The following is a 57,671-nucleotide window of genomic DNA, read 5'->3' as shown; positions in this document are numbered from 1 at the left end:
CGACGCGGCGTAGCAACGGCTACATTCTTCTCCGCATTTGACCTTGGAATCGGCGCTGGAGCGATTATATTTGGATTTATTGCTCATTTTACAAACTATGCAACTGTATATCGTTATTCCTCTCTATTACTTATTGCTTTTCTCTTCATTTACATTACAAGCATAAGAAAACAAAAGCATGGCGATAAAAACACGGAAAAAGCTGCTGGATAATTCAGTGGCTTTTTTTATCGTGTTAAAAGAATTGTTTCCCCTCAAGTTACTGTTATAAACTACATGCATTTCCCTACATATTTTCTTAACTTTCATCAAAAAATATACGATGAACTCGCAGATACTTTCCTCGATATTCGACTGAACAATATTATTCTAAAAAGTGTGATTTCTTTACAAGATTAAGATTTATACAAGGTAAAAACAAATGAAATGCAGTTGTTTCTTTAAGGGATTGTAAACTTTTATTCCCTTTGTAAATTTAGTGTAAATTTTACTAGCAAACCGTTTACAGTGACTCAAGGTTCAGTTAATAATTACATCGTACATGAAATTTAAGGAGTGGAATGCGTGGAATATAATGTTCAAGATATGATCTTCCAGTTCATTGGTGGATTAGGTATTTTCTTATTCGGGATTAAATACATGGGCGATGGACTGCAACAAGCAGCTGGAGATCGTCTTCGCGATATTCTAGATCGTTTTACAACAAACCCACTTATGGGTGTACTAGCAGGTATGTTAGTTACTGTATTAATCCAATCCAGTTCAGGAACAACCGCTTTAACAGTCGGACTTGTAAGTGCCGGATTTATGACATTAAGACAAGCAATCGGTGTTATTATGGGTGCAAACATCGGTACGACAGTTACTGCATTTATTATCGGAATTAAAATCGGAGAATACGCTCTCCCAATTATGGCAGTTGGAGCTATCTTATTATTCTTCTTTAAAAATAAAAAAGTACATTCTTTAGGTCAAGTTATATTCGGTTTTGGTATGTTATTCTTCGGTTTAGAGTTAATGAGCACAGGTATGAAGCCTCTTCGCTCTTTAGAATCGTTCCAAGAATTAACAGTTAGCATGAGTGATAATCCAATTTTAGGTATTGTTGTCGGTACAGTTTTTACGTTAATTGTACAAAGTTCAAGTGCAACTATCGGTATTTTACAAGAACTATTCGGTCAAGGTGCAATCGATTTACAAGCTGCTCTTCCTGTATTATTCGGTGATAACATCGGTACGACAATTACAGCAGTATTAGCAGCTATCGGTACTTCAATTGCAGCGAGACGTGCAGCATTAGTTCACGTTATCTTTAATATCGTCGGTACGATCATCTTTACAATTTTATTAATACCTTTTACAAATTTAATTCAATACTTCCAAACGTCATTAAATTTAAACCCAGAAATGACAATCGCATTTGCACATGGAACGTTTAACGTAACAAATACTATTATTCAATTCCCGTTCATTGCAGTGTTAGCATGGATTGTAACAAAAATCATTCGTGGTGAGGATGCAGCTATCGACTTCAAACCACAACATTTAAATCCAATCTTTATTGAACAATCTCCAGCCATCGCTTTAACAGAAGCTCAAAAAGAGATTATCCGTATGGCTGAGTTCTCATTACACGGATTAAAAGAAGCAAACCAATTTTTAAACACACAAGATAAAAAACACGCTGACATGGCTACTCAATTAGAAGGAGCTATTAACAATTTAGATAAAAAAATTACCGAGTATTTAGTTTTACTATCAGAAAAGCCACTTTCACCTACGGATTCTGAAAAACATTCTGTTTTAGCAGGTGTTGTTGGAGATATTGAACGTGTCGGTGATCATGTAGAAAACCTTGTAGAACTTGTAGATTTCCAAATTTCAAACCGTGTTACACTATCAGACGAAGCATTAGCTGAGTTAAACGAAATGCTTGAATTAACAATTTCAACACTGCAAGACTCAGTTGAAGCTTTAACAAACTTCGATACTGAACTAGCTCAAACTGTTATTGCAAAAGAACGCAAAATCGACCAAATGGAACGTGTTCTTCGTAAACGTCACGTATTACGTCTAAACGAACGCAGCTGTTCAGGTGATGCAAGTATCATCTTCGTCGATATGGTAAGTAACTTAGAGCGCATTGGCGATCATGCTGTAAATATCGCTGACGGTGTTTTAGGTGAACAAGGTAAAATCAATCTAAAACAATCATTATAATAAGAAAGAGACGCTAACTTAAGCGTCTCTTTTTTCATTTTATTTTAATAACTGTTCTTCCTTTTAACTTTCCTTGCAATATAAGTGTAAACTTCTTCTCTAATTCTTCTAATGTACATCCTTCTGTATAAGATAGTAACTCTTTATTTCCCCATTCATTCGCTAAAAGCGTCCACACATCTCTTCTCACATCCACTGGACATTGCACGGAATCTACCCCTAAAAGGCTTAGGCCTCGTAAAATAAATGGATATACTGTTGTTTGTAGTTCCTGGCCTGCCACATTACCGCATGTCGTTACACAACCACCATACTTTACTGTTTTTAAAGCTGTTTCTAACATATGTCCACCTACAGTATCGATAACTCCGGCGTATATCCCTTTTAACATTGGTCTTCCTGATTCATCATTCAATTCCGCGCGATGAATCACTTTTTTCGCTCCTAGACGTAGTAGCATCTGTTCCTCTTCCATTTTTCCTGTCGCTCCTACTACGTTAAACCCTAACTTACTTAATATACTAACAGCTACACTCCCTACGCCGCCTGTAGCACCCGTTACTAAAACATCTCCCATACTAGGCTTGATTCCTGCTCCAATAAGCTTATATACCGACAAAGCCGCAGTAAAACCTGCTGTCCCATACATCATACTTTCCTTTAATGACATTCCTTCCGGTAAAGGCACGACCCAAGATGATGGCACGCGAATATATTCTCCGAAACCACCAGAGGTATTCATACCTAAGTCATATCCCGTTACAATAACTTGATCTCCTGCTTTAATGGTAGCATCTTCACTACTCACAACCACTCCTGCAGCATCAATTCCTGGCGTATGAGGATATGTTCTCGTAACACCCTTATTACCAGTAGCTGAAAGAGCATCTTTATAATTTAATGAAGAATAATGAACTTGTATGAATACGTCTCCCTCAGGTAAACTACTTACTTCTCTCTCAACAACTTTTCTTACAAACTGATGATTTTCCGTTTCGTTCACAACGATTGCTCGGAATGATGTATGATTCATTATGCTCTCTCCTTTATCCGTAAAGTTCTTCTTTATTATATAGAAAAACTTAGTAAACCTACTCGTTTCTTCTTGGCTATATTTCAACAAATCTTACTTCTCTATCACTTTCTCACAATACATATTTTCATTTCTACTAAAACAACTTATACTTATTCTACATCTAAAAAAGATAATATAGAAAATCTGACTTTTTATAAATATATTGAATTTTTACGAAATGTAAATGTTTTGTAATGTTTTTTTTCGCTAAATTTCATTATAATAAGTGGATATGAGTGTCGTATTTCAATCCAAATGAAGGAGTACAGGAAATGGAGCAAAACCCATCTTTGCAAGAAAATACACGCAATAAACCGAAAAAAAATAAGAAAAAAATAAAAATTATTATAAGCGCTATACTATTCGTTTTATTAATAGGCGGCGGTTATACTTGGTTTTTAGTAAATAAAGCATCTTCTGCTGTTCGAAATGCCGCACACGATTTAGCACGCGGTGATAAATCTGATTTACGTGATAAGGCTGTAAAACCTATTACAAACAATGTCTCTGTTTTAATAATGGGTGTTGATGAAAGCGATGTCCGTGGAAAAGAATATGGTGAAGCTATAAGAACAGACGCGCTTTTACTTGCAACATTTAATAAAGATAGCAAAACTGTTAAACTATTAAGTATCCCACGTGACACATATACTTATATTCCAATAGAAAAGAAAAAAGATAAAATTACACACGCTCATGCATTCGGTTCTGCTAAAAACGGAAAAAATGGTGGACCACAAGCAAGCATTGATGCAGTTGAAAAATTAATGAATGTTCCTGTCGATTATTTTGTAAAATTCAACTTTAAATCATTTATAAAAATCGTCGATGACTTGGGCGGTGTTGAAGTTGATGTACCAGTTGAATTTACTGAGCAAGATAGCAATGATAATGCTGAGGCTATTCACCTAGAAAAAGGTGTTCAAAAGCTAAATGGCGAAGAAGCTCTTGCTCTTGCTAGAACAAGACACATCGATAGTGATGCAATGCGTGGACAACGTCAACAACTCGTTATCGAGGCTATTTTAAATAAACTAACAAGTGTTGGTTCTGTAACAAAAGTTGGCAACATCATTGATGATATTAACGGCCAATTCGTTACAAACTTAACATTTGATGATATGCTTTCATTCTATAAATATGGATCGGATTCGGAAATTGAGAAATTACAAATCCAAGGTGATGATTGCTATATGGCAAAAGGTGACGATACTTGTAGCAAATCTGCTGGTGGTGGTCGAACTTACTACTACAATCCAGATAAAAAAGAATTAGCTAATGTTACAAATGAACTTCGTACTCATCTTGGACTACCTGCATATACAAAGTTTGACTCAGACTCTGATTCGAAAAAGACAAAAGAATCTAAGTCTGAAAATTCAAGTGAACGCGAATCAAGTAACAATGAAGTGAAAAATAAGAACAAAAATAGCAGTGAAGATACAGAAACATCGTCTAACGACAATGAATAGTAAAGAAGCCGTACTCTATGGAGGTAGAGTACGGCTTCTTTTTATTTCTTCAGAATTAAAAATCAGAACTTTCTAACTATCTTTTTTAATATTTTTAAATTATAATAAATAGTAGCAATCTATTCCAATTATCAGGGGGCTCATACATATGAAAGCTGCAGTAAAACATAACATCTCAGATTTTAAAGACTACTTAAAATCCAACGATATATACATGGAAGAAAATATAGATGAAAATGATGGCTCTGTTCATTTTTCAGTAGGATTAGAGACTGAAGCTGGCGCAAAAATTCAACTTATCGCTGCTTTCCAAAACGAACATCCTACGGTGGATATATACTGCTTCAATGTTGCTCACGTACCTGATGCAACATCAACAAATGATATTTTACATGTCATCAATGAATTAAATACATCTTATCGCTTTGCAAAATTCACATTAAATAAGCAAAATGCAATTGATATTTCAACATCTCTTGCATTCTCAGAACCAAACTTTAATCCAGCACTTGTCTTTGAACATACGAGAATGCTATATAAATTAGCGAATGACGAATATAAAAACTTAATGAAAGTTATTTGGGCATAAATAAAAGGATGGGCTGCAAGCAGCGCCATCCTTTTATTTCGATATCATATCAATCCACATCTTAACAGCAGTGCCGACAATTAAAATCGATAACATATATTGTAGTACTTTTTGATTTATCCTCTTCCCGACTCGAGCTCCAAGTGGCGCAGCAAATATACTTGCAACCGCAATAATTAGAGCTGGAATGATAACTACTTGTCCAGTAATCACTTTTCCAGTCGTAATCCCTACTGAGGAAATAAACGTAATAGCGATAGATGTCGCTATCGTCATGCGCAATGGTAATTTTAAAATAACTAGCATAATAGGAACTAAAAGAAACGCACCGCCAGCTCCAATAATGCCCGAAACACCTCCTACAATAAACGCTAACACACTTGCTAACCATTTATTATACTTAACTGCTCCACTATTATTTTTCTTCGGTACAAACATCATCATAGCTGCAATGGTCGCCAATACTGTATAAACAACATTTACAGCGTGTTCATCTAATAGATTTGCACTAAAACTTCCTATAAAACTTCCTATTAATATACTAGCTCCCATATACACAACTAACATTTTATTCATATCAGTACTTTTCCGATATGCCCAGGCACCTGCAAAAGTTGCAAAGAATACTTGTACTGCTGTAATACCGCTCACTTCATGTGACGTATAGCCAGTAAATCCTAACAATACCGGAATATATAAGATCATCGGATAATTAATAATTGCACCGCCAATTCCAACCATTCCTGATATAAACGATCCTATAAACCCAATTATAAAAAGTAATAATACTCCACTCACCTTACATCCCCCTCCTTCTAAAAAGAAGGTGATTAAATGAATAAGTTTACATTCCCATCCGAAGCATCTGCTAAATATGCCCCTACACCTGCAAACTCTACGCCTTCCATAATCTCTTCCTCTTTTAACCCTAATAAATCTACTGTCATTTGACAAGCTACAAGTTTAATCCCCTGTTCTTTTGCCAAATCAATTAAATCTGGCAAAGGCATTGCATTATGTTTTTTCATAATGCCTTTAATCATCTTTGGTCCCATACCAGCAAAATTCATTTTGGATAACCCCATCTTATCAGCACCGCGTGGCATCATTCTTCCAAATACTTTTTCTATAAATGTTTTCTTTACATTCACATGTTCATCTTTCCTTAAAGCATTTAATCCCCAGAAAGTATGAAAAATAGTAACCTCTTGATCATACGCCGCTGCACCATTTGCAATAATATAAGCAGCCATTGCTTTATCGTAATCTCCGCTAAATAAAACGATTGTTGTTTTCTTCTGTTGTTCCATATTGTTCTCCCTCCAATTACCTATAGGGGTATTTTTATTTATAAAAATTGTTTCTCCCTATTCTACTTTTCCTTCCCAAGCTAACATACCACCTACCACATTGATTACTTGAAAACCGTAACTTTCTAAAAATTGAACAGCTCTTGCACTTCTCCCGCCTGAACGACAAACGATAATATATTCCTGATTTTTATTTAATTCATGCATACGAAACTCTAATAGTCCTAGTGGAATATTACATGCTTCTGGAATTTTCCCTTCAGCTACTTCTTCTACTTCACGTACATCCACAATATTTACCGCTTCTTTACGCAACAATTTTTCTTCTAATTCTTTTGTAGTCATTTCTTTCATTTTAAATTTCCTCCTCACAAACCATTCATACCACCTGAAACGTTTATTACTTGCTGAAACCCTAGTTTTTTCAATACCTTTGCTGCTTGCTTACTTCTCATTCCACTTTGGCAAATAACGATTACTTCCTTATTCTTATCTAATTGATTCGCCTTACTTGCTAGATCATTTAGGGGGATATTTTGAAAGCCTTTCATATGATTCCCTCTATATTCACCTACTGTACGGACATCAATAAAATACTTCCCCTTTTTCCCCACTATACTTTTCAATTCTTTGCCATTTATATTTTGCACACCTTTCACTGGTAAAAATCGTGAAATAACAAACCATGCAGCAAGTACAATGAAAAGCGTACTTAATATTGTGTTCATATAACCAACCTCTCTATATTTACAAAACTATTGCTTCACTACGCCTTCCTAATCCAAAACTTCAGCACATCGCCTTCTTCTTCAAGCTTTACGATGTCATGGCCACATTTATTTGCCCACGCTGGAATATCCTTAACTGACCCTTTATCCGTTACATGTATTTCTAACACTTCTCCAGTTTGTAGAGCATCCATTGCTCTCTTTGTTCTTACAATCGGCATTGGACATGCTAAACCTTTCGCATCTAACACTTGTTTTATATTCATCATCAATTCCTCCATTTTTTATTTATTTCATTATTCGTGCACTGCACAACGATTTGGACCAATCTCCATTTCACGCTCTTTATCCACACTTGGGTGAATTTTACCCATATTGGTTTGACGAATTTCTTCATATGCATTTGGCTGAGGTGGTAAGTTTTCTGTTACAACTTTACGGAACTCTCCCTCATCCTCAATATTTAATCCTGCATTATGCTCAAATAAATCTTTTAATTTTGCACTAACAATACCACTTTCGTTCATTTCACTTATTTTTGAATAATGAGCCGGTAACACAACTAAATTTTGAGATAGCTCTTTATATCGGCTATACAAAGTATTACGTAAATCACTCACCCAATCTTCAGCCTTACCAGCAAGATCAGGACGCCCAATTGAATCTACAAATAAAATATCGCCTGATAATAAATAAGAATCATCTACAATGAATGACGTACTTCCAATCGTATGTCCTGGTGAGTATAATGCGTCAATTACAATTTTAGTACCCCCCACCGTAATAACAGATCCTTCAACAAGCGGTTCGTATGAAAAAACAACTTCCTCTGCATCTTTTGGTGGTAACCAATACGTACCACCTACCTTTTCCGCTAACTTACGTCCTCCGGAAATATGGTCTGCATGTAAATGTGTATCCATTACATTCGTAATCGTAACGCCATGCTCTTTCGCAAATTCTTCATATGCCTCGGCTGTTCTTACTGCATCAATAACTGCTGCTTCACCATTTGAAACGACCATATAAGATAAACAGCCTTTTCCAAGGCGGTTAAACTGATACATACTTCCACCATTTTTTAAATCTCCAACTTTTATAGGCTTTACATATTCACTCCAAGCCTTCATGCCACCAGCTAAATAATAAATATTTTCTAATCCAGCCTCTGTTAATTGCTCTGCCACAAATATAGAAGACCCTTCTTTTGCACATACTACTAAAACATCTTTATCTTTAGGTAATTCACTTACAATATGATCTACACCATCTAACAAGTCAAAGTAAGGTCTATTAATAGAAGAAACTTGTTTCCCTTCAATTTTCCAATCTTCATAATCCTTCTCATTACGAACATCTAAAATAAACAACTCTCCGAATAAAACTTTCTCTGCAACATCTTTCGCTTTTAACGATTTAACACTCATTTAATTACCCCCATAGGTATATTTTCATTTAAAAAATTTTATTTTTTCACATTCCCTTGCCACTCTAACATACCTGGAATGACATTTTTCACATTTGCATAACCTTGCTCTTTCAACATGTGGCAAGCTACATCACTACGGTTACCAGTTCGGCAAACAACATAAATTTGTTTCGTCTGATCTAACGCTGCACTGTCTAACTCTCCTAACGGCATCGAAATGGCCGATGGAATATGACCAAAAGCAAATTCCGCTGCTTCGCGAACATCTAATACAATACACTCTTCACCATTTAATAATATCTCTTCCAATTCCGAATTCGTAATTGTATGAGGATATTTCACAACTTCATTCACTTCATGCTCGTTTGCTTTCCTAACATAATGCACCAATACATCACCCTCTTGTTTTGTCCCGATATATTGATGTCCTACTTTACTCGCCCAACTTTTTATATCTACCGTAGAACCTTTATCTGTTGCCTTAACTTCAATCACTTGCCCTGGTGCTAATCCTTCTATCGCCTTCTTCGTTTTCACAATCGGCATCGGACAAGCCAACCCTTTACAATCTAAACTCATATCCACTTTTATACTCATAATCGATTCCTCCACAATTTATACACATATACCTGTAGGGGTATATTAAAATGTTTTTGAAAATCTGTCAACAATTATGTTTGACAGATTATCGGCTTTTTACAAGTAATTGAACAGCTTCTTTAATTAACTCTTCATTTGAACCATTACCACTTTCAAACTGTTCACGCAAACATTGCTCTAAATTCGTTCCAACAACGAGCCCAATTGTACGATCAAGAGCAGAACGAGATGCCGTTAACTGTGTAATAACTTCTCGGCAATCCTTTCCTTCTTCCATCATACGAAGCACACCACGAACTTGACCTTCAATACGTTTCAATCTATTTTTCATATCTTGATTATATTCCATCCTATAATCACCTCATTACCATTATGTCACTATTTATAACCTATGACAATACATTATACCCTATAGGGTATTTTGTAAACCCCTATTTTAAATTTTCACCTTATATGTTCGCAAAACAAAAAATAAAACCTTAATCTATAAGTTTTTATCTTCCACTAAATCTTGAAGTAGAAGATGAAAAATATCAATATACAACACGTTCTGGCAGTACTGTCCCATACAATTTAAAACCACCATCTACATTCTTTACCTTATATCCTTTTTCCATTAACATGCGCGCTGCAACATACCCTCTCATACCAAGTTGACAAGTGATATATATTTCTTTGCCCATTGGCACTTCATCCAATCGATCACGTAATTCATCTAACGGAATATTAATAGAGCCTTTAATCATTCCTTGTTTTAGTTCATTGGGCTCCCGAACATCTATAAGATATCCACCATTGTCAACAATACGATCTATTTCATGCCATTGTACCGTTTCCACAAAACCATCTACTATATTACTTGCGGCATACCCCACCATGTTTACTGGATCTTTTGCAGAAGAATACGGCGGGGCATATGATAATTCTAAATCTGGTAAATCGATTACAGCTAAGTTTGCCTTCATTGCCGTCGCGATAACATCTATACGCTTATCTACCCCGTCACGCCCTAAAGCCTGTGCTCCGTAAATCTTTCCGCTATCTTTATTAAAAATTAATTTTATTAGCACTGGCGTAGCATTCGGATAGTATCCTGCATGAGAATTTGCCTGTACATGTACTACCTCATAGGGTATATTTAATCGTTTTAATATTTTCTCATTTACTCCAGTCGAAGCAACTGTTAAATCAAAAACTTTAGCCACAGAAGTTCCCATCGTACCTTTATATAAAGAATCTGTATGCCCATGAATAATATCTGCTAACATGCGACCTTGACGATTAGCTGGCCACGCTAAAGGAATCATCGTTTCTGTTTCTGTAACAAAATCTTTCACTTCAATCGCATCACCAATTGCATATACATATGGTTCAGATGTTTGAAATTTCTCATTTACCTTTATCGTTCCTCTAACTCCTAATGATAATCCTGCATCTTTTGCTAAACTACTCTCTGGTTGTACACCAATTGCTAAAATAATCATATCTGTTTTTATAACTGAGCCACTTTTTAAACGTACAACAGTCCCATTCTCTTCTAACGCATCTACACCATCTTCAAAAACAAGCTCAACATTGTGCACCTTCATATGCTCATGTACATATGCCGCCATTTCGTAATCAATTGGTGGCATCACTTGATTTGCCATCTCTACAAGAGTAACCTCAATCCCGCGTTCTCTTAAATTCTCAACCATTTCCACTCCAATAAATCCTCCACCAATAACCGTCGCATGACGTGGTTTCTTCTCATCAATATACGCTTTTATACGATCTGTATCAGGTACATTTCGTAACGTAAACAACGCCTTCGCTTCTTCAATGCCCGGAATAGGTGGAACAATTGGTTTCGCCCCTGGTGAAAGAATCAAAACATCATATTCCTCGTTATATGTTTCATCTGTAGTTACATTCTTTATCGTAATTGTTTTCTCTTCTTTATTAATCTTTACAACTTCACTCAATACACGTATATCTAAATTAAAACGTTTTGACATCCTTTCAACAGTTTGTACTAATAACTTTTGTCTTTCTGTAATGACACCGCCAATATAATATGGCAATCCACAGTTTGCGAACGAAATGTATTCACCGCGTTCAACCATAATAATTTCATCTTCCTCACTTAAACGACGAAGCCTTGCAGCTACTGATGCCCCGCCAGCAACTCCGCCCACTACAACAATTTTTCTAGACATATTTCGAACCTCCATATTATTTAATTTTCTCATGCATCACACAGAAAAACATATACCTGTATGGGTATATGATAGAGTATAAAAAATTTATTTTCAATCAATATGTCTTTCTTTCACAAATTTGAAACAAAAAAAGAACTTAGATATTTCCAAGTTCTTTACGAATGAAGCAATCCATCGTTCTATCGTCATACTTCCTATAATCTCTTTGTAAAACTATACTCCATATTCCCGCCTAGGGCTGCCGCTGTATCACCAGTTTCTCTAAAATCATGTGTATATATTTTTTCAAATGAACCGAAATCTACTTGCTTATAAAATTCAAAACAAGGGAATCCATCATGCTCCCCTTGAATATCAATACTACCATCCTGTTTCACACATACATTTAATACATAATCCACAGGAGGTGCATATACATTTAATGGATTACTTGCACTCGCACTCATTTTGAATTGCACACCTTCAGAATTCCATGTGATATCAGTGCACACAATATTTTCTGTACTTGCTTTCCCTGTTCTTTTACTCACAGAACCATCTGGACTTGTAATCTTCTCGGTCGTAATACCCGTGTTCGCATATGAAAACACTTCTTCTTTATAGAAATCAACTACTACCTCTTGCTCAACTCTAGAGCGCATCGCATTTACCGCATACGGTGTGAATTCACGTGAATCACCTTCGAATTGAATTACTTTTCCTGTTTCCATATTCTTCTTAGCCTCAGTCCAAGACATTGGAATAAATACACTGGCTCTAATTTTCACGATATTAGTCATAAGAAACACCTCTATAATTTTATTTTAGATGCTGAATGCTTATTAAATAAAACAGACCATAATTTCAATCCTAAAACCAATAGATTTCTCTTTTACTTTTCTATTTCTTTCTAAAAAATAACGCTATATTTATGTTTAGACTGTCGTTTTAAAGCTATATTCCATCTCTCCAGCTAGTGCTGCTGGGGTATCATCCGTTTTTCTGAAATCATGTGTGTATATCAATTCAAACGAACCAAAATCTACTTGTTTATAAAATTCATAGCAAGGGAAACCATCATGTACACCTTCAATATTCACAGTACCACTTTCATTAGCTCGTATAGTCAAAAAATAATCAGCTGCAGGTGCTGCTGCGTTTAAAGGATTACTTGCACTTGCTCTCATTTCAAATGAAACTTCATCTTCACTCCATACAATATTTGTACATACAATGTTTTCTGTACTTGTTTCTCCCTTTTGATACTCAATTGAGCCATCTGAATTTGTAATCTTCACGGTGACGATACAAGCATCTGCATATGTGAAAATTTCTCTTTTATAAAAATCAATATTCACTTCTTGTTCTAACCTTGAACGCTTTGTGTTCACAGCTTGTGGTGTAAACTCACGTGCATCTCCAGCATATTCAAACACTCTTCCTGTTGCAGGGTCCTTAATAGGTTCCAGCGATGCATACGGTGCAAATACACTCCCTCTAATTTTCACGATATTAACCATGTGAAACCTCCATTGATTTTATATTATATAAATCATTATTTGTTCTACCGACATAATATAGTCAATTTGATTGACTATATTATATATAGTACAATAGGTATTACACATAGTCAACTTAATTGACTACAAGTGCGGAGGTTATATATATGGATCAAACATTTAACGAGTTAGATCTTACATCGCTTTTATCATTATCATTTAGCACATTAATTACTGAGCTACATGACAAATTAAGTGAATTAGGATTTGAGGATATTAGGCCAGCACATGGTTTTATGTTCAAACGCATCCTTCCTAATGGGGCAACTGGTATAGAGCTAGCTGAGTATTTAGGGATTTCCAAACAAGCTATAAGTAAAATGGTGGATTCTCTTGAGAATAGTGGCTACGTTACACGCAAAACACATCCTACTGATAAAAGAGGTAAAATCATCGTTTTAACCGAACGTGGTTTGTCAGTAATGAAAGCAAAAGAAGAAATAGTAGCTGAAATAGAACAGCGATGGATTGAAAACATAGGTATAGAACGAATGCAAATACTGAAAGAGGATTTAACAACATTCGTTACTAAAGAAAATACAGAGAAATTATCATCAAATATACGACCTGTCTGGTAAACAAAAACTCCATATAAAAACGAATCCATTTTGATTATTTTTTTTCAAAATGGATTCGTTTTCTACAATAATATATTTATTACTCTCGTTTCATCTCTATCATTAACCCTAACTATTTGCGTCTCACTATTTGGTAAAAATATGATATAATTTCCCTTCCTCACATTCTTCCAAATAACTTTCCCTTCTTCATCCGTTTTCCCTATTGAAATCCCAATTTCTTTACTCGGCTCAGGTGATTCGTCTTTCATAAGTATAATTTCAAAACCTTTTATTGGCTGTTTTTCTTTATTTTTCACGTGAAAAGTTACATAATTAACAACCTTACTAAACTTCTTTTCATTATTTGCTATAGAACTAGACATTATGATAATGACCAATATACAACATAAAATCCATATAAGGTTATTATATTTATTCAGACCATTTTTTAAGATTATTAAAAACATCGTCTGTCACCCGGTTTCCAGAATTCCAAGAACTACTTCCTACTGTATGGGTAGCTATTATTGTTACACCAGTACGAGAATAGTCATGATATACAGGTGCTCCACTTTGACATCCATAAGTGTCCATCCTATATGTTAACATTCTAGGACTAGTGCCTTCAATTGGTCCATAATCTGTCCACATAGTATATTTTTCATTTCCTACTTTATCACACGGATACCCTGGAACTACTGCGAGTAACCCCTTTGGAGACTCTACGTTAGTAGTTCTATATCCTAACCAACCTGTATAATCTCCAGGAGATCCATTTAATTTAATGGCTCCATAATCAAATTCCGAATCTCCATCATCAGTCCATCCACTTACTGAATAAAGCTTTGTCCAACTATAAGGCAAATACGGTGCTTGGTTTCCATTTCTACCAGGAGTCACAATAACATTTTTTGCCCATCCACCAAGCTTTTTATTATAAACACAGTGCCCAGCTGTAAATACTGTATCTTTACTAATTAGCGCTCCTGTACATCCATAAACTTCTTGTCCATTAAATTGAATTACTAAGTGTACTATAGCCCTATAAGGATACAAAGTTGTATCAGTAACTCTAATTCGATCATCTCTTCCTATTATAGAATGTGTAAGAATATTAGATGGATAATTAAAATTACTGTCTCTTAATAAGTATCCCCAATCTTCCCCACCATGTTTACGCCCTTCAAATGAAGGTGAAACAAGATCTTCTCCCCTTCGATTATTACTATACAAAGATTGTTCTTGAAAAAGTACACGTTCTCCCTCATTTGAAACTGATGTCCACGGTGCATCTTCTGCATACACCTTCTGATTCACCAAAAATACTGTACAAAAAAAGATAAAAAGAACACCAAAACTATAAAGAGCCAACCTACATCTTATAGAAATAAAGCTATCCAACATAACTTACCTCCTATACAAATGATAGCGAACAATTGAAGATCCCTTTTATAAATTCTAGTTTTTCTTTTTTTAGAAGTCAATGTAATTAATAATGATTATCATTATTAATTACATTGACTTAACAAAATAACATTATTAATTACATTGACTTAACAAAATCAAACAATGAGACATATTCTTTACTCTGCGTTCAAAAATATGTCTCATTAAAGCTTCTATTTATTACATAAGCCCGTAACCTTCTTCACAATCAGCTCCGCAGTATTTTCCTCCGGTGGCATCAATAAATTCGTAACAGGTCCATAGACAACAGGATTTAGCTCTACCTCGTATCCACCATATGTAAACTCTTCCCTTGTTGGTAAATAACCAATATATCCATTCGTATATCCACCTAAAAAAGCTAGTTCATTTCGAAGACGCTCTTTCACTTCTAACGCAGTTTCTGAAAAAGGTTCCATCGGTATACCAAAAAACATGCCATCATTAACTTGAAACAGTTGAACTTCTAAATCAATACGTAACTGCCGAATACCTTTCATATATTTTTTTAAAACAATAGTAAGCCATTCATCCGTATTCACACCCCACTGCTCTTCAGCTAACTGGGCCATGCTTCGTATCTCATCAATTTCAGGAATATCCTTCAACTTCATTTGCATCGTACTCGAAACTGTTCTTACATTTACAATCGGGCTATAAATAACTGTTGGAAGCATCGTTAATATATGTCCACTAAGTATGTGAGCCATTTGTTTTAATGCTTTCCTTGAACCTCGATACTTCGCATTCACATTACCAGCAGCACCTTGAACAATCATAACAGGACAATTTACGGTCTTCTCAAGAATCTCTCTTGTCATCCCCGGATAGTCTGCTGATAATACATCACTATCACCTTTTAAAACATTCGGATGCGCCGTACAAAATACTACAATCCCAGATAACTCCTTCGTTTCAGCATCTCTTATTGCTAACATGCCAATTCGTTTATCTACAACACCACCTATATTTGTGCCCATCTTTGCTCTTCCATCAGATGTTCGCTCTCTTCGGTTGACCCCAATATCACCTGTCGTAACACCCCAGCCTACTTCGCATCGCTTCAAGTTTTTATTCGCAGTAACAGCACCGTGTACTACATTATTTACTAAAATCGTTTTATACGACTGTACGAGCGGATTATCACCGACCGTTTCTGGACCAGAGTGGATATGTGTATAAACAACTGTTATTTGCTCAAATGGAACATGAAGTTCTCTTGCTACTCGCTCACGAATCATATTCGTATCTTCTATTAACATTCCAATAGTATCAATGCTTATAAACACAGTTTTCATTTCATCTTTTTCAAATACAAAAACCGTTCCATAAATACGTTCTTCAATATTATTTATTCCTGTCTCTCTATGGTATCCGACAAAATCAATACCTATAGGCGGCGTAATATCCACCTTACCTACCCCTACTTTGCCCATTTGAACCTCTCCATTTCTCTATGTAACTCCCTTTTTTCAAGAATAACATATTTAACTTAGTTCCAAATAAAAAGAACGGACACAGTATCCTATGTCCGTTCTTCCCCTCACACATACTTCCGATGCACCATCTTCCCATCATAAGAAAACACAACGCCCTTACTCTCCACAATAGACTCCATATGCACCGTTCTTCCCCATAGCTGATGAAGATATGGTAATACCTTTTCTAAGTATTTTAAATCGAGCTCGATTCCTTCGTAACTATGTTTAATGTATAATTCTCCGTTCTTTAAGTAGTCTCCATCTTCTACTACTAAGTACGGGAACCCACCATTTGTCCGCATATTTACGAGTTGATCACGCACATTTTCCCATTCTTTATCTATTACTTTATATTCTTTTCCTTGGCGCTGGAATAAGTACATATCTTCTCGCATAACAAGATCTTTATTTAAGTAGTTTCTTAGGAACGATACGTCCCATTCAATTTCGCGTACTTCAAACATTTTGTCACGGCCAGATCCTGGTTTTACGCCTCGTCGCTTCATTTCTTCTGTTGGATTGTTGTACCGTTCTTCAATATCTTCAAAGATTTTAATACCTAGGTAGTATGGATTAATACTTGTTTTTGATGGCTGTACAACACCTGCATTTAATTTCGCAAATTCAATAGCTTCATCAGAGGTTAAGTCCATTTCACGAAGTATGCGTTGATGCCAGTAGGATGCCCAGCCTTCGTTCATGATTTTCGTTTCAAGCTGTGGCCAAAAATATAACATTTCTTCACGCATCATCGTTAATATATCACGCTGCCAATCTTCTAGCTCACGGCTATATTCTTCAATAAAGAGGAGCAAGTCTTTCTCTGGTTGCGGTGGGATCTTCTTCTTTTTGCGTATATTGGATCGTTCTCTCTTTTTGTTTCGATCATCTAAATTCCATAGATCATCGTATTGTGATACCTTTTTCTTTTCTACTTCTTCTAAATCATCAATACTCCACGCAAGTTTGGGACGCATGAGCGACGGGTCAATGTGCTCTTGAATGGCAAGTACGGCATCTAAAAATGTTTCTACTTCTTCTTTTCCGTACTTATGCTCATATGCTTTCACCCGTTCAGCTGTCGCTGACATACTCTCTACCATATCTCGCTTCGTATTTGAAAAACGAATATTATTTTTGAAGAAATCACAGTGTGCTAAAACGTGCGCTACAATTAATTTGTTTTGAATTAAAGAGTTCGTATCTAATAAAAAGGCGTAACATGGATCAGAGTTAATAACGAGTTCGTATATTTTACTAAGTCCTAAATCGTATTGTAATTTCATTCTGAAAAATTGTTTTCCAAAACTCCAATGTGAAAACCTTGTCGGCATCCCATATGCACCAAATGTATAAATAATTTCCGCTGGACATATTTCATAACGCATCGGATAAAAATCAAGCCCAAATCCAGTCGCAATTTCCGTAATTTCCGCAATCGCATATTGCAGTGCTTTATCGTCACTTGCTCTCATTATTTTCCCTCCTTACACTTTCCCTTAAGAAAGTGTATGATGAAGAACAAGCTTTCATGAGGATTGATTGCATAATAAAAAGACACCCCCGCAAAAACGAGAATGTCTCATCTATTAACCTTCAATAATCTCCATCTTCTCCGTAATCGGAGTACGAGCTTTTCCTTCTGGTGCTTTATCGAAATAGCCGATATGAAGAATTCCAACGATACGTTGGCCTCTTGTTAAACCGATTCCTTCTATAAATAATGGATTGTAGTTTAATCCGCCTGATTTCCAAACACAACCTAATCCACGTTCCCAAGCAAGAAGTTGGAAGTTTTGCATAAATGCACATGTTGCAGCGTAATCTTCGTCACGCTGAATTTGACGTGGATCTTCATTCATATATACAACGATTTGTGCAGGTGTGCCTAAAAAACGATCTGATAAAATTTTACCGCGTTTCGCTCTTTCTTCTTCTGTGAAAGAGTTTAATACTGCGTCTACTAATTTCTTGCGGCCTTCTCCAATGTATAGTTTACAATTCCATGGTTCACGGTGCTTATGATTAGGTGCCCATGTTGCGTCGTTTAATAGTTCAATTAATAAATCTTTTTCTACTGCTTTATCTGTAAATGTACGTACAGAACGTCTTTCTTTAATCACATTTGCGATGGAAGTATATGTAGTCATATTTATCTCTCCCTTATTTTTATCTATATGTATAAGTTTATCGTTAGTATTGATATTGATTTTCAATTTCGATTATACCTTAGTTTTTTACTATTAATCAATGTTTTATGTTGGAAAACTTCTAAAAACGTCATTCCATGCTGTGAATAAAAAAACTTAACTTGTTCACAAGTATTTCACATTTTATGGAAATGATATGTGTACAGTTTTCTACATTATCCATCTAGGAGGAGTTTACATGTACAAAAAAATCGCTGTTTGTATGACTATGGCAGCATTATTATGCGGGATATCCACCTTCCCTATATCCGCTGCCACGCCAAAAGAAGTAACACTGCATCACCATAACCCAATTTCAGAAGAAGAAATGCAATCGCTAGAAAAACTCGGCTATAACAAACATGAAATTTGGAAAGCTGCTCATATTGCAAGAATTAGTAATAAAGAAATAAAAGATGTTTTAGCTTACTATAAGCAAAATAAATCTTGGGAGAAAACAGCCGAGCATTTCGGTATAGATCCAAGTAAGCTGAAAAAGCATCATATGAATAAAGAAACAAAGCAAGCACTGCTACAACAGTTAGCAACTATGCAAAAATCCACACCGGATCAGCTAAAGCAAAAAATGAAAGAATATAACATCAAATTGCGTCATCTTACTGTGTTAACAATCATCTCTCAAAAAAGCAATACTCCTCTTGATGATGTATTAAAGATGAAAAAAGATGGAATGGACATTAAACAAATTGCCGAAAAATTAAATGTAAAAAGAGAAGATATACGAGCGGAAATGATGAAATTAGTGAAGTCGATTAAGGAAAAGAAAACAAATTAATGTACCAAAAAGGAAGAGATTTTCAATACTCTTCCTTTTCTTTATGAACTTTCAATTTTCAAGTATAAATTCCCGTCTTTCCCAAAAACTAACACAAGTAAATGATGTAAGTTAGGGGTGAGAAAATGTTCGGTTTATCATCTAAGAAATCAAAAAAGACTAGTACAAAAACACTTTGTTCTATTCCAGAATTTATACAAACCATGAAAGAATCAAGCGATTTTGTCTCTTATAACATACTTAAAGATGAAACGTTGTGCTTGTTTTATTATAAGTCTGTCGTGGAAGCACTTATTATTAAACAATTTATTTTAACTCCTATAAAAAAAGAATCGGAACAAATCCAAAACATCTCTGATTTATGTAATATCATCTCTATTGAAGACATTATTACCTCCCCTTCTATTGATGATATTCGTGAAAAATTATTAGGTGGATATATTTTAATACGATTAAAAAACAATGCGAATCCTGATCAATATGCTTTAATTCGTGCCGAAAGTACTGTTTTAGGAAAACGATTATATAACGATACAGAAAATGAGTATAGTGTAATCGGGCCTAAAATCGGTTTCGTTGAAAATCTTGATACAAATATCCACTTATTGCGCCGAAATATCGTAACGGAGCAACTCATTTTTAAAGAAGTTACCGTCGGATCTATATCAAAAACGAAAGTAGCAGTTGCTTATATAGAAGGAATTACAAATGAACAATTTGTCAACACCGCAATTCAACGGCTAGAAGACATTGACTTTGATGTCCCATTTGATTCAACTATGATTGAGCAATTTATTAGTGATAATAGCAATTCACCTTTTCCTGTTCTATTACCTACAGAACGATTAGATCGAGCTGTATTTGCATTAATTAATGGGGAAGTTTTAATCTTAACAGATGGCTCTCCATATGCTTTATCAGGACCAACAACGTTACTGGATTTTTTCATTTCACCAGAAGATTATTATTTACCGTGGATGATTGGATCGTTCTTTCGTATTATTCGTTTTTTCGGAGCTATATTTTCTCTTTTTTCCTCCGCTATTTATACAGCGGCTTTAACATATCATTATCAAATGATCCCTGCCGATTTACTAGGTCCTATTATTTTCTCGAGAGCTAACGTACCTTTCCCTCCTATTCTAGAAGCACTCTTTTTAGAAATTACAATTGAATTGCTCCGTGAAGCTGGAGCGCGTTTACCGACAAAAGTCGGACAAACAATCGGGATTGTTGGGGGGATTGTAATTGGCCAAGCATCCGTGGAGGCAGCTTTGACAAGTACAATTTTATTAATTGCAGTTGCTTTATCCGCTCTTGCATCTTTCACAACACCAACAGTAAAGATGTCTTCTACTATCCGGTTGTTACGCTTTCCGCTTATTCTTTTAGCCGGTGCATTCGGAGGATTAGGCCTCGCTGTCGGATTTGTATTTATTTTAGCTCATTTAATTAAATTAAAATCGCTTGGATCACCTTATTTGTTACCTTTATATCCATTTCGTGGTTTAGGTACAGCAGAAGGTTTTCTTCGATTACCATTTAGTCAAACGGCACAAAGACCTTCTTTTCTTAGACCAAAATCAAAATGGCGCTACAATCCAAACAAATCGAAGCAAAAACGTGATGGTGAGAATGAATGAAGAAAATTTTATTGCACCTTATTATCATTATCTTCTTCATTTTACAAACTGGCTGTACACAAACGTATATAGTGGATACGCAGCGTATTATTCATGTCGCTGGATTTGACATCACAAAAAACAAAAGATTCCAAGGAACTATTCTCTTCCCAGAGTACACACATGGTGTAAAGTCTAAACCAGAAACTCAATCAACATCTGCCCGTTCACTTGAGACAATCGCTTCACGATTAAATGCAAAATCACCTCACAATGTCGTTGTAGGTCAAATGCGTGTCGTCCTATTTGGAAAGGCTCTAGGAGAACGCGGAATGGGAGAGATTATTACTAACTTACAACGTGACCCAAATATCGGGCGCGATGTACAACTAGCAATTGTAGATGGATCAGCTGAGGAACTTTTAAATTACGGAAAAAAAAATGGATCTTTATACATTGCTGATTTACTTGAACAAAATATCCGAAATGAGAACATTCCACAAACCGCATTAGACATTTTTTTATATAATTACTACTCTTCTGTATGTGATGCCTATGTCCCTTATCTTAAAATGGACGATAATCATTCCGTCGCTGTCAAAGGACTTGCTTTTTTAAAAGGCGATAAAGTCGTTATGTATACGGATAAAAGACATTCTGTTTTAGCAAAATTACTTATTAACCCTACGAAAAATGGACGTTACGAAGCAGCGATAACAAAGGATAAACATAAAGGTATGGTTGTTATACAAAACTTAGCTGGGGAAAATAAGTATGATATAGATCAAACTGGCGACATACCAAAAGTAAAAATCCATTTAAAATTAAATGGATTAATTAAAAACTCTCCAAATTGGATTGATCTAAGAAAAAAAACAAATATCAACTATATAAAAAAACAAATTGAAAGAAATGTTGAAAAAGACTGTGAAGATTTAATAAAACAATTTCAAGAAAAGAAAATTGATCCTTTAGGAATACGAGATGAAATTAGAAGCCATACGAGAAAATGGAATATAAAACAAATTCGAAATATGTATCAAAATGTAGCGGTGGATATAAATTTAGATCTTAATATTGTACAATCTGGAATCGGGGAATAGTGAGGTGAAATGAGCAATGAATACAATGAATAAAACAAAAACTGTCTCTCCATATTTTGCATTTATTTTATTGCATTCTCTCCAAATCGGAATAGGAATTCTCGGATATCAACGTGTAATTTTGAAAAATGCAGGTTATGATGCTTGGATTTCTCTTATTATTGCAGGTATTGCAACTCATATTGTACTGTTTTGTATGTTAAAAATGCTTGAAAAAGACGGAGATTTAATTAGCATTCATACAACAACCTTTGGAAAATGGATTGGCTCTATATTTTCTGTAATTTTCACTCTCTATTGCTTATTATTTTGCCTTACTGTTCTTCGTACATATATGGAAGTAATACAAGTTTGGATCTTTCCTACCATTAAGTTATGGAAACTTACCCTAATGTTTTTATTAGTCACTTACTACATTATAAAAGGTGGCTTCCGTTCTGTGACAGGGATATGTTTTTGGGGTATTGTTCTTCCTATGTTCGTTGTATTCTTTTTAGTCTATCCGATGAAGTATGCACATTTTCGTAATATTTTACCTATTTTTACGCATTCCCCTTTCGACATACTTGTGTCAGCAAAACAATCTGCATTAGAATTTCTCGGATTTGAAACAATTCTTATCTTCTATCCCTTTATTGAAAAAGGAAAATCTTTAAAAAGATGGGCTCACGCAGGGATTGTTTTTAGCACTCTAATTTATGTAGTTTTAGCTATTGTATCATTTATGTATTATAGTGAAGGACAATTGAATCACACTATTTGGCCTACTTTAACGATGTTAAAAATAATTAAAGTTCCTTTTATTCAACGGTTCGAATATATTATTATTTTTGTTTGGTTTTTAATAATTTTGCCGAATCTTTGTTTAACTATTTGGTCATCATGTCAAACCATGAAGCGTTCCTTTCATATTTCATTTAAATTTACACTACCATTTTTTATTTTCATCGTTTTTACAGCTTCTTTATTTTTTAAAAATCGGGAAAGTATCAACGCATTAAATACTGTACTATCTCAAGCGGGATTGTATATTGTATACGCTTATATCCCAATTTTATTTCTAGTTCATTCGCTAAGATGGCGCTTCAAAAATCAGTCAAAAAAATCTTCAACCGATACACCTTAATCTCTGATACAATTTGATTAATACATTTGTAAAGGGGACAAGCGAATGAAAAAGTATGTATTTTCTTTACTTGCAGTACTAAGCTTAATTCTTGCTGGATGCGGAAGTACTGGTACAAATGACCAAAAATCTTCTGAATCAAAAAAAGAAGAACATGACCACGCATCGCACACTCAGCAAGCTGACATTCAAGAGAAAACAAAAGGAGTCGACACACTTCCGACCTTCCTAGATAAGCTTGATCCACAAATGAAAGATATCTACACCGTCGCTGGACAAAATGCAGAGCTATTAGATTGGATTCCATGCTATTGTGGTTGCGGCGAAAGTGTAGGACATAAAAATAATAAAAACTGCTTTATCCGTGAAATTAAAAAGAATGGTGAAGTTGTTTGGGATTCCCACGCAACGACTTGCGTCAATTGCCTAGAAATCGCAGTTGAATCTGCTTCCATGAAACAAAAAGGAAAATCAACGCTAGAAATTCGTAACTATATTGATAATAAATATAAAGAAGGCTATGGCAAACCAACACCTACGCCAATGCCAAAAGCTTAAAAAACGAGGAAACTCCTCGTTTTTTCTTTTCATTCACTTTTTTTCTTAACAAATTCTTTCAAGTGTATTTCCCCTTACTTATCACACACTATATATAACTCTCGGTAAGGAGGGTACACAGTGCAAACATATAACGACTATGATAAAGCTCTCTATTACACGTATTGCTGTAATTGGGATAAATTACTCGTTCTCATGGTTCAAACGAACGATCAATTATTTTCTAAGCGTATTGAGCATTTTTTACACGCTTATCAATACAGCAAGGAACTACCAGAAGTTGATAAACAATTGCAGCTCCTATTTCAATATATTGACCACGCATCCCAAAAGTCGCATGTAGAAGAAGTAGAACAAATTCAAATGTAAAATATAGCGCTATTCTCTTCCGGAGAATGGCGCTTTTTTAAAATGTTTATATCAATAAAAGTTTCTCCTTATAAAACTTTTATTGATAAACATATTTTTTCTTTCTTTTCCATACCACTTCATACTATAATTTAGTATGTAACTATTATAAGAGAGGTATAAAATATGGGACGAGAAAAAAAGCAAGAATATGCTTTACTTACCGCATGGGGAGCTTCTTTTATCGCTACACTGGGAAGTCTTTATTTTTCCGAAATCATGAAATTTGAGCCTTGTGTTCTTTGTTGGTATCAACGTATTTTTATGTATCCATTCGTTTTATGGCTCGGTATCGCTGTAGCAAAGAAAGACTATCGCATCGCAACTTATTCTTTACCTATCGCAACTATTGGTGCTTGTATTTCTTTATATCACTATGCAATTCAAAAAGTCGCAGCATTTTCAGCCGCTGGGGCAGCTTGTGGACGTGTACCATGTACGGGAGAATACATAAACTGGTTCGGCTTTGTGACAATCCCGTTTTTAGCACTTATCGGCTTTATTACAATCGCTGTTTGTAGCTTTATTGTCATCAAAAACAAATAAGGAGATGAAAGAATGAAAAAAATGCTTATATTTGGTGGTATTATTATCGCCTTGTTTGCGGCAATTTTCGCTGTAACACAAATGGAAGAAAAAAACGCTTCAACTAGCCAAAAAATTGATAATGCTACTGGTAGTCAAACAGATGGCCCTGACTACTACACAAATAAAATTTCTCTTTCAGATCTTCAAAAGAACTTAAAAGAGAAAAAAGAAGAAACAGTATACTTTTATCAAACATCTTGCGTTCATTGCCAAAAATTATCTCCTGTCGTAGTGCCAATGGCTAAAGACTTGAACGTTGATATGAAAGTTATGGATATTGAAAAATTAGATGTTCCTTGGGATGAATATAAAATTCAAGGTACACCAACAATCATTCATTTTAAAGATGGCAAAGAAGTGAGCCGTATTAGCGGTGAACAGCCGAAAGACAAATTAAAAGAATGGCTTGAGCAAACGAAAAAGTAACGAGAAAAGGAAACTCCTTCTACACATGAAATGGGCGTAAAATCCCACACTAATGTATAAGGAGGGGGTTTTATGCCAGAAGTAAGATGTTCTGTTTCCAACTGTTCTTTTTGGGGACAAGGTAACTTTTGTCAAGCAAGTGCGATCATCGTTCAGCCTGATGCAGATGAAACTGGTCAAACTGAAAATGATTCATATACAGCTGCTGTTTTAACAAACGAAACGCTAGAAAGTTCTGTAGCAACGAGTGTAGAGACTTGTTGTCATACATTTAAGCCTAGATATTAACAATTATTCCACCTCATATACGTGAGGTGGTTTTTTCTTTCTCTCTTCTTGTTTACGTCATCTCTAATTCTCCCTATAATAAAGTTAACATTTTTATGAATACGAAGGTGGAATACTATGGCTAAAACAATTGCAGATATCGCCAAATTGGCTGGAGTTGCAAAAAGCACAGTCTCTCGTTACTTAAACGGCGGATATGTAAGTGATAAAACAAAACTTAAAATCGAAGGTATTATTCAGGAAACAAATTTCTCTCCCAATACATTTGCTCAAAGTTTAAAAGCAAAAACAACAAATTTAATTGGTGTCATCATCCCCCGATTAGACTCCTTCGCTACAATGAAAACACTTATCGGGATCGATAAAACATTACAGGAAAATAACTATCAAATGCTTGTAGCAAATGCAAATCAAACAACCGGAACTGAAATACAAGCAATTGAAAACTTTATAAAACAAAAGGTAGCTGGCATTATTTTATTAACAAAAACATTAACGAATGAACATCAAAAAATTATGGCTAATTCAAACATCCCTATTTTATTCGTCGGGCAAGAATATAAAGATCAATATTGCCTCGTTCACGATGATTATGATGCAGCTTATGAGTTAGGGGCATACGTTTTATCGCAAGGCCATCGACATATTGCCTATTTAGGGATAGAAAAAGATGATATTTCTGTTGGAATAAATCGAAAAAATGGTTTTCAAAAAGCAATTGAAAATTTAGAACCGACTTGCAACGTTTCATATTACGAAACAACTTTCCGCATAGAAGATGCCATGAAACAAGTACAACATATTTTAGATAATAATCGCCCAACTCTTATCGTATGTGCTACAGATAACATCGCTCTTGGCGCAATGAAAGTCATTCACTCCCACTCTCTTTCTGTACCAGGTGATATTTCTGTAACAGGATTCGGTGGATATGATATTTCAGAAATGGTACACCCTAGTTTAACGACAATTGCGTTTGACTATGAGTATGCTGGAAAGCTTGCTGCCACTTCTCTTTCACAGCTTGTTGAAAACAAAACTATACCAAAAATATTACACTCTCGTTATACATTAAAAATCCAAGAAAGCGTTGACAAAATATAAAGGCGCTCTATAATAAAATTAAAACCGGTTCCACATTTTAAAAACAGGATTTTCAACATCATTTCCCTGTTTTTTATTTTAACTTTTTACGGAACCGGTTCCACAAAAGAAAATTTATAGTAAGGGGGAATTTTTATGGATATGAAACAAATTGCAACTCAAGTAATACAGAATATTGGTGGAAAGGAAAACATTGTTCGTGCCACACATTGCGCGACTCGCCTTCGTCTTATATTAAAGGATGATACGAAAATAAACGCTGCAGAAATCGAAAACATCGATGGAGTAAAAGGTGCTTTTGCAACGACCGAGCAATATCAAATTATTTTTGGAACTGGCATAGTAAACAAAGTATATGATGAATTCTCAAAACTAATTGGAATAGCCGAACTAGATTCTACAACATCAAACGATATACCTAAGAAAAAAATGAATCCTATCGCCCGCCTAGCAAAGACACTATCTAATATTTTTGTTCCAATTATTCCAGCTATCGTCGCAAGCGGTTTACTTATGGGTCTACTCGGAATGTTGAAAGCGTTTAAATTAGTTCCTGGAGATCACTCACTTATCCAATTACTTGATATGTTCTCAAGTGCAGCTTTCATCATTTTACCTATTTTAATTGGAGTTAGTGCCGCTAAAGAATTTGGTGGAAACATTTTCTTAGGTGCAGTTGTTGGTGGTATATTAACTCACCCAAACTTAACAAATCCTTGGACTCTTTCAAATGCAAAACCCACTGTTTTACATTTCCTTGGTATGGATATTGATATGATTGGCTATCAAGGTACTGTTTTACCTATTTTATTATGTGTATATGTTATGAGTACAATTGAAAAAGAACTTCGAAAACGTGTTCCGAACTCTTTAGATTTATTAGTTACACCATTCTTAACAATTATTATAACTGGCTTTTTATCACTTATTATTATCGGACCAATTGGATATAAAATCGGTGACGGCATTACGTACCTTTTAAATACAATTTATCAATTTGCAGGACCAGTAGCTGGACTTATATTCGGTGGATTGTATTCAACAATCGTTCTTACTGGCTTACATCATAGCTTCCACGCTATTGAAGCGGGCTTACTCGCAAATAAAGATATCGGTGTCAATTTCTTACTCCCTATTTGGTCAATGGCGAACGTTGCACAGGGCGGTGCTACTTTAGCTGTCTATTTCAAAACAAAAAACAAAAAAACGAAAGAAATTGCAATTCCAGCAGCAGCTTCAGCATTTTTAGGAATTACAGAACCAGCTATCTTTGGTGTCAATTTAAAACTTGGTAAACCATTTATTGCAGCAGCTATTGGCGGCGCAATTGGAGGCGCTTACGTTGTTTGGATGCAAGTAGCGGCTAATGCATACGGTTTAACAGGTATTCCGATGCTTACAATTGTTGCACCTCTTGGCATGATGAACATGATTCACTATATAATTGGTTTCGCTATTGCAGTTATCACTGCTTTTGTTGCCACATTCATTTTATATAAAGAAAGTAAATAATAACGGGGTGAAAACCTATGTCAAAATATAAAACAATACTGCAATCTAATAAAGACGAATTACATTCTTTATATGAAATTGCAAACCAAGATTCATGGAAACCAATTTATCATATCCACCCACCATTTGGATTAATGAATGATCCTAACGGTGTATCATACTACAATGATGAATATCACGTTTTTTATCAGTGGTATCCATTTGGTCCCATTCATGGAATGAAGCATTGGGGGCATGTGAGGTCAAAAGACCTTATTAACTGGGAGCGTATGCCTGTAGCCATCATCCCTACTGAAAGCTATGAATCACACGGTGCATATTCTGGTAGTGCTATCGTAAAAGATGGCCTTCTTCATCTACTTTATACAGGGAATATAAAAAAGCCTGATGATTCCCGTGATGCAAAACAATGTATGGCAACAATGGATTCACAATATACGATGACGAAATATAGTAATAATCCTGTTATTGATATAATTCCTGACGGATATACAAAACATGTACGTGATCCAAAAGTCTGGAAACATAATGATATGTACTATATGTTACTCGGTGCCCAACGTGAAAATAAAACAGGAACTCTATTACTATACAAATCACAAGACCTATACAATTGGCATTTCCAAGGCGAAATTACAACAAACTTAAAAGAATTCGGATTTATGTGGGAATGCCCCGATTACTTCCAATTATCAGGGAAAGATGTACTTCTCTTTTCACCGCAAGGAATTGAAAAAGACGGAGAAAACTTTCACAATGTATACAATGTCGTTTATGCTATAGGCCATTTCGATATTAAAAATTTATATTTCCATGTTGATTCCTATTACGAAGCTGATAAAGGATTCGATTTTTATGCCCCTCAAACTTTAGAAGACTCTACTAGTCGTCGCCTATTGTTTGCTTGGGCAGGATCAAGTGAAATCACATATCCTTCTGATGATTATATGTGGGCTCATTGCCTAACACTTCCACGTGAATTAACATTAGAAGATAACATCTTAAAACAAAAACCAGTTTCAGAATTAACAAAACTACGAACAACAAAAAAAGACATTTCAGGAGATATAACAGCTGGATTAAATGTATTATCAACGCTTGATGATGAAGACTCCTATGAATTAATTGTTACACTTAAAACAGAAGATGCAAAGCGTTTTGGTCTTTCTCTCTTCCACAATGAGGAGGAATGTTTCCCCATTACATTTAATCGGGAACAAGGTACTATTTCTATAGACAGAGGCAACTTCTACCATCAATTTGGCGGAGAATATGGATTTGAACGCTGTAAAAAAATCAATATTCAAGATACGATAGAACTACAAATATTTGTAGATAAAAGCATCGTGGAAATTTTCTTATACGATGGTTCAACAGTCTTTACGTCCCGAGTTTTTCCCCGAAAAGACATGAAACATCATATCGCAATCTTTTCAGATGCAAAACTAAGCTTTACCATCACACAATATAAGCTGAAAAGAGGGATTGTATGAGAAATGTCTTTTGTATAGGTGAACTATTAATTGATTTTGTGTGCCGAAATACTAACGTTTCTTTAGTAAACGGTTCAGATTTCGAAAAAAAAGCTGGTGGAGCACCCGCTAACGTTGCTGCTGCGATTACAAAATTAGGTGGACACGCTACATTTATGGGGCAAGTAGGAAACGACCCATTTGGTGAGTTTCTTGAACAAACTTTACAGCGTGCGCAAGTCGATACATCCATGCTCATAAAAGATAAACAAACAACACTTGCATTCGTATCCATCGATCAAGATGGCGAACGTGATTTTACTTTTATGCGTGGTGCAGATGGTGAATATCAATTCAATAGCATTGATTTATCAAAAATACAAACGAATGATTTAATACATTTCGGTTCAGCGACAGCTTTACTATCAAGCCCATTAAAAGAAACGTATTTTCAGTTGTTACAATATGCGAAAGATAAAGGCCATTTTATTTCTTTTGATCCAAATTATCGAAGTGCACTCATTACAAATACAGAACAATTCTCTCAAGATTGTCTAACCTTTATAAAACATGCACACTTCGTAAAAGTAAGTCAAGAGGAAGCTACTATGCTCTCTAAAGAGAGTGATTTACAACAAGCTGCACTCAAATTATTAAATTATGGCGCAAAAGTAGTAGCTATTACACTTGGAAAAGACGGTACCCTTCTTGCGACAAATGAAGGTCAAACTATTGTCTCTTCTATTTCCATTCAACAAGTCGATACAACTGGTGCTGGTGATGCTTTCGTTGGAGCAATGTTATATCAGATTGCCCAAAGTGAACATACACTTTCGTATCATTTCAAAGACTTAACAGCGTTTATCTCCTTTGCAAATAAAGTAGGCGCTATCACATGTACAAATTACGGTGCAATTGCCTCTCTTCCATCATTAACAGATATAAAAGCATACGATTAATCGTATGCTTTTTTACATCCCTCTCCAAAAATCATGCATAATAAAAAAGTACAAAATAACGAGAACGGCCGTCCCGCATAAGGTAATGCGCCGATATATACTCTTCTCTCCTTCCCTCGCTTTCACAAACGCCCAAATAAATCCGAAGAACAATATTAAATCAACATATGGAACATAAAAAGAAAAGACGAGAAACGCATATAAATACACGATAAATAAACAGGTCGTTACTAAGAAAACTTTAAACGCAAATTCACTTTTCATAATATAACCGCCCCCTATCTGTACTGTATTATATTCAGCAAAATACAATAGTTGCAGTTAAACTCCAAGTATAAATAAGCTACCGTCTATAATACGGTAGCCATTACGGAACATTGTATTTCCGTTTATATATATTACTTAAAATCGAAGAAGGAATTTGCTCGTAACGAACTTTCTCTCCTGTTTCATCTATAATATACGAATTGTTTCCTATATAATATATTCCATCTTTTCGTTTTGAGTACACTGGATATCTTTCATTTGGCAATACCGTTTTCACTTTCGTTAACTGTCCATTTGGTTCTTGCCAATATATATCCGCGCGGTCTACTAGCGTAAGTACTCCAATTTGTTCTTCTTCTATTTTTCGACCATTCCAGCTCACAACGCGATAACCAAGCTTATTCGCTTCATATTCGGGGCTCGTATGAAAACGAGAAATGATTACTTTTGTTTGTAATTGTACTCGGTCATATAACCATTGTATATCCCTGTCATGCATACGAATGCAGCCATTTGATTCCCTACTTCCAATCGTCCATTCCCGGTTCGTCCCGTGAATTGCATATTCATTCTTATCTAGTCCAAGCCACCTCGTACCAAGAGGGTTATTCGGTGCACCCCCAGGTATTTTTTTTCGATGGTATTCTTTATTTTTAAATTTAGTTATAATACAAAAATTACCTTCAGGCGTAGGTGTACGATCTCTTCCAGTCGTTACTGGAAATGTTTTTGTGTAATTTCCATTTTCAAAAAAAGACAACTGGTTCGTCGTAAGATTTACTAATATTAAATGATCTGTATTAGCAAAAGCACTAACCGGTAGGATGAAAAATAATAGTATGATGAAACATAACTTTTTCAGCTATATCCCCCCTAGCGCTCCCTATAATAAGTGGAATTAACATTACTTTGCTCTTATAAATGAAAACTATCCATTTACAATAACGCCCCCATTTACATGTATCATTTGCCCAGTAACATAGGATGAATCACCAGATGCCAAGTATACGTATGCCGGCGCTAATTCATATGGTTGACCAGGTCTTTGCATCGGAACATTGCTCCCAAACTGAGAGACTTTCTTCTCATCAAAGCTCGATGGAATAAGCGGTGTCCAAATCGGGCCTGGTGCAACACCATTTACCCGAATCCCTTTTTGCACTAACGATTGAGAAAGTGATCTTGTAAAAGCTACGATTGCTCCTTTCGTTGCGGAATAATCAATTAACGTTTCATTTCCTTCATATGCAACGATAGATGCCGTATTTATAATGACATCCCCTTTCTTCAAATGAGAAAGGGCTGCTTTCGTAACGTGAAAATAAGAAAAAATATTAATACGAAATGTTTTTTCTAGCTGTTCTGCTGTAATATACTCTAGCCCTTGCTGCGGATATTGCTGTGCAACGTTATTAACTAAAATATTTAAACTACCTAACTGCCGGGCGGTCTCTTCCACAATATCTTTACAATGCTGTTCATTACTCAAATCCCCCGGCAACAATACACACTTTACACCTTCTTTTTCAACACGTTGTTTCGTCTCATTTGCATCTTCTTCCTCATCTAAATAAGCAATCGCAACATTTGCTCCCTCTTTTGCAAAAGCGATGGAAACTGCTCGTCCAATTCCGCTATCCCCTCCCGTAATTAACACATTCTTCCCTTTTAACTTTTCACTTCCTTTATAGTTTGCATCTTCAAACTGCGGAAGGGGGCTCATTAATGATTCAATACCTGGCTGCTTATTTTGATGTTGCGCAGGCATTGTTATAAAGTTTTTTTGTTGTGGCATAGCTTCTTTCAACTCCTTTTCCTTAGCATGTGCACAATAAAAAGCTGAAATTCACACATCGTTTTACGATTAATATTCGAATTTAAGACAAAAAATATGAATTGTTATAAACTTTTTATGCAAAACTATTGCAAAATAGATAAAAAACGAATATTATATATAACTGTTGTGAAAATTATTCGTAAACAGAAAGGATGTTTATATGTTTAACCTTTCAAAACATAAAACTTCTATTAAAACTGAAATTATGGCAGGTATTATTACCTTCTTAACAATGGCATATATCATTGTCGTAAACCCTGTTATCCTTGGAGATGCAGGTGTTCCATTTGAACAAGCATTTACAGCAACAATTATTGCTGCTGTTGTCGGAACATTATTTATGGCAATCTTTACAAACTTACCAATCGCAATCGCGCCAGGTATGGGATTAAATGCTTACTTCTCTTACTCTGTTGTAAAAGCGCATGAAGGCATGACTTTCGCAATTGCATTCTCTGCTGTATTCGTAGCAGGTATGATTTTAATTTTGCTATCATTTACATCTTTCCGTACAAAATTAATGGAAGCAATTCCTGAAAACTTAAAACATGCAATTACTGCTGGTATCGGGCTATTTATCGCCTTTATCGGTTTACGTTTAACAGGTATCGTTACAAAAAATGATGCAAACTTAGTTGGACTTGGTGATCTTCACTCTGCTCCAGTACTACTAGCATTAGCTGGACTTGGAATTACAATTGTCCTTATGTCTTTAAATGTAAATGGCGCACTATTTATCGGGATGCTATTAACTGGTATTATCGCTTTCTTCACGGGACAATTATCATTCTCAAACGGTGTTACATCAATGCCTGGTTTACCAGAAGGAATTATCGTTTCAAATCCAATTACTGCTGTATCTGACGTAATTAACTACGGATTATACGGCGTTGTATTCTCATTCTTCCTTGTTACACTATTCGATACAACAGGTACATTACTTGGCGTTGCACAACAAGGTGGATTTATGAAAGACGGAAAGCTTCCAAAAGCAGGACGAGCTCTTCTATCTGACTCATTCTCAGCAACTATTGGTTCTATGTTCGGAACGACACCATCAACAGCTTACATTGAATCATCTGCTGGTGTTGCAGCTGGTGGTCGTACTGGTTTAACAACTGTTACAGTAGCGGTTCTATTCGCATTAGCAGCATTCTTCGGACCATTAGTAAGTGCTGTTTCTGGTGTATCAGCTATTACTGCTCCATCATTAATTATCGTTGGTAGTCTTATGATGGGTTCAGTTCGCCACATCGATTGGGACGCATTTGATGAAGCATTCCCAGCATTTTTAGTAATCTTAAGCATGCCACTTACATCAAGTATCGCAACAGGTATCGCACTTGGATTTATTTCATATCCACTTATGAAAGTGGCAAAAGGTAAATTCCGTGCTGTTCACCCACTTGTATATGTATTTGGAATTTTGTTTGCTTATCAATTGATATTCTTACCACATTAAAATCCCTCATAAAGAGGGATTTTTTTATACATAAAAAGTAGAGCATCGAAATTCGATGCTCTATTTTCCTTTTTTAAAAGCAATATAAAAAGGCTACAGAGAAATTCTTCTCCGCAGCCTAATATTTATTTTTGCAAGAACGCCTGCAAATCTGCAAACTGTCTCTTTGCATCTTCATAGCCTTGCTCGTATAGATTTTGTAGTTTTGCTGTATCTTTTTCCATACGATCTACTTGAAGCGGTACTTCTGGACGAATAACAAATAAATTCCCAGCTTGTTCTTCTTTTTCAATATAGTGAAGTGTTTCATTATACACTTCATAACGATTTAGCATCGTGTTCACAAGGTTCGGATATTTTTTATAAGCTTTCGCAGCAATCCACCCAAATCTTGATTTTTTCTTTGCGTAACCATGATTTCTCGTTAAAATTACGACTGATTTTTTAAATCCATCTTCCTGTGCTTTACGAACTGGAATTGGATCAGAAATCCCGCCATCTAACAGTTGCTTACCACGATAATTTACGACTGGTGCAATGAAAGGCAATGAACTAGACGCTTGTAATAAATTTAGTGCATCATCATTCGTTCCTTCTTTTTCAAAATAAACAGACTGTCCTGTTTCACAATCCGTCGTTCCTACAAGGAAACGTTCTGGACTATTAAAGTATGTTTCAAAATCAAACGGCACATGCTTTTCTGGAATTTCATGAAAAATGAAATCCATATCAAATAGCTGACGTTTTCTCCATAAATTTTTATACGATAAATATTTCGGATGTGATGCATAATCAATATTGACCGTTTTATTTCTATTTCTTTGTCTGGAAAGATACGACGCTGCATGACAAGCACCAGCTGATACACCGATTACATATGGAAAATATAAATCTTGTTCCATAAAGTATTCTAATATCCCGCCCGTGTATACACCACGCATACCGCCGCCTTCTAATACTAACCCCGTATTTTCAAGCATGTTACTCTCTCCTCTATATATATTGACTCTTTAATTATTCACCATGTTAAGTATCTTTTTCTATTATATATGAGTTCTTTCAGAAATTATATTTAAAAGCCTTGAGAAAAAGGAGTTTTTTCTTCCAATTATATTTCCAAATGACCGGAGACATCCTTTATAAACCTTTGAATAAAATCTTGCTCTTCTTTCGTATATCCATCTAAAAGTAACAACCACTTTTCTTCAGCTTGCTTATGCAATTTTTCATGAGCTTTATATATTTCATTCCCACTCTCCGTTAAGCTGAAGAAGATTTCTTTTTGATTATCTAACATTTGCATCTTCTCAACGAATTGCTTTTGAAACAACTTTGTACAAATTTTAGAGATTGCTCCCTTCGTCAGGCCCATTTCTGTCGTAATTGCCGTTACATTCATCAAACCATTTTTTCCGATACATTCGATTACATGTAACTCAGATAAAGACATACTACTTACGCCTGTCTCACGAAGAAACTTCTCATTTTGTCGTTTTAAATGTTCTTCTTTTTTATGCAAAAGTGTACGAATGTCCGAAAGTATTTCCATTTGCTTCGTTGCATGCTTCAATCCGTTCGCCTCCTAAGTTTCCAAAGAAACAATTTAACTATATACCATTTTAAAACCATTTTTTCATCTTTACAAGTAAGAAAATCATGTTAAAATAAATTTAGTTTCCAAGGAAACTAAATCGCAAGGAGGTTAACATGATGAAAAACTCTAAACTAACTTTTATTTTATATGTTGTCTGTATTAGTGCCTTACTCGGTTCCTTCGCTCAAAATATTTACACACCTATCTTACCGATGATTCAAAATTCTTTTCACACTTCTCTTTATCTTGTAAATGTAACAGTTTCACTTTTCACATTCGTTCTTGCAATTATGCAGCTCGTATATGGACCTTTAATTGATACAAAAGGGAGAAAATCTGTCCTTATCCCTAGTTTAGTCATTAGTACAATTGGTTCAATCGGATGTGCCTTTTCGGCAAACATTTATTTATTTCTCTTTTTTAGAGCTGTTCAAGCTATAGGAATAGCGGCTATACCTGTAGTTTCAGCAACGATTATCGGCGATTTATTTGAAGGAAAAGAACGCGGAGAAGCGATGAGCCTATACCAAATGTTACTTGCCCTCGCACCTGCAATGGCTCCTCTCATAGGTGGTTATCTTGGCAGTATAAATGGTCACTTATCTGTATTTCTCTTTTTATCTACACTTGGCATTATCTTATTAATTATAAACATTTCACTACTCCCAGAAACAAAGCCAAATATAATTAAACAATCTAAAGCACAAAAGAATTACTCTCTTATCTTAAAAAATAAAACTGGATTTTCTATTACTCTTATTGGCTTCATTCAATTTTGTATTTACTTTTGCTTTCTCGTTTTTTTACCGAGTATTTTAACAAATTCATTTCATTTAACTGTAAATAAAATTGGTCTTATGTTTGTACCAATATCTCTTTCTATCATGCTAGGAAGTTTTTGCTACAAATTTTTGCAAAAACGCCTCACAACAAAGCAAGCTTTATTTATTACGAGTTTCTTCAATATTATATGTGTCGTTTTATTCTCTTTCACATATAACATCAATATCCCATTCATCATTATCGTTACATCTTTGTACGGTTTTAGTATGGGACTTTCTATGCCAACTCACACTACTTTATTAACAGAAGAATTCGTACAAGAACGCGCAACAGCTATTGGTATGTACAACTTCATCCGCTATCTTGGTATGGGCACAGGGCCACTTATAGGTGGATTTCTTTTATTTAACCAAAATTACTTTTGGATTTTCTTCCTAGGCGCAATTATGTTTTTACTTGTAATCTTATATACAATGAAAATGCTAAGTTTTCATTCTGTACAAAAAGCAAAATAGAGCCCCCAAAAAGGTCGGCTCTATTTATCCTCTTTGATCCGCAACAATATGAATATCAATATACTTTGTTTGTCTCATAATTTCATTTACAATAGAGCCTTTTCGTATTTCTTCCCACCTTGTTCTAGCCGATTGTCCAAGTAAAATTTGTGTTACTTGCAATCTTTTCGCGACTTCAATAATAACATCCGCTGGCTTTCTTCCCTTTGCTTCTTCTAATACAAAACTTGCATCAAATTGATTCGTGAGCGCCTTCCACTCTTCGATCGTCTGCTTTTTTCCAGCTGAAATAGAATCTATATTTTCCCTCTCAACGTTTAATACGTACAATTCAGCATTTAACCGATCAGCCATGCGCCATCCCCGTCGTATTAATTTCTCCGCTGTTGAACTGTATTGTACACAAACGAGAATTTTTTCTTTTACGCCAATCGGTTCTATTACTGTTTGGCTAATTTTCTCGTCCATATCATCCGCAACTTCTCGAAGTGATAATTCCCTAAGTGCTCCTAAATTATTAAGTGTAAAGAAGTTTTGTAAGCTTTGCTGAATTTTTTCTTCTTTATATATCTTTCCGTCTATTAGTCTCTTCCTTAATACCTCGGGCGTTGCATCAACGAGCTGAATTTCATTTGCTTTTTGTAAAATAAAATCTGGAATTCGTTCTCTTACTTTTACATTCGTAATTTGAGCTACAATATCATGAACACTTTCTAAATGTTGAATATTAAAAGCTGATAATACCGATATACCAGCCTCTAACAATTCCTGCACATCCATATAACGTTTCTTATGTTTAGAACCAGGAACATTACTATGCGCAAGTTCATCCACTACAACTACTTGCGGCGCGCGTTTTTTTATTCCTTCCACATCAAGCTCATAAAATACCTTTCCTTTATACTGTATTTCTTTCAAAGGAACTTTTTCTAAATCAGCAATTGCTTCTTCCGTCTCTTTTCTTCCATGCGTTTCAATTAAACCAATTACAATATCAATTCCATCTTTTTTCATTTCCCTTGCATCAAAGAGCATTTTATAACTTTTTCCTACGCCTGGAGCTGCTCCTACATATAGCTTTAACTTTCCGCGATTTTGCTGACGAATATATTCTAAATATTCCTCTGGCGTTCGCCTTTGAAACTTCGGTTCATAATCATCTGCATACAAAATAAACACTACCTTTCATTCGAAACAACGCTACCTCAATCCATTAGATTGAGGTAGCACTGTTACTATTTCATTAATTTCTGTAATGCCAAATTTAACTTTAAGACGTTTACGCGGGTCTCTCCAAATAAACCAAGCGCAGCACCTTCTGTTTGATCTTTAATCAATTGATTAAGTTTTTCTTTCGGAATATTCGTTAATTTCGAGATGCGATCCACCTGCACCGAGGCCGCCTTTGGACTAATATCAGGATCAAGCCCTGAACCTGAATTTGTCACTAAATCTATTGGTATTTCTGTAACCGGAACAGCTGGATTTTTTTCCTTCCAGTCCGCAATACTTTTCTCTACTCGCTTTGCTAAATCTGGATTAGATGGTGCATAGTTATTTGAACCAGATGCTTCAGCCTTATATTCAATACTAGAAACACGCCCTTGAAAATAACGTGGATCCGTGAAGTTTTGACCAATTAATTTAGAACCAATCACTTCATTTTTATCATTATATATTAGACTTCCATCCGCGTTATCCTTCATTACTGCTTGTGCAATACCAGTAACAATAAGTGGGTATACAAGTCCACACAACACTAGAAATGTAAAAGTAATACGGATAATTGGTGATAGTATACTTTGTTTCTTCTCCATCTTTTTCCCCTCTTCCTTATATAAACAAGCCGACAATCATATCAATTACCTTAATTCCAATGAACGGAACGATAACTCCGCCAAGCCCATAAATAAGTAAGTTTCGGCTAAGCAATGCATTAGAACTCATCGGTTTATATGCAATACCTTTCATCGCTAACGGAATGAGTAATGGAATAATAACAGCGTTAAATATTAATGCTGATAAAATTGCTGACAGTGGTGATGTTAGTTTCATAATGTTTAATGCTTCCATTTGCGGAATCGCAAGTGTAAACATTGCTGGAATGATTGCAAAATATTTCGCTATATCATTCGCAATACTAAACGTCGTTAAAGCACCTCGCGTCATTAACAATTGCTTACCGATTCCTACAACCTCAATAATTTTCGTTGGATTTGAGTCTAGATCAATCATGTTCGCCGCTTCTTTCGCTGCTGTCGTACCACTGTTCATCGCTAATCCAACGTCCGCCTGTGCTAATGCTGGAGCATCATTTGTACCATCACCTGTCATCGCTACAAGTTTCCCTTTATCTTGCTCTGCTTTAATAACAGCAATTTTATCTTCCGGTTTACACTCGGCAACGAATTCATCTACTCCAGCTTCTTTTGCAATCGTTGCTGCTGTTAACGGATTATCACCTGTACACATAACCGTTTTAATCCCCATTTGGCGCAACTGTTCAAAACGATCACGCATACCCGGTTTTACTGTATCCTTTAAATAAATTAAGCCATAAATACGATTATCTACTGCAACTACAAGTGGTGTTCCGCCCTCTTTTGAAATTAAGTCTGCTTTTTGATTTACATCTTTCGGAATTGTTCCGCCTTGTGACTCAACCCATTCAATAACGGCACCTACAGCACCTTTTCTCACTTTCGTTCCGTCTTGTAAATCAACACCACTCATTCTCGTTTCTGCTTTAAACGGAACAAACTCACCTTGTTCTGCAAGTTCTCTATTATATGATATAGATTTTCCCTGCACATACTCGATAACAGATCGACCTTCTGGTGTTTCATCTAAAACAGAACTAATAGCGGCCCACTTTCCAACTTGCTCAATCGTTTCATTTCCTACAGGTAATAATGTATGAGCCATTCGGTTCCCAAAAGTAATTGTACCTGTTTTATCTAAAATAATTGTATTAATATCGCCAGCAGCTTCTACTGCTTTCCCTGACATCGCTAACACGTTAAATTTTGTTACCCGGTCCATCCCAGCAATACCAATCGCTGATAGCAAACCACCAATTGTCGTTGGAATTAAACATACTAACAACGCTACAAGTACAGCAGTATCAATTTGAAAACCTAAATAATTTGTAAAAATCGGCAACGTCACAACGACGATCAAGAAAATAAGAGTTAAGCTCGTTAATACTGTATTTAAAGCAATCTCATTCGGCGTTTTTTGACGAGCAGCTCCTTCTACTAAAGAAATCATTTTATCGATAAATGATTCACCAGGATTACTCGTAATGACAATTGTAATTTCATCACTTACGACCATCGTTCCACCTGTTACGGAACAAAAATCACCGCCTGCTTCTTTTATAACAGGAGCTGATTCACCTGTAATTGCAGATTCATCTACAGATGCTAATCCTTTGATTACTTCGCCATCACTTGGAATCATTTCTCCTTGTTTTACGATAACAACGTCACCTTTTCTAAGATCAGTTGCTGAAACTTGGACAATGCCTCCATTTTCTTTTACTACATTTGCAAACACATCTTTCTTCGACTGCTTTAAAGAATCGGCTTGCGCTTTACCACGACCTTCTGCTAATGCTTCTGCAAAATTCGCAAATAAAACTGTAAATAATAGAATGAGAGAAACTGTTATATTAAACCATCCTGGTATACTACTAGAACTGCTTGGAAGAAAAGATAAAATGAACGTAATGATAAATCCAATTTCCACAACGAACATAATCGGATTCTTTATCATGACCTTCGGATTCAATTTCGCAACGGATTGCTTCATCGCATGTGTTACGATATCACGATCCATCGTTTTCGCTTGTCTAACTTCATCTTCTACAGCATGTATTTGGGACTCATTTAATTGTTTTTCTTTTACTACTACCGGTCTCATCATTTACCCTCCATTACTTCAATGTAAGAAATTCTGCAATTGGACCGAGTACTAACATCGGGAAGAATGTTAATGCACCGACAATTACAATTGTTCCGATGAAGATGCCACCAAATAAACTATTATCTGTACGGAACGTTCCGACTGTTTCTGGCACTACCGTTTTTTCTTTCAATGAAGCTGCCACAGCTAGCATCGTAATTAAACTGAAGTAACGTCCTAAAAACATAACTAAACCAGTCGTAATATTCCAAAACGGTGTATTATCTCCTAATCCTTCAAATCCAGATCCGTTATTCGCAGCTGACGATGTATATTCATAGACCACTTGCGTCAAACCGTGGAAACCGGAATGAGAAATAGCATCCGTCCCTAAATTTGTTGAAAGAGCTAATGCCGAAAATCCTAAAATGAGCAATGGATGAAATAAAATCGTGACCGCGATTAATTTCATTTCCTTACCTTCAATCTTTTTACCTAAAAACTCTGGTGTCCGTCCAACCATTAACCCAGATATAAACACCGCGATAATTGCATACATAATAATGTTTACAAAACCTGCTCCAACGCCGCCATACACAGTATTTAACATCATATTTACAAGCGGAACTAAACCGCCAATTGGTGTTAACGTATCATGCATCGTATTAACAGCGCCTGTTTCAGCAGCTGTCGTTACCGTTGCGTATAATGAAGAAAATACTGTTCCAAATCGTACTTCTTTCCCTTCTGTACTTCCTTGTACATGTTCGATACCCATTCCATTTAATGCCGGATTCCCATTTAGTTCAGATGTCGTAATCGTTATAAATCCTAGTAAAAACACCATAAAAAGTGATACGAAAAGGATGCGACCTTGTTTTTTATTTCCTACCATTCGTCCGTACGTAAATGGAAGTGCTGTTGGTAATAACATCATAAGCATCATTTGCAAAATATTACTCATTTGTCCTGGATTTTCAAAAGGATGCGTAGAGTTCGCTCCGAAAAATCCACCGCCGTTATTTCCAAGTTCCTTTATGGAAACGAATGATGCAACAGGTCCACGTAATATACTTTGCTTTGCCCCATCAATCGTTTGTGCTGTAACCGCCCCATCTAACGTTTGGGGTACGCCAAGTGCGACAAAAACTAGTGCCGCAATAAATGCGATAGGAAGAAACACTCTCGTTAACGCTCTCGTAAAATCAACGAAAAAGTTACCAAGTTCTTTTCCAGCAAGTCCTCTTATAAAAGCCATAACGAGCGCTAATGTCGTTGCTGGTGCCGCAAACATTAAAAATGTAATCCCGATTAATTGTGATAAATAGGATAAACCATTTTCACCGCTATAATGCTGTAAATTTGTATCAGCCATAAAACTAATCGCTGTATTAAAAGCGAGCGTAGGCTCCATCCCTTCAATATGCGCTGGATTTAGCGGCAGCACACCTTGTAATCTGAAAATGAAATATACAACAACAATCATAAATCCGTTGAGTAAAACTAATGATAATGCGTACTGTTTCCACGTTTGATTGTATTCTTTTACACCCGTAATTTTAAAAATAAGTTTTTCAAAAGGCCCAAATACTTTATCTAGCGTTTTGCTACCTTGAAAAGCTTTTTCTAAATAAACCCCCGTTGGCTTTGCTACTAAAATAAACAAGAGCATTGTAATAATGACTGCAACCCAAATCATAATGAATGATTCCCCCTAATTAAAACTTCTCTGGATTTAATAATGCATACACTAAATACACTGTAATTGCTGCGACAATAACCGATAAGACAATCATCATGATTGCTTTCCTTCTTTCACAACTTTATCTGACCAACTTGCAAGACTTGCCATTGATGCAACTAATAAAATAAAAATCCCGACCATTACAACATCTAACATAGCTATCCCTCGCTTTATTTTTGTTAAAATTTACCATTTAAATATTAAAAAAGAACACTGAGCTCTACTCAGTGTTCAAAAAATGAACAACAAAAAGTAAACCTCCTCTCTAAACGCTTACGAGGTTAGCTGTCGGATTCGGGCCTAAAGAGTAGCCCTACTTTCAAAACTGAAAGATTCACCCCAAGTGACGATGCACAAAATTGGTTCCCCCGCTCCATTTCTGGAACTCAGCGATTTTAGGTTTTTTTGGAAATTTTATGAATGATTTATGAGAGTAAATATACTCCTCTATATTTCACTTGTAAAGGAGTAAATTACTGAAAATAATAATATTTACATTCATTTAAACGCTTACATTAAAGATTATTACTATTATTTCATCTATTTTCTTTATTTCTCTTCTCTTTTCTTAAAAATGACCTTTTAAATATGAAATAAAAAGAGCGAATGACATGAAGTGCATAGCTTGTTGCACTCAGCATTCGCTCTTTTTTATTCAACCTTTATTCTCCTCGTAAAAATGCACGTAAATTTCTCCCGCGAATATAAACTTGTGTCAATTCTGCATGTAGCTGCTCATACTCGGTAATATCTACCTCTAAATACAAAGCATCTTTTGATGGTAATATAATATACGGCCCTGGAAAAAGGGGATCGATCTGAACCAATTCTTGAACTCGCTCTACCGATACTGCCCAACGATTTGCTATATCTCCAAGTAATAGTACCTTCATCATTTCTTCCCCCGCCCTATTCAAAAAATAAAAAAGAAATATTATCACAATTTGTAAACACGACAAACTTAGCTCCAATTGTTTCATAGAGCCTCGCTGGATATCGTTTATTCCTTGTAACAACAGTAATAGGTGCTTGAAAAGAAAAGCGAATGTGTTCTGTGAAAAAACTAACGATTGGAAGCTCATCCCCTAGTAAAATCACCTTCTTAATACACTCACAAATACTAGTAAAGTCCTGCTCCTTACTGCAGCTATAAGTCCAATCAAACCCACAATTCCTAACTTCAGCCGCTATCTCTTCATTTGCTGTAAAAATAATTAACTCATGTTGAAATGATACTAAATCTCTTAAACTATTTACCTTACTTTCTTCTCCAACACAAATAAGTGTTAGTTCCATGTACCTCATCCTCCTTAATATAAAAGAAATCAAACATAGATTGATATTCCCCTATACTAATCAGATCGATGAAGTGATGTATCCATCATGGCACCGTCCTCTCTCAAGACGCTTACGAAGTTAGCTGTCGGATTCGGACTTTGAGAGTAGCCCTACTTTCAAACTTGAAAGATTCACCCCTAGTGACACTGCACAAATTGGTTCCTCCGCTCCATATAATTGGACTTAGCGTTTACAAAAAAATGTATTCTGGCTGATATATTACTCCTGTATTTTGAAAAAGTAAACAGAAAAAAAGCCAGTTATAAAACTGGCTTTTCACTTATCTATACACGCGTTCTATTCACTTTATACGCAAAATGATTCGTCGGTCCATGACCACTACCAATATTCAATGGCTCTTCAATTGCTATACTAATAAATCGTTTTGCTTCTTGAACAGCATCTTCAATTGAGTATCCTTTCGCAAGTCCTGCTGTAACCGCTGAAGCAAATGTACACCCACTTCCATGCGTTTGCTTTGAAGGAATTCGCTCGCTTCTAAACTCAATAAATTTTTCTCCATCAAAGAGGAAATCAATTACTTCATTCCCTTGATATTCTGCATGTCCGCCCTTCATAAGCACATATTTAGCACCTAATTCATGCAATATTTTTGCAGCTTTCTTACTATCTTCAACATTATGAATCTCCATCCCAGTTAACACTTCTGCTTCTGGGACATTCGGTGTTATAACAGTTGCTACTGGTAATAAATATTCTTTTAATGCTTGAACTGCTTCTTGCTGTAATAATGATGCACCGCCTTTTGCAATCATAACGGGATCTAGCACAATATTATTCCAGCCAAACTTTTTAATTTGTTCTGCAACAATTTGAATTATTTCACTACTAAATAACATTCCTAGTTTCACTGCATCTGGTGTTACATCCGTACCAATTGAATTCAGCTGTTCTGTAATACCTTCTAATGGAACAGGATATACCCCTTGAACGCCAAGCGTGTTTTGAGCAGTAATTGCCGTAATAGCCGTCATTCCGTATACACCAAGCTCTTGGAATGTTTTTAAATCTGCCTGAATTCCAGCACCGCCGCCGCTATCAGACCCTGCAATTGTTAAAGCTTTATTCACTTTCATCCCACTCATCCTTTTCTATCCAAAATAGCGATGATAAATCGTTTTTGCTTCGCTTATATCTTTCGTTCCATGTACGAGCACACGGCCATCTTTAAAGGCTACTAACCTCTTGTCTTCAACAGAAAATGATAGTAAATATGGATTTATATTTAAATCATTTACACGACCTTCCAACAACTCTTTATATTGTTCAAAATTCATTTCATCTTTATGAGGTGGTCTAATTTGAACTGTATTTCGCCCGCATAAAACTGCTGTTTTTGATGTGTTTTCTTTATTTAAATACGGATATAATGCATTCTCTCCGCATGAAGGACAATTATGCTGGCGAATTTTTTGCACATTCATACATGAATACTCATTCTTCCACATATCAAACGATACAAGCCCATCTCGAAGTGATTCGTAATCTTCTACTAACAGTTTAAGAGCTTCTGTTACTTGATGAGAAACGACAAGAGATACAGCAGGTGATATAATACCCGCTGTATCACATGTTGCCCCGCCAAGCGGAATCGACTGTAATAAACATGATAAACATGGTGTTTTACTAGGAAGGATTGTGTAAGAAAGACCGTAACTACCTACACATGCACCGTAAATCCATGGAATAGAATATTTTTGTGATATATCATTTACAATAAAGCGCGTTTCGAAATTATCAGTCGCATCAATAATTACATCAACATTTATAACAAGTTCTTCTAGCTCTTCAGCTGTTACATCTTGAACGAGAGCTTCTATTGTTACATCACTATTAATCTCTTCTAAACGTTTTTTAGCCGCTATAGCTTTTGGAAGATTATTCTTTACGTCGCTCTCTGCATACAATTGTTGTCTTTGTAAATTACTCCAATCTACATAATCACGGTCAACAATTGTTATCTTGCCAACACCTGCTCTTACAAACATCTCTGCATTTGCACTACCTAATGCACCTGCACCGATAATAAGCACATGCTTTTCTCTTATCTTTTGCTGTCCTTCTTCTCCAATTGGAGAAAATAGTTCTTGGCGAGAATATCGATTATTCAACTACGCTCATTCCTTCTAAAGGACTACTTGCAGTTGCACAACGCTTACGTGCAATGCGACCTGCTTCAAATCCTAAACGGCCTGCTTCAATACTTAATTTCATTGCTTGTGCCATTTTAATAGGATCTTTTGCTCCTGATACAGCTGTATTTAATAACACGCCATCTGCTCCTAATTCCATTGCAAATGCCGCATCAGCTGGGCTACCAATACCGGCATCAACGATAACTGGTACTGTCGCTTGTTCAATAATGAAGCTCAAATTTAATGGATTTACAATACCAAGTCCTGATCCGATTGGAGATGCTCCTGGCATAATCGCATGCACGCCAAGCTCTTGTAATTTACGTGCTAATACAACATCATCAGATGTATACGGAAGTACGATAAATCCTTCTTCCAGTAACATTTCAGATGCCTTTAACGTTTCTACCGGATCAGGTAATAACGTTCTATCATCACCAATAACTTCTACCTTTATCATGTCACAAAGCCCAGAAGCTTTTGCTAATTTTGCAATACGAACAGCCTCTTCAGCGTTTTTTGCTCCTGCTGTATTTGGTAATAACGTATATTTTTTCACATCAAGTTTCTCTAATAAATTAGGTTGCTTTGCATCAAAGATATCCATACGACGTACTGCAAACGTTAAAATTTCAGCTTCAGAAACGTCAATTGCCTTTTGCTGTACGTCAAAATCAGGGAATTTACCTGTTCCTAATAAAAGTCTAGAATGAAATGAAAATGGTCCAATGTTTAACATAATCAACCGCCTCCTACGAAAGTTACAATCTCAATTTGGTCTCCATCAAAAACAGATGTATCTGTATGATCATCTTTTTGTAAAATATCTTTATTACGCTCTACTACAACAATTCTGTTATCTAGCTCTAAATGTGTAAGTAGCTCAGCTACTGTTTTTACACTCGCTGGCACTTCAATTTGGTTACCATTAATTTTTAAATTCAAACTTCCATCCCCTTTCTAAACTCTTCTAGAAAGCAATGAATCTAGCAAATGATTCTCTTGCTTTCCTTCTATTAAATCAGCCATATATTGGCCAGAAATAGGACTTAATAAAATACCGTTTCGATAATGGCCCGTGCAAGCATATAAACCTTTTATTTCTTCATGCTCTCCCATATAAGGAGCTTCATGATTCGATTGTGGTCTTAATCCTGCCCACGTGCTTTCCCATTCTGCTTCTTTTAAAGCTGGCAATATTGTATAAGCACGCTCTAATATAGAAGTTATACTTTCTGGCTGCACAGTTTTATTGAACGTATGTGGCTTCATTGTTGCCCCAATTACGTAACGTCCACCGCGCTTTGGAGTAATGTAAAATCTTTCTTGAAAAATAGGTGCTTTTAAAAGTTGTTTTCTACTTCTTACCGCAACCACTTCTCCTTTAACTGGATATGTACCCCAATCGCGGTGAAAATAACTGAGTAACTTCGTGCTCCATGAACCTCCTGCAATAACGACTTTCTCACATGTGACAATACCTTCACTTGTAATAACTCCAGTCACTTTATTATTTTCAATACGGATATCAAATACTTCTGTCTGTTCATATATATCAGCACCGGAAATCGCTGCAGAATGTGCGAATGCTTTCGTAAGCTCTGGTGCAATAACATGACCGTCTTTCGGATAATATACTGCTCCTATAATGGATTCGGATAGATATGGCTCTTTTTCCCGCACATGGTCTTCCGTTAGAAAATAAGAATCTTCACCTATTTTCTGCTGCCAATCCATAATGTGAAGAATTCTTTCCTTCTCATCTTCATTTTGAGCAATACGATAAATTCCTTTTTCTTCATATCCAATATCAACACCCGTCTTTTCACGTAAAACTGCTGCAAGTTGTGGAAATATAGCTCGGCTTTCTCTAGCAAGTTCAAATAGCGGATCATACGCATCCCATTCTGCCTGAACACCAAGTAAACCAGCAGCTGCTTTTGAAGCTTCCGATGCAATACTTTGCTTCTCCACAATCGCTACTTTATGTCCTCTTTCTGCTAGAAAATGTGCAATTGAACTACCAATTACACCACCACCAATAATCGCTACATCATACTTCTCACACATGTTTTTCCGCCCACTTTCTTATTGATTCCTTATAAGATTTCGCTTTGCTATACGGGTTACTACTACTTACAATTCCAGACATAACTGCTATACCGCTTACACCGTTAGTAAGAACATCCACTGTGTTTTCTGGGGTAATTCCTCCAATTGCTGTAATCGGTATAGATAAACACCTTGCAATGTCTGAAATTTCTTCAAGCCCTCTCGCTGGCACACCTTTTTTACAATCTGTCGGAAATACATGGCCATAAACGAGTGAATCCGCTCCATTTTTAAAAGCTACTATTGCTTCATCTAGCGAATGCACAGAATAACCGACATGCAAATACGAAAACTTTTCTTTCACTGACTTTACATCTGTACTTCGATATCCTAGTTGAACACGAGGAATATTTAATAAAATTGCAATATCAATTCGATCGTTTATGACAATTTTAGAAGCCGGAAAGCCCTCCATTAATAGACTTTCCACACCTTCATATAATTCCTTCGTACTCTTCTCACGCTCACGAATATGCAAATAATCAATCTCACTCTCAATTTGCATCGCTACATTCACTAACTCTTCGAATGGCATATGGCCATTTGAGATTACGTGGAGCTCATTTTTCATATTCATTCGCCTACTTTAAAATATTTTCGAATAATTCATCGGCTGGGACGGTTTCTTTCGTCATTCCTTTGTCCTTCAGCCACTTATTTTGTTTCTCCCAAGATTCTTTTGAATCTGATAAGAATGGCTCATCTTTCGTTTCCATCTTCTCTAATAAAATTTTCATACTTTCCTTTTCAACTTCTGGCACAAGTGGGAAGTTTTCTTTTTCTTGATGATTTAATAAAATATTCAATGCTTCATCTGGGTTTTTCTTCATGAAATCATAGCCTTTTTTCGTACCACGTAAGAAAGCTTGCAACGCCTCTTTATCTTTTTTCAACGTTTTATCACCTGTTACAAACACAAGCTCATGATAGTTTGGTACTCCGTAATCAGCTGGATTAAAGTACGCTGGTTCATGGCCTTCATGACGCATAACAGGTACTTCATGGTTAATGTATGCCCCTGTTACCGCATCTACTTTCTTCGTAATTAATGCTGGTACTAAATCAAAGCCAACATCTACTACTTTCACTGTATCAGGATTACCACCAGCTTCTTTTACCATCGTTTTTAAATACATCTCACTTAATGGTGTTCCAGAGTATCCTACTGTTTTTCCTTCTAAATCTTTCGGTGATTGAATGCCCGCTGATTTCAGTGATACAACATGATTTAATGGTGAACGTACGACAGCCCCAATTGATTTCACTGGAATTTGCTCATTCGCTCTCGCCATAACAACATCTGGCTGATAATACAAGCCCACTGTCACCTTCCCTGCTGCTGCCAGCGTTAATGGATCAGTCGGATTAGAAGGGAATTTAATATTTACCTTTACACCTTCTTCTTTAAAGTATCCTTTTTCAATTGCTGCATAGATAAAGCTATGTACCGCATTTGGATACCAATCTAACATGACTGTTATTTCTTTCTCTTTTTTACTTTTGTCTGATGCTGAATTACTCGAACATCCTGCAATTATTGCAATTAATAATGTAAACACAAAGATGCGCTTTAAAAATTTCATGAATGCTTCCTCCAACTAATGAATTTCTTTTCTAATATGGAAATAATTACGACGAAGAAAATAGCTAATAATGATAACAATACAATAGGTGCAAATACGCCAGCTCCATCTAACTGCGTCATCATTCTCTTACTGAAATATCCAAGCCCAGCTTGTGCACCGAGCCATTCTCCAATTGCTGCTCCGATAACACTAAGCGGAACTGCAATTTTTAAAGCTGAGAAAAAATAAGGAAGAGCAGACGGCAACTTTAATTTAAGAAAAATATCTCTTTTTGTTGCTCCATATGTAACTAAGAGCTCCTCCCATTCTTTTTTCGTACTACGCAGTCCATCATACGTATTGACCGCAATTGGGAAAAACGTAATTAAAACTGTGACAACAACCTTACTCCAAATTGTATATCCAAACCATAAAACAAATAGCGGAGCAAGCGCAGTAATCGGAATCGTTTGTGAAGCAACTAATAATGGATAAAATGCTCTCTCCATCCATGTACTCGCATTCATTAACATCGCTAGCCCTACACCTAATACGATAGAGATAACAACACCTATTAAAACGACGTATAACGTTGCAGGTAAATGAACTGTAAATAATATGTCTTTTAGTTTCCATATCTTCATTAAAATCGCAGAAGGTGACGGTAAAATGTACATCTCATCTACAATTCTTGCTCCTATTTCCCACACAGCTAGTAAAATACTAGAAAGTGTAATAGCAGGAACTAATTCTTTCAATCGGTTCATCACACAAGTACCTGCCTTTGTAACATACTAAGAAGCTCATCTTTCAGCGCTAATACTTCCGGTTTATATAAATCTTTTCGTGTTCTGTTATGATCAAGCGGTACAGTCCGTTCAGTCAAAGTCGTTATCGGCTGCTGTTCCACTACTAAAACTCGGTTTGAAAGAAATAACGCTTCTTCAACATCATGAGTAATGAATAAAATTGTTTTTTCCCACTCTTGCCATTGTTCAAACAACCATTCTTGCAAAGAGGCCTTCGTTAAAGCATCCAACGCACTAAATGGTTCATCTAACAGCAATATCTCCCCGCCTGTTAATAAAGTTCGAATAAAAGATACACGTTGTCTCATACCACCAGATAAATCTTTCGGATATTTTGTCTCATACCCTTGCAAACCAAATTTATGTAACAGTTCCTTTGCCTTTACTTCTGCTTCTTTCTTCTGTACACCTTGGCACTCTAACGGCAGGGCAGCATTCTCAATAATTGTTCTCCACGGCAAAAGCATATCTTTTTGCGGCATATATCCTACAGGATGGTGCTTTGTTTCTGTCAGTTCTATCTGTCCAATACTTACCTTTTCTAAACCTGTAATAAGGCGAAATAAAGTACTTTTCCCACATCCACTCGGTCCGATAATACTGACAAACTCTTTCTCATGTATAGAAGCATTTAATTCATGGATGATTGGTTTCTCATCGTAATGAAAAGAAACATTATGAAACTGTAGTATGTTCTTGCTCCTCAAATCCCCACATCTCCTTACGATAGGACATATCCCAGAATAAATATTCAAATCGACTGGAATTTAAGAAAATCTCCTCTAATCTTTCTAGTTCTTTCTCAGACTTTCCAACTGCCATTTCATTTAATAAATCTATTAACCAAATACAAAGATTACCGTATTCTTCCGAACTATATCCTTGAATCCACTCACCAAAAAACTCATGATCTCTTGCTCCAGGAATATCATTTAAACGCTTTCCAATTTCCCAATAGCTCCACATACATGGAAGAAGCGCTGCTATTAATTCCGCAAGTGTGCCATTTTGAGATACAGACATCATGTAATTTGTATAAGCTAAATTTTTAGCAGATGGTTTCGCAGACTCTATCTCCTCTATAGAAATTCCAAGTCTTTTTGCATATTGTTTATGGATTGTCATTTCGCCATTTAATATTCCATCAATTTGTTCAGCGAACTTTCCCATTACTTGTGGATTCGTTGCTTTTACAACACCAATCGCATATAACTTTGCATAATCTAGCAGATATAAATAATCTTGAATAATATAATACTGGAATTTATCTTTTTCTAACGTGCCATCTCCCATACCCACTACAAACGGATGATTATGACTCATCTCCCATACCGGTTGCACAGTTTCTAATAATCTATCGCAAAATTTCATTTCTCTATCCCCTTTCAATATATGTATCTAAATAAAAAACCACTTCTATATATAAGAAGTGGTTACAGCAAATAAAGTTATACATTTATTCGATGTTCCACTTCCCTTCGCTAGTATTACCTAGATCAGGTGTTGTAAGGGTTAAGGATTATTCCTCTCTCAGCAAGTCAAGCACCCCTAGTGGTTTCAATATGAAATTTTCAAATAAAAAAGCCCCGTTTCTATACGCAAAGAAACGGGGACTCATTGTTAGTGTCCGAATTGCTTCCCTACGCTAGCATAATCTAGATCAGGTAATAAAAAGGATCAAAGGCTTACGGCCTACTCTCAGCTGGCAACACCAGCTCTCCTAGCAAACTATAAAATTATCACTGTCAGTATAACACCCTAATAAGACATCATCAACTTTTTTAATTTTCTTAATTATCAACATAATATCAAAATTATACAATACATACATTCTATTTTAGAAAATAAAACCCCGATTAATTGTATAAAAAGGAATCATTATCTTCAAAAAATTTATTTTTATATTGATTTCATATTACATTTATGTGAATACCCCCACTATATTATATCTTTATACTATAATAAAATTACAACTATACAACTAGAGGAGGTCTCTATTCCATGAATATGAAAGCTACTGCTTTAACAGCAACTACTGTAGCGATTGCTTCTTTACTTCCTTCTATGGGTGAAACAAATGTACAAAAAGCAAACGCTGAACAATTATCTAATATTAAAACTGGGTATGTCAAAGTCGATCAAGTAGCATTACATACAGAAGATAACGTAAAAAGCACATCAATTGATACAATTCGCTTTAATACAAAAGTGAACATCCTTGAAACAACTAATGGTTGGTATAAAGTATCTGTTCATAATAAAGTAGGTTATGTACAAAAAGATGCTATTTTACTAAAAAACAAACTTCAATCTAATGATCAATACATCGTTAATGCTAATGCATTAAACGTTCGCTCTGAACCTAATTTAGAATCTTCCATTTTAGATGTATTACCAAATGGTAAGTTTATTACCGTTCAAGAAGATCAAGGCGAATGGTATAAAATATCACATAATGGCCAAACAGGTTACGTACAAAAAGCATTCATCTCTAATGGTTCACAACCCTTAGTAAAAGGAATCACCGTTCAAAATAATACAAAATATACTGTTGCAACACCTAATCTAAATGTACGTAGCACCGCTAGTACAAGTAGCGCTCTACTCGGTTCATTACAAAACGGTACTCAAGTACAAGTAGTCGAAACTGTAGGTACTTGGTATAAAATTCGTTTTGGCACAGGATACGGATATGTAGCAAAACACTATGTAGTACAAAATCAACCACAAGCTAAAACAGATCAGCCTTCATCAATTCCAGCTGCTTTCAAATTCCCCGCTCAAGGAAGAATTAGCTCAACCTTTGATATACGCTGGGAACAAATGCATTATGGTATAGATATTGCCGCTCCAGGAAACGTCTCTATCCAAGCTGCTGCTGCAGGTAAAGTTGTGAAATCTTATTATTCAGCTAGCTATGGCAATGTTGTTTTCATTGCGCATCAAATCAATGGGAAATTATATACAACTGTTTATGCTCATATGAAGGATCGCACTGTACAAGCTGGTGATCAAGTACAAACTGGACAATTAATAGGTCATATGGGAAACACAGGTCATTCATACGGGCAACATCTTCATTTTGAATTACATAATGGAGAATGGAATTTTGAAAAAACAAATGCAGTAAATCCACTGCCATATTTAGTTAGGTAAATTGTATGCCACGCAATATACCTCTTATAATTGAATACGTAGCCTTTTTAGGTTTAATCTGTTGTTTAATCATTTACAATACAAACATTGTATTTTTATCTATTATTATTGCTTTTGTTGCATTAGAAATTATGATGGAATCATTTCAAGTGCAACTAAAACAAAAAATTGCCCATATTTATAATGCTATTTTTCTTTTGAGTGCTCTCATAACAAATATAATTAGTAATGGCTTTTATTTATCTACTGTATTTCCAGTATTCTTTATGGCTGTTTTATTATTTGTAGCTAGATATATTAATGTCCCTTATAACCAAAAACAAAAACAAGAAGCTTAGAAAGAGGAGACACTGTGTACCAATCTTTCAAAGATACTCCAATAAAATACATATTGAATTTGTATAAGAAAGCCAATACTTTTTTTGGTATACAAGGAAGTTATACTGCACAACTTCTCCTATATGGAATGTTGTTTCTTGTCTTAATCACTTTCTCCTTGTTTTACTAACAAAAAAGGATCTCACATAAACTGGAGATCCTTTTTAATTTATATTAATTTTTCATATCGAAAATATTGTTTATCCACAAGCATATTTTTCATAAATAAAGCTCAGATTATATTTTTTCTCTAAGCTCATTCGTTGTTCGTCATCGCACCAATAGAAAAGAATATCATGAATCGTTGCGTAACGCTTATTTTTAAGAAATAGCCTAAAGAATGATGGTAAACAATCATGTAATTGTATAAATATATAATTGCGTAGTGTTTCTTCTTTATATTCAATGCCCTTACAAATATACAGTAATTCTTCACAATAATATGCATGCTGTGGAACTTGTATCATTTCGAAAAATGGCACATAAGATAGTAGCTTTCCAATAAAATGACCATATCGATCCATTACTCCTATCGTCATATGCTCCATCATTTCTTTCATCACATATAAATAATCATCTACATGCGTTGTCTTTAATGGGTCTAAGCGATCGGAAATTTGAGATAATACAGCTCTTTGACATGCTAAAACTGCCTGACTAGGTCCATAATATGATAGGAAATCTGTACACTTACGATATTTCCGTAATAAATCATGTGTATACAAATCATATACAAAAGTATTACAATACATTGCTAAACTCATCATATCACTATTTAATTGCTCTTTTGATAATGATTTCGCTCTCTTGCACATATAAAAGAATGTAAATTCCAATACTTCTTTATGAGATAATAAATGTTTACAATCGGTTATACACTTCTCATTAAATTTAACTCTATCCCAAATTTCAATATCCCTATCTATCAATTCACCTATACGATATTTAATAATTAAATAATTTAAAGCAACTGATTGCGTCAAAAGATCCCATGTTTCATATTCCAATGAAGTATGAACAAACTCAGCTAATCCTTGCGCTATCATAAAATCATTTGCCTCTTCATACCAACCAATCTCTTGGCATAAGCGAAGAATACGCACTAAAGTTGGAATTTCATCTTTATGAAACTGCGGTAATTTCTTTGCTTTATTCATGCCATATACGATAAATGCCGCTAAATTTTCTTCTTTATAAAATTCTTTCTCTTTCCATACTAATATAGTTCGTTCTTTCCCCTCACCTTTTGGGTGACAAGGTACAAGCAAAGAAAATAATTCAGCGAAATTATTTGGTTCTATATATGTATCTGTAACCAAATTCCAATTTGGATCGCCCTGTACAGCCTTCATATAATTCCCCTTCCCTTTTCATCTATGTAGGAAATATTAATTTATTATCGCACCACTAAAAATTAATATTGTTATATTCAAAATCTCTCATAATACTTATATCTATCAGTATATCATCTTTTCTCTTATTAAAAATTAAGAATAACAAATTTTAAAAAAATGTCGAAATTATTAACCACATACTTATTATATAATGTCTCAGATACATCACGCTAACATATTAGTTTAATCCATATATACTAGAATAATGTATCTGAAATTTATATATAATTTAGCTCTTTATGAGTGACCATTAAACTCTCGGTTAATGAAAGTTTCAATTTACTCTGTACGCTCTGAGATTTCGCTCAAGGCAAATCCAGCTTGATCATCTGCTGATTCCCTTATAGCTAAATCTCCTAGTGCTAACATGCCAATAAGTTGACCACTATCAACTACTGGTAATCGTCTAATTTGATGCTGTGCCATTAGCTCTGTAGCTTTTTCAATAGAATCATTTGGAGAAACTGAGATAATATTTGTTGTCATTACATTTGTAATCTTATTAGATCCAGGATGTTTTTCAGCAATCCCTCGAACGACTAAATCACGATCAGTAACAAGCCCAACAACTTGCTCATTTTCAACAACAGGAATTAATCCAACCGATTCTTCCTTCATTTTTACAGCTGCCTCATATACATTGTCTAGCGGTGTACAATGTACAATATGGGTACTCATTAAGTCTCTCACTCGTGTCATTATTATTTCCTCCTTTTTATACATACCATAGCTTTTCCAAAATTCCTTTATTTATTTCTGGAAAGTAACGTAATAAAAAGGATTAACAAAATAAAAAAGAGCCAGCATAATGCTGACTCTTTTTGTATGACCCGTACGGGATTCGAACCCGTGTTACCGCCGTGAAAGGGCGGTGTCTTAACCACTTGACCAACGGGCCATGGCTCCGCAGGTAGGACTCGAACCTACGACCGATCGGTTAACAGCCGATAGCTCTACCACTGAGCTACTGCGGAATAATATATGGTGGGCCTAAATGGACTCGAACCATCGACCTCACGCTTATCAGGCGTGCGCTCTAACCAGCTGAGCTATAGGCCCATATACTTTACAGGGGCAGTAGGAATCGAACCCACACTGGAGGTTTTGGAGACCTCAGTTCTACCTTTAAACTATGCCCCTAAATGATGCCGGCTAGAGGACTTGAACCCCCAACCTACTGATTACAAGTCAGTTGCTCTACCAATTGAGCTAAGCCGGCATAAAAAAATGGTGGCTCGGGACGGAATCGAACCGCCGACACGAGGATTTTCAGTCCTCTGCTCTACCGACTGAGCTACCGAGCCAACATAAATGGCGGTCCCGACCGGGGTCGAACCGGCGATCTCCTGCGTGACAGGCAGGCATGTTAACCACTACACCACGGGACCATTTGGTTGCGGGGACAGGATTTGAACCTGCGACCTTCGGGTTATGAGCCCGACGAGCTACCGTGCTGCTCCACCCCGCGACAATATAAAGTTTTAAAAAATGGAGGAGGTAGAGGGATTCGAACCCCCGCGCGACTCTCGCCGCCTGTCGGTTTTCAAGACCGATCCCTTCAGCCGAACTTGGGTATACCTCCATGAAGGAAAAAAATAAATATTTTATTATTATATGTCTAAACCATTAAAGAAAAAATGGAGGAGGTAGAGGGATTCGAACCCCCGCGCGATTCTCACCGCCTGTCGGTTTTCAAGACCGATCCCTTCAGCCGAACTTGGGTATACCTCCGAGACATATATTAAATAAAGTGGAGCCTAGCGGGATCGAACCGCTGACCTCCTGCGTGCAAGGCAGGCGCTCTCCCAGCTGAGCTAAGGCCCCATGTTTTTTGGGAATATCGGGAAGACAGGAT

Annotated in this window: 64 protein-coding genes, 11 tRNA genes and 4 riboswitches (1 of these 79 running past the window's edge); of the genes, 22 read left to right on the top strand and 53 right to left on the bottom strand. The window is 35.7% G+C overall.

Annotated features, from left to right (window positions below; genetic code table 11):
• Positions 1–213: the 3' portion of an MFS transporter gene (locus DN404_RS24045; protein WP_000503239.1), read on the top strand. 990 nt of this gene lie to the left of the window's left edge; 213 of the gene's 1,203 nt are visible here — the last part of the coding sequence; its start codon lies off the left edge, out of view; it ends in the stop codon at positions 211–213.
• A gap of 351 nt (positions 214–564) precedes the next feature.
• Complete coding sequence (locus DN404_RS24040) at positions 565–2,220, top strand: Na/Pi cotransporter family protein (RefSeq protein WP_088362298.1); 1,656 nt, start codon at positions 565–567, stop codon at positions 2,218–2,220.
• 34 nt (positions 2,221–2,254) lie between these two features.
• Here DN404_RS24040 and DN404_RS24035 read toward each other — a convergent pair whose 3' ends face one another.
• Entirely contained in the window at positions 2,255–3,253 is a 999-nt protein-coding gene (locus DN404_RS24035) for a YhdH/YhfP family quinone oxidoreductase (RefSeq protein WP_149215536.1), read from the bottom strand.
• A 314-nt stretch (positions 3,254–3,567) separates the two neighbouring features.
• Between DN404_RS24035 and DN404_RS24030 the strand changes: the two genes are divergently transcribed.
• Positions 3,568–4,767, top strand: a complete 1,200-nt coding sequence (locus tag DN404_RS24030) for an LCP family protein (protein WP_149215535.1) — start codon at positions 3,568–3,570, stop codon at positions 4,765–4,767.
• Between the two features lie 148 nt (positions 4,768–4,915).
• Complete coding sequence (locus DN404_RS24025; RefSeq protein ID WP_000642362.1) at positions 4,916–5,356, top strand: hypothetical protein; 441 nt, start codon at positions 4,916–4,918, stop codon at positions 5,354–5,356.
• Between the two features lie 33 nt (positions 5,357–5,389).
• Here the strand turns inward: DN404_RS24025 and DN404_RS24020 are convergent, their stop codons facing one another.
• The 11 genes from DN404_RS24020 to DN404_RS23970 form a co-directional block, all read right to left on the bottom strand.
• Positions 5,390–6,154, bottom strand: a complete 765-nt coding sequence (locus tag DN404_RS24020; RefSeq protein WP_000017251.1) for a sulfite exporter TauE/SafE family protein — start codon at positions 6,152–6,154, stop codon at positions 5,390–5,392.
• Positions 6,155–6,186: 32 nt separating this feature from the next.
• Positions 6,187–6,666, bottom strand: a complete 480-nt coding sequence (locus DN404_RS24015; protein ID WP_000437742.1) for a DsrE/DsrF/DrsH-like family protein — start codon at positions 6,664–6,666, stop codon at positions 6,187–6,189.
• Positions 6,667–6,723: 57 nt separating this feature from the next.
• A complete protein-coding gene (locus DN404_RS24010; protein WP_000661810.1) occupies positions 6,724–7,020 on the bottom strand; it encodes a rhodanese-like domain-containing protein in 297 nt (98 codons plus the stop codon).
• Positions 7,021–7,034: 14 nt separating this feature from the next.
• Positions 7,035–7,394, bottom strand: coding sequence for a rhodanese-like domain-containing protein (locus DN404_RS24005; RefSeq protein WP_001092318.1), 360 nt, complete (start codon positions 7,392–7,394; stop codon positions 7,035–7,037).
• 38 nt (positions 7,395–7,432) lie between these two features.
• On the bottom strand, positions 7,433–7,663 hold the full coding sequence (locus DN404_RS24000; RefSeq protein ID WP_002093886.1) for a sulfurtransferase TusA family protein: 231 nt from the start codon (positions 7,661–7,663) through the stop codon (positions 7,433–7,435).
• Positions 7,664–7,690: 27 nt separating this feature from the next.
• Entirely contained in the window at positions 7,691–8,821 is a 1,131-nt protein-coding gene (locus DN404_RS23995) for an MBL fold metallo-hydrolase (protein ID WP_086385345.1), read from the bottom strand.
• A gap of 38 nt (positions 8,822–8,859) precedes the next feature.
• On the bottom strand, positions 8,860–9,420 hold the full coding sequence (locus DN404_RS23990) for a sulfurtransferase TusA family protein (RefSeq protein ID WP_149215534.1): 561 nt from the start codon (positions 9,418–9,420) through the stop codon (positions 8,860–8,862).
• Positions 9,421–9,508: 88 nt separating this feature from the next.
• On the bottom strand, positions 9,509–9,772 hold the full coding sequence (locus tag DN404_RS23985) for a metal-sensitive transcriptional regulator (protein WP_000456206.1): 264 nt from the start codon (positions 9,770–9,772) through the stop codon (positions 9,509–9,511).
• A 184-nt stretch (positions 9,773–9,956) separates the two neighbouring features.
• Positions 9,957–11,621, bottom strand: a complete 1,665-nt coding sequence (gene cdr / locus DN404_RS23980; RefSeq protein WP_149215533.1) for a CoA-disulfide reductase — start codon at positions 11,619–11,621, stop codon at positions 9,957–9,959.
• A gap of 197 nt (positions 11,622–11,818) precedes the next feature.
• The gene (locus DN404_RS23975; RefSeq protein WP_000182103.1) at positions 11,819–12,403 is read right to left on the bottom strand and encodes a DUF3238 domain-containing protein; all 585 of its coding nucleotides are present in this window, start codon (positions 12,401–12,403) and stop codon (positions 11,819–11,821) included.
• A 135-nt stretch (positions 12,404–12,538) separates the two neighbouring features.
• Positions 12,539–13,123 (bottom strand): DUF3238 domain-containing protein, encoded by a 585-nt coding sequence (locus DN404_RS23970; RefSeq protein WP_000247265.1) that lies wholly within the window; start codon positions 13,121–13,123, stop codon positions 12,539–12,541.
• Positions 13,124–13,269: 146 nt separating this feature from the next.
• Here DN404_RS23970 and DN404_RS23965 point away from each other — a divergent pair, with 146 nt between their 5' ends.
• Positions 13,270–13,740 carry a MarR family winged helix-turn-helix transcriptional regulator gene (locus DN404_RS23965; protein WP_025709932.1) on the top strand — a complete coding sequence of 157 codons (471 nt, stop codon included), beginning with the start codon at positions 13,270–13,272 and terminating at the stop codon, positions 13,738–13,740.
• 62 nt (positions 13,741–13,802) lie between these two features.
• Here DN404_RS23965 and DN404_RS23960 read toward each other — a convergent pair whose 3' ends face one another.
• The 5 genes from DN404_RS23960 to DN404_RS23940 form a co-directional block, all read right to left on the bottom strand.
• Positions 13,803–14,189, bottom strand: a complete 387-nt coding sequence (locus DN404_RS23960; protein WP_000478589.1) for a DUF2606 family protein — start codon at positions 14,187–14,189, stop codon at positions 13,803–13,805.
• Complete coding sequence (locus tag DN404_RS23955) at positions 14,155–15,126, bottom strand: trypsin-like serine peptidase (RefSeq protein ID WP_149215532.1); 972 nt, start codon at positions 15,124–15,126, stop codon at positions 14,155–14,157. Before DN404_RS23955 ends, DN404_RS23960 begins: the two co-directional genes overlap by 35 nt.
• Before the next feature lie 215 nt (positions 15,127–15,341).
• On the bottom strand, positions 15,342–16,604 hold the full coding sequence (locus DN404_RS23950; RefSeq protein ID WP_149215531.1) for a neutral/alkaline non-lysosomal ceramidase N-terminal domain-containing protein: 1,263 nt from the start codon (positions 16,602–16,604) through the stop codon (positions 15,342–15,344).
• Positions 16,605–16,711: 107 nt separating this feature from the next.
• Positions 16,712–18,124: a stage V sporulation protein SpoVR gene (spoVR, locus tag DN404_RS23945; protein WP_149149329.1), complete on the bottom strand. Its 1,413-nt coding sequence runs from the start codon at positions 18,122–18,124 to the stop codon at positions 16,712–16,714.
• A 114-nt stretch (positions 18,125–18,238) separates the two neighbouring features.
• Positions 18,239–18,799 carry a nitroreductase family protein gene (locus DN404_RS23940; RefSeq protein ID WP_116344989.1) on the bottom strand — a complete coding sequence of 187 codons (561 nt, stop codon included), beginning with the start codon at positions 18,797–18,799 and terminating at the stop codon, positions 18,239–18,241.
• Positions 18,800–19,037: 238 nt separating this feature from the next.
• On the opposite strand from DN404_RS23940, the gene DN404_RS23935 reads away from it, so the two are divergent.
• The 13 genes from DN404_RS23935 to DN404_RS23875 all read left to right on the top strand — a co-directional run bounded on the left by DN404_RS23935 (position 19,038) and on the right by DN404_RS23875 (position 30,800).
• The gene (locus DN404_RS23935) at positions 19,038–19,634 is read left to right on the top strand and encodes a hypothetical protein (RefSeq protein ID WP_069604139.1); all 597 of its coding nucleotides are present in this window, start codon (positions 19,038–19,040) and stop codon (positions 19,632–19,634) included.
• Between the two features lie 125 nt (positions 19,635–19,759).
• The gene (locus tag DN404_RS23930) at positions 19,760–21,277 is read left to right on the top strand and encodes a spore germination protein (protein ID WP_116344990.1); all 1,518 of its coding nucleotides are present in this window, start codon (positions 19,760–19,762) and stop codon (positions 21,275–21,277) included.
• Positions 21,274–22,359, top strand: a complete 1,086-nt coding sequence (locus DN404_RS23925) for a Ger(x)C family spore germination protein (protein WP_000722252.1) — start codon at positions 21,274–21,276, stop codon at positions 22,357–22,359. The genes DN404_RS23930 and DN404_RS23925 overlap by 4 nt, the downstream gene beginning before the upstream one ends.
• 16 nt (positions 22,360–22,375) lie before the next feature.
• Entirely contained in the window at positions 22,376–23,485 is a 1,110-nt protein-coding gene (locus DN404_RS23920; RefSeq protein ID WP_001095034.1) for a GerAB/ArcD/ProY family transporter, read from the top strand.
• A gap of 45 nt (positions 23,486–23,530) precedes the next feature.
• Positions 23,531–24,043, top strand: coding sequence for a PCYCGC domain-containing protein (locus DN404_RS23915; RefSeq protein ID WP_000761026.1), 513 nt, complete (start codon positions 23,531–23,533; stop codon positions 24,041–24,043).
• Positions 24,044–24,163: 120 nt separating this feature from the next.
• Entirely contained in the window at positions 24,164–24,412 is a 249-nt protein-coding gene (locus DN404_RS23910; RefSeq protein WP_001195459.1) for a YhdB family protein, read from the top strand.
• 165 nt (positions 24,413–24,577) lie between these two features.
• On the top strand, positions 24,578–24,997 hold the full coding sequence (locus DN404_RS23905; protein ID WP_000532267.1) for a disulfide formation protein C: 420 nt from the start codon (positions 24,578–24,580) through the stop codon (positions 24,995–24,997).
• A gap of 12 nt (positions 24,998–25,009) precedes the next feature.
• Entirely contained in the window at positions 25,010–25,465 is a 456-nt protein-coding gene (locus tag DN404_RS23900) for a thioredoxin family protein (protein WP_000738436.1), read from the top strand.
• A gap of 72 nt (positions 25,466–25,537) precedes the next feature.
• Complete coding sequence (locus DN404_RS23895; protein ID WP_001115482.1) at positions 25,538–25,753, top strand: DUF1540 domain-containing protein; 216 nt, start codon at positions 25,538–25,540, stop codon at positions 25,751–25,753.
• A 117-nt stretch (positions 25,754–25,870) separates the two neighbouring features.
• Entirely contained in the window at positions 25,871–26,857 is a 987-nt protein-coding gene (locus DN404_RS23890) for a LacI family DNA-binding transcriptional regulator (RefSeq protein ID WP_001140402.1), read from the top strand.
• Between the two features lie 135 nt (positions 26,858–26,992).
• Positions 26,993–28,369 (top strand): sucrose-specific PTS transporter subunit IIBC, encoded by a 1,377-nt coding sequence (locus DN404_RS23885; protein ID WP_000367318.1) that lies wholly within the window; start codon positions 26,993–26,995, stop codon positions 28,367–28,369.
• Between the two features lie 17 nt (positions 28,370–28,386).
• Positions 28,387–29,862: a beta-fructofuranosidase gene (scrB, locus tag DN404_RS23880; RefSeq protein WP_000049751.1), complete on the top strand. Its 1,476-nt coding sequence runs from the start codon at positions 28,387–28,389 to the stop codon at positions 29,860–29,862.
• On the top strand, positions 29,859–30,800 hold the full coding sequence (locus tag DN404_RS23875) for a carbohydrate kinase family protein (RefSeq protein WP_001246640.1): 942 nt from the start codon (positions 29,859–29,861) through the stop codon (positions 30,798–30,800). The genes scrB and DN404_RS23875 overlap by 4 nt, the downstream gene beginning before the upstream one ends.
• 12 nt (positions 30,801–30,812) lie before the next feature.
• On the opposite strand, the gene DN404_RS23870 is transcribed toward DN404_RS23875, so the two are convergent.
• The 3 genes from DN404_RS23870 to DN404_RS23860 form a co-directional block, all read right to left on the bottom strand.
• Positions 30,813–31,064, bottom strand: coding sequence for a hypothetical protein (locus DN404_RS23870; RefSeq protein ID WP_000834195.1), 252 nt, complete (start codon positions 31,062–31,064; stop codon positions 30,813–30,815).
• Between the two features lie 103 nt (positions 31,065–31,167).
• Entirely contained in the window at positions 31,168–31,929 is a 762-nt protein-coding gene (locus DN404_RS23865; RefSeq protein ID WP_025709928.1) for a L,D-transpeptidase, read from the bottom strand.
• A gap of 66 nt (positions 31,930–31,995) precedes the next feature.
• A complete protein-coding gene (locus tag DN404_RS23860; protein WP_001136261.1) occupies positions 31,996–32,862 on the bottom strand; it encodes an SDR family oxidoreductase in 867 nt (288 codons plus the stop codon).
• 202 nt (positions 32,863–33,064) lie between these two features.
• On the opposite strand from DN404_RS23860, the gene DN404_RS23855 reads away from it, so the two are divergent.
• Positions 33,065–34,366, top strand: coding sequence for an NCS2 family permease (locus DN404_RS23855; RefSeq protein WP_000482713.1), 1,302 nt, complete (start codon positions 33,065–33,067; stop codon positions 34,364–34,366).
• 125 nt (positions 34,367–34,491) lie between these two features.
• Here DN404_RS23855 and DN404_RS23850 read toward each other — a convergent pair whose 3' ends face one another.
• Both DN404_RS23850 and DN404_RS23845 read right to left on the bottom strand, forming a co-directional pair.
• Positions 34,492–35,346 (bottom strand): patatin-like phospholipase family protein, encoded by an 855-nt coding sequence (locus tag DN404_RS23850; protein WP_000892679.1) that lies wholly within the window; start codon positions 35,344–35,346, stop codon positions 34,492–34,494.
• 128 nt (positions 35,347–35,474) lie between these two features.
• Positions 35,475–35,936, bottom strand: a complete 462-nt coding sequence (locus tag DN404_RS23845) for a MarR family transcriptional regulator (protein ID WP_016121923.1) — start codon at positions 35,934–35,936, stop codon at positions 35,475–35,477.
• A 140-nt stretch (positions 35,937–36,076) separates the two neighbouring features.
• Here DN404_RS23845 and DN404_RS23840 point away from each other — a divergent pair, with 140 nt between their 5' ends.
• Entirely contained in the window at positions 36,077–37,258 is a 1,182-nt protein-coding gene (locus tag DN404_RS23840) for an MFS transporter (RefSeq protein WP_149215530.1), read from the top strand.
• A 24-nt stretch (positions 37,259–37,282) separates the two neighbouring features.
• Here DN404_RS23840 and kdpDN read toward each other — a convergent pair whose 3' ends face one another.
• The 18 genes from kdpDN to tenA all read right to left on the bottom strand — a co-directional run bounded on the left by kdpDN (position 37,283) and on the right by tenA (position 52,259).
• Positions 37,283–38,437 (bottom strand): KdpD-like non-kinase potassium sensor, encoded by a 1,155-nt coding sequence (gene kdpDN / locus DN404_RS23835; RefSeq protein WP_074619043.1) that lies wholly within the window; start codon positions 38,435–38,437, stop codon positions 37,283–37,285.
• Between the two features lie 56 nt (positions 38,438–38,493).
• Positions 38,494–39,075, bottom strand: coding sequence for a K(+)-transporting ATPase subunit C (gene kdpC / locus DN404_RS23830; protein ID WP_000412594.1), 582 nt, complete (start codon positions 39,073–39,075; stop codon positions 38,494–38,496).
• Positions 39,076–39,091: 16 nt separating this feature from the next.
• Positions 39,092–41,182, bottom strand: coding sequence for a potassium-transporting ATPase subunit KdpB (gene kdpB / locus DN404_RS23825; RefSeq protein WP_149215529.1), 2,091 nt, complete (start codon positions 41,180–41,182; stop codon positions 39,092–39,094).
• A 13-nt stretch (positions 41,183–41,195) separates the two neighbouring features.
• Positions 41,196–42,863, bottom strand: coding sequence for a potassium-transporting ATPase subunit KdpA (gene kdpA, locus DN404_RS23820; RefSeq protein ID WP_006914749.1), 1,668 nt, complete (start codon positions 42,861–42,863; stop codon positions 41,196–41,198).
• 19 nt (positions 42,864–42,882) lie between these two features.
• Positions 42,883–42,960 (bottom strand): K(+)-transporting ATPase subunit F, encoded by a 78-nt coding sequence (gene kdpF, locus DN404_RS23815; protein ID WP_223153441.1) that lies wholly within the window; start codon positions 42,958–42,960, stop codon positions 42,883–42,885.
• Positions 42,960–43,064, bottom strand: coding sequence for a SipW-dependent-type signal peptide-containing protein (locus DN404_RS23810; RefSeq protein ID WP_000887894.1), 105 nt, complete (start codon positions 43,062–43,064; stop codon positions 42,960–42,962). Before DN404_RS23810 ends, kdpF begins: the two co-directional genes overlap by 1 nt.
• 100 nt (positions 43,065–43,164) lie before the next feature.
• A riboswitch (cyclic di-AMP (ydaO/yuaA leader) is annotated at positions 43,165–43,310 on the bottom strand.
• A gap of 260 nt (positions 43,311–43,570) precedes the next feature.
• Positions 43,571–43,804, bottom strand: a complete 234-nt coding sequence (locus DN404_RS23805; RefSeq protein ID WP_001985933.1) for a hypothetical protein — start codon at positions 43,802–43,804, stop codon at positions 43,571–43,573.
• Between the two features lie 13 nt (positions 43,805–43,817).
• Positions 43,818–44,204: a hypothetical protein gene (locus tag DN404_RS23800; RefSeq protein WP_000424090.1), complete on the bottom strand. Its 387-nt coding sequence runs from the start codon at positions 44,202–44,204 to the stop codon at positions 43,818–43,820.
• Positions 44,205–44,297: 93 nt separating this feature from the next.
• Positions 44,298–44,445, bottom strand: a riboswitch (cyclic di-AMP (ydaO/yuaA leader).
• An 85-nt stretch (positions 44,446–44,530) separates the two neighbouring features.
• Positions 44,531–45,343, bottom strand: a complete 813-nt coding sequence (gene thiD, locus DN404_RS23795) for a bifunctional hydroxymethylpyrimidine kinase/phosphomethylpyrimidine kinase (RefSeq protein ID WP_149215528.1) — start codon at positions 45,341–45,343, stop codon at positions 44,531–44,533.
• A gap of 15 nt (positions 45,344–45,358) precedes the next feature.
• On the bottom strand, positions 45,359–46,378 hold the full coding sequence (gene thiF / locus DN404_RS23790) for a thiazole biosynthesis adenylyltransferase ThiF (protein WP_139849182.1): 1,020 nt from the start codon (positions 46,376–46,378) through the stop codon (positions 45,359–45,361).
• Positions 46,371–47,141: a thiazole synthase gene (gene thiG / locus DN404_RS23785; RefSeq protein ID WP_000931981.1), complete on the bottom strand. Its 771-nt coding sequence runs from the start codon at positions 47,139–47,141 to the stop codon at positions 46,371–46,373. Before thiG ends, thiF begins: the two co-directional genes overlap by 8 nt.
• 2 nt (positions 47,142–47,143) lie before the next feature.
• The gene (gene thiS / locus DN404_RS23780; RefSeq protein ID WP_001049502.1) at positions 47,144–47,347 is read right to left on the bottom strand and encodes a sulfur carrier protein ThiS; all 204 of its coding nucleotides are present in this window, start codon (positions 47,345–47,347) and stop codon (positions 47,144–47,146) included.
• Positions 47,348–47,362: 15 nt separating this feature from the next.
• Positions 47,363–48,472 (bottom strand): glycine oxidase ThiO, encoded by a 1,110-nt coding sequence (thiO, locus tag DN404_RS23775; RefSeq protein WP_149215527.1) that lies wholly within the window; start codon positions 48,470–48,472, stop codon positions 47,363–47,365.
• Positions 48,465–49,085 carry a thiazole tautomerase TenI gene (gene tenI / locus DN404_RS23770; protein WP_000787170.1) on the bottom strand — a complete coding sequence of 207 codons (621 nt, stop codon included), beginning with the start codon at positions 49,083–49,085 and terminating at the stop codon, positions 48,465–48,467. The genes thiO and tenI overlap by 8 nt, the downstream gene beginning before the upstream one ends.
• Before the next feature lie 10 nt (positions 49,086–49,095).
• Positions 49,096–50,097 carry an ABC transporter substrate-binding protein gene (locus DN404_RS23765; RefSeq protein WP_000670416.1) on the bottom strand — a complete coding sequence of 334 codons (1,002 nt, stop codon included), beginning with the start codon at positions 50,095–50,097 and terminating at the stop codon, positions 49,096–49,098.
• Entirely contained in the window at positions 50,094–50,846 is a 753-nt protein-coding gene (locus DN404_RS23760) for an ABC transporter permease (protein WP_001080853.1), read from the bottom strand. The genes DN404_RS23765 and DN404_RS23760 overlap by 4 nt, the downstream gene beginning before the upstream one ends.
• Positions 50,846–51,595 (bottom strand): ABC transporter ATP-binding protein, encoded by a 750-nt coding sequence (locus DN404_RS23755; protein ID WP_113303550.1) that lies wholly within the window; start codon positions 51,593–51,595, stop codon positions 50,846–50,848. Before DN404_RS23755 ends, DN404_RS23760 begins: the two co-directional genes overlap by 1 nt.
• Positions 51,564–52,259 carry a thiaminase II gene (gene tenA / locus DN404_RS23750; protein ID WP_006914708.1) on the bottom strand — a complete coding sequence of 232 codons (696 nt, stop codon included), beginning with the start codon at positions 52,257–52,259 and terminating at the stop codon, positions 51,564–51,566. The genes DN404_RS23755 and tenA overlap by 32 nt, the downstream gene beginning before the upstream one ends.
• Before the next feature lie 85 nt (positions 52,260–52,344).
• Positions 52,345–52,448: riboswitch (TPP riboswitch) on the bottom strand.
• A gap of 60 nt (positions 52,449–52,508) precedes the next feature.
• Positions 52,509–52,620: riboswitch (TPP riboswitch) on the bottom strand.
• Positions 52,621–52,889: 269 nt separating this feature from the next.
• Between tenA and DN404_RS23745 the strand changes: the two genes are divergently transcribed.
• The gene (locus tag DN404_RS23745) at positions 52,890–54,044 is read left to right on the top strand and encodes an SH3 domain-containing protein (RefSeq protein WP_001056037.1); all 1,155 of its coding nucleotides are present in this window, start codon (positions 52,890–52,892) and stop codon (positions 54,042–54,044) included.
• Positions 54,045–54,049: 5 nt separating this feature from the next.
• On the top strand, positions 54,050–54,382 hold the full coding sequence (locus tag DN404_RS23740) for a hypothetical protein (protein ID WP_001137823.1): 333 nt from the start codon (positions 54,050–54,052) through the stop codon (positions 54,380–54,382).
• Positions 54,383–54,622: 240 nt separating this feature from the next.
• Here the strand turns inward: DN404_RS23740 and DN404_RS23735 are convergent, their stop codons facing one another.
• From DN404_RS23735 to DN404_RS23675, 13 genes are all read right to left on the bottom strand, one after another.
• Positions 54,623–55,774, bottom strand: a complete 1,152-nt coding sequence (locus DN404_RS23735) for a DUF3965 domain-containing protein (RefSeq protein WP_074554253.1) — start codon at positions 55,772–55,774, stop codon at positions 54,623–54,625.
• 321 nt (positions 55,775–56,095) lie between these two features.
• Positions 56,096–56,515: a CBS domain-containing protein gene (locus tag DN404_RS23730; RefSeq protein WP_000199011.1), complete on the bottom strand. Its 420-nt coding sequence runs from the start codon at positions 56,513–56,515 to the stop codon at positions 56,096–56,098.
• Positions 56,516–56,642: 127 nt separating this feature from the next.
• Positions 56,643–56,714 (bottom strand) — tRNA-Glu (locus tag DN404_RS23725).
• A gap of 1 nt (position 56,715) precedes the next feature.
• A tRNA-Asn gene (locus tag DN404_RS23720) sits at positions 56,716–56,790 on the bottom strand.
• Between the two features lie 8 nt (positions 56,791–56,798).
• Positions 56,799–56,875 (bottom strand) — tRNA-Ile (locus DN404_RS23715).
• Between the two features lie 10 nt (positions 56,876–56,885).
• Positions 56,886–56,956: transfer RNA gene (locus tag DN404_RS23710), tRNA-Trp, on the bottom strand.
• A 6-nt stretch (positions 56,957–56,962) separates the two neighbouring features.
• Positions 56,963–57,035: transfer RNA gene (locus DN404_RS23705), tRNA-Thr, on the bottom strand.
• Positions 57,036–57,044: 9 nt separating this feature from the next.
• Positions 57,045–57,120, bottom strand: a tRNA-Phe gene (locus DN404_RS23700).
• Between the two features lie 8 nt (positions 57,121–57,128).
• A tRNA-Asp gene (locus tag DN404_RS23695) sits at positions 57,129–57,204 on the bottom strand.
• 3 nt (positions 57,205–57,207) lie between these two features.
• Positions 57,208–57,284: transfer RNA gene (locus tag DN404_RS23690), tRNA-Met, on the bottom strand.
• Between the two features lie 21 nt (positions 57,285–57,305).
• Positions 57,306–57,398 (bottom strand) — tRNA-Ser (locus tag DN404_RS23685).
• 56 nt (positions 57,399–57,454) lie between these two features.
• Positions 57,455–57,547, bottom strand: a tRNA-Ser gene (locus tag DN404_RS23680).
• Between the two features lie 20 nt (positions 57,548–57,567).
• A tRNA-Ala gene (locus DN404_RS23675) sits at positions 57,568–57,640 on the bottom strand.
• Positions 57,641–57,671: the final 31 nt, after the last annotated feature.

Origin of the sequence: Bacillus sp. TE8-1, from assembly GCF_008368855.1 — a bacterium.
Taxonomy (GTDB): domain Bacteria; phylum Bacillota; class Bacilli; order Bacillales; family Bacillaceae_G; genus Bacillus_A; species Bacillus_A cereus.
The sequence above is the reverse complement of the archived record's forward strand: the minus strand, read 5'-3'. Positions and strand labels throughout refer to the sequence as shown.

Coding starts and splice junctions, on each gene's coding strand:
- DN404_RS24035 (WP_149215536.1), bottom strand. CDS start 3,253: ATGAATCATACATCATTCCGAGCAATCGTTGTGAACGAAACGGAAAAT.
- DN404_RS24030 (WP_149215535.1), top strand. CDS start 3,568: ATGGAGCAAAACCCATCTTTGCAAGAAAATACACGCAATAAACCGAAA.
- DN404_RS24025 (WP_000642362.1), top strand. CDS start 4,916: ATGAAAGCTGCAGTAAAACATAACATCTCAGATTTTAAAGACTACTTA.
- DN404_RS24015 (WP_000437742.1), bottom strand. CDS start 6,666: ATGGAACAACAGAAGAAAACAACAATCGTTTTATTTAGCGGAGATTAC.
- DN404_RS24010 (WP_000661810.1), bottom strand. CDS start 7,020: ATGAAAGAAATGACTACAAAAGAATTAGAAGAAAAATTGTTGCGTAAA.
- DN404_RS24005 (WP_001092318.1), bottom strand. CDS start 7,394: ATGAACACAATATTAAGTACGCTTTTCATTGTACTTGCTGCATGGTTT.
- DN404_RS24000 (WP_002093886.1), bottom strand. CDS start 7,663: ATGATGAATATAAAACAAGTGTTAGATGCGAAAGGTTTAGCATGTCCA.
- DN404_RS23995 (WP_086385345.1), bottom strand. CDS start 8,821: ATGAGTGTTAAATCGTTAAAAGCGAAAGATGTTGCAGAGAAAGTTTTA.
- DN404_RS23990 (WP_149215534.1), bottom strand. CDS start 9,420: ATGAGTATAAAAGTGGATATGAGTTTAGATTGTAAAGGGTTGGCTTGT.
- DN404_RS23985 (WP_000456206.1), bottom strand. CDS start 9,772: ATGGAATATAATCAAGATATGAAAAATAGATTGAAACGTATTGAAGGT.
- cdr (WP_149215533.1), bottom strand. CDS start 11,621: ATGTCTAGAAAAATTGTTGTAGTGGGCGGAGTTGCTGGCGGGGCATCA.
- DN404_RS23975 (WP_000182103.1), bottom strand. CDS start 12,403: ATGACTAATATCGTGAAAATTAGAGCCAGTGTATTTATTCCAATGTCT.
- DN404_RS23970 (WP_000247265.1), bottom strand. CDS start 13,123: ATGGTTAATATCGTGAAAATTAGAGGGAGTGTATTTGCACCGTATGCA.
- DN404_RS23965 (WP_025709932.1), top strand. CDS start 13,270: ATGGATCAAACATTTAACGAGTTAGATCTTACATCGCTTTTATCATTA.
- DN404_RS23960 (WP_000478589.1), bottom strand. CDS start 14,189: ATGTTTTTAATAATCTTAAAAAATGGTCTGAATAAATATAATAACCTT.
- DN404_RS23955 (WP_149215532.1), bottom strand. CDS start 15,126: ATGTTGGATAGCTTTATTTCTATAAGATGTAGGTTGGCTCTTTATAGT.
- DN404_RS23950 (WP_149215531.1), bottom strand. CDS start 16,604: ATGGGCAAAGTAGGGGTAGGTAAGGTGGATATTACGCCGCCTATAGGT.
- spoVR (WP_149149329.1), bottom strand. CDS start 18,124: ATGAGAGCAAGTGACGATAAAGCACTGCAATATGCGATTGCGGAAATT.
- DN404_RS23940 (WP_116344989.1), bottom strand. CDS start 18,799: ATGACTACATATACTTCCATCGCAAATGTGATTAAAGAAAGACGTTCT.
- DN404_RS23935 (WP_069604139.1), top strand. CDS start 19,038: ATGTACAAAAAAATCGCTGTTTGTATGACTATGGCAGCATTATTATGC.
- DN404_RS23930 (WP_116344990.1), top strand. CDS start 19,760: ATGTTCGGTTTATCATCTAAGAAATCAAAAAAGACTAGTACAAAAACA.
- DN404_RS23925 (WP_000722252.1), top strand. CDS start 21,274: ATGAAGAAAATTTTATTGCACCTTATTATCATTATCTTCTTCATTTTA.
- DN404_RS23920 (WP_001095034.1), top strand. CDS start 22,376: ATGAATACAATGAATAAAACAAAAACTGTCTCTCCATATTTTGCATTT.
- DN404_RS23915 (WP_000761026.1), top strand. CDS start 23,531: ATGAAAAAGTATGTATTTTCTTTACTTGCAGTACTAAGCTTAATTCTT.
- DN404_RS23905 (WP_000532267.1), top strand. CDS start 24,578: ATGGGACGAGAAAAAAAGCAAGAATATGCTTTACTTACCGCATGGGGA.
- DN404_RS23900 (WP_000738436.1), top strand. CDS start 25,010: ATGAAAAAAATGCTTATATTTGGTGGTATTATTATCGCCTTGTTTGCG.
- DN404_RS23895 (WP_001115482.1), top strand. CDS start 25,538: ATGCCAGAAGTAAGATGTTCTGTTTCCAACTGTTCTTTTTGGGGACAA.
- DN404_RS23890 (WP_001140402.1), top strand. CDS start 25,871: ATGGCTAAAACAATTGCAGATATCGCCAAATTGGCTGGAGTTGCAAAA.
- DN404_RS23885 (WP_000367318.1), top strand. CDS start 26,993: ATGGATATGAAACAAATTGCAACTCAAGTAATACAGAATATTGGTGGA.
- scrB (WP_000049751.1), top strand. CDS start 28,387: ATGTCAAAATATAAAACAATACTGCAATCTAATAAAGACGAATTACAT.
- DN404_RS23875 (WP_001246640.1), top strand. CDS start 29,859: ATGAGAAATGTCTTTTGTATAGGTGAACTATTAATTGATTTTGTGTGC.
- DN404_RS23870 (WP_000834195.1), bottom strand. CDS start 31,064: ATGAAAAGTGAATTTGCGTTTAAAGTTTTCTTAGTAACGACCTGTTTA.
- DN404_RS23860 (WP_001136261.1), bottom strand. CDS start 32,862: ATGCCACAACAAAAAAACTTTATAACAATGCCTGCGCAACATCAAAAT.
- DN404_RS23855 (WP_000482713.1), top strand. CDS start 33,065: ATGTTTAACCTTTCAAAACATAAAACTTCTATTAAAACTGAAATTATG.
- DN404_RS23850 (WP_000892679.1), bottom strand. CDS start 35,346: ATGCTTGAAAATACGGGGTTAGTATTAGAAGGCGGCGGTATGCGTGGT.
- DN404_RS23840 (WP_149215530.1), top strand. CDS start 36,077: ATGAAAAACTCTAAACTAACTTTTATTTTATATGTTGTCTGTATTAGT.
- kdpC (WP_000412594.1), bottom strand. CDS start 39,075: ATGGAGAAGAAACAAAGTATACTATCACCAATTATCCGTATTACTTTT.
- kdpB (WP_149215529.1), bottom strand. CDS start 41,182: ATGAGACCGGTAGTAGTAAAAGAAAAACAATTAAATGAGTCCCAAATA.
- kdpA (WP_006914749.1), bottom strand. CDS start 42,863: ATGATTTGGGTTGCAGTCATTATTACAATGCTCTTGTTTATTTTAGTA.
- kdpF (WP_223153441.1), bottom strand. CDS start 42,960: ATGATTGTCTTATCGGTTATTGTCGCAGCAATTACAGTGTATTTAGTG.
- DN404_RS23810 (WP_000887894.1), bottom strand. CDS start 43,064: ATGTTAGATGTTGTAATGGTCGGGATTTTTATTTTATTAGTTGCATCA.
- DN404_RS23805 (WP_001985933.1), bottom strand. CDS start 43,804: ATGATGAAGGTACTATTACTTGGAGATATAGCAAATCGTTGGGCAGTA.
- DN404_RS23800 (WP_000424090.1), bottom strand. CDS start 44,204: ATGGAACTAACACTTATTTGTGTTGGAGAAGAAAGTAAGGTAAATAGT.
- thiD (WP_149215528.1), bottom strand. CDS start 45,343: ATGAAAGTGAATAAAGCTTTAACAATTGCAGGGTCTGATAGCGGCGGC.
- thiG (WP_000931981.1), bottom strand. CDS start 47,141: ATGTTAAACATTGGACCATTTTCATTTCATTCTAGACTTTTATTAGGA.
- thiO (WP_149215527.1), bottom strand. CDS start 48,472: ATGTGTGAGAAGTATGATGTAGCGATTATTGGTGGTGGTGTAATTGGT.
- tenI (WP_000787170.1), bottom strand. CDS start 49,085: ATGAAAAATGAGCTCCACGTAATCTCAAATGGCCATATGCCATTCGAA.
- DN404_RS23765 (WP_000670416.1), bottom strand. CDS start 50,097: ATGAAATTTTTAAAGCGCATCTTTGTGTTTACATTATTAATTGCAATA.
- DN404_RS23760 (WP_001080853.1), bottom strand. CDS start 50,846: ATGAACCGATTGAAAGAATTAGTTCCTGCTATTACACTTTCTAGTATT.
- tenA (WP_006914708.1), bottom strand. CDS start 52,259: ATGAAATTTTGCGATAGATTATTAGAAACTGTGCAACCGGTATGGGAG.
- DN404_RS23745 (WP_001056037.1), top strand. CDS start 52,890: ATGAATATGAAAGCTACTGCTTTAACAGCAACTACTGTAGCGATTGCT.
- DN404_RS23740 (WP_001137823.1), top strand. CDS start 54,050: ATGCCACGCAATATACCTCTTATAATTGAATACGTAGCCTTTTTAGGT.
- DN404_RS23735 (WP_074554253.1), bottom strand. CDS start 55,774: ATGAAGGCTGTACAGGGCGATCCAAATTGGAATTTGGTTACAGATACA.
- DN404_RS23730 (WP_000199011.1), bottom strand. CDS start 56,515: ATGACACGAGTGAGAGACTTAATGAGTACCCATATTGTACATTGTACA.